We start from the raw sequence: 56,568 nt of genomic DNA, 5'->3' as shown, positions 1-56,568 counted from the left end.
CCGACCGGCCGTTGCCCGGCGCGCCGACGTGCCGACGCGCCGACGGGCCGATGTGCCGCCGGTCGCGAAACCCCGACGCAGCGCATCGTCCGGTCACGAGACGTCGCTCCACGTCGCCGCGCGCGACAGTACGTGACCGGCCCCGGACGACAGCACGGTGAGTCGTGACCGCCGCCGCATCACCGAGACACGAACTGCATCCACGAGACGTCGCTCCACGTCGCCGCGCGCGACAGTACGTGACCGGCCCCGGACAACCGCGCGGGGAGTCGTGACCGGCCCCGCATCACCGAGACACGATCCTCGCCAGCGCAGCCGCACCGACCGACCCGCATCACCGAGACGCGGACCGCACCAGCGAGCAGCAGCCGCCGCTCAGGCCCGCTCGTCGATCGACCGCGCTCCCGGCACGGGCGGCGCCGGGTCGTCGGCGGCCTCGGCGTCGTCCGCCCGAGCCCACTTCACCGTCCACCGCACCAGCGGCTGCACCCGCTCCCAGGCGTCGACGATGTCCGAGAGCGGACTCGTGAGGGGCAGGTGCGTGAGCGCGGCGTAGTGCTGCATCCGGAGCAGGTCGATGCGCGGGTGGTCGGCGTCGTAGCCGCGCGGGGCGGTCTTGAGCGGCGGACCGGCGAGCTCGAACCCGGCGTCGACGAGGTCGTCGAGCAGCCGCTGCAGCGCGGCGGCGGCCTGCGGGTGCTCGTCGATCGCGGTGCGCGCGGCGGTGAGCTGGGCACGGGAGGGCGTGTAGAGCCCGCCGCCGGCCTGGATCCCGTCCGCACCGGCGCTGAGGTAGACGCCGCCCGCGGTGAGGCCGGTGTCCTCCCGGTAGGGCCGCTTGTCCGGGGTGAACCGGAGATCCCGGTGTTGCCGGAGCACGCGTCCGGAACCGTAGCGCTGTTCGGCTTCCTCGAGCAGGGACTCCATCGGCGCCTCGACGTGGCGCTCCCACTCCTCGCGGTGGTCCTCGAACCAGGACTTCTCGTTGTGCTCGGCGAGTCCGCGGAAGAACGTGGCGAGCGCTGGGGTGAAGGGCCGGTCGGTCATGCCGGCCAGTGAACCGCCGCCGGCTGCGACCAGGCCCGACGCGACGGGGTACGCGGCCGCCCACCGCCCGGGCAGCCGTTCGGAGGACCGTTGACCGATGCACCATGACGAATCCACGCCACCGACCGACTTCACCGCCCTGGCGGTCTCCCGCGCCCTCGACAACGTCGCCGACGGCGGCAAGCCCTTCGCCTGTCTCATCGTCCGTGACGGCGAGGTCGTCGTCGAGGCCGTGAACCACGTCGCCCAGACCGGCGACCCCACCGCCCACGCCGAGATCCGTGCGATCCGAGCGGCTGCCGAGCAGGGCATCACCGACCTCGGCGGGTACGAGGTCGTCGTCACCGCGTACCCGTGCCCGATGTGTCTCGGCGCCCTCTACTACGCACAGCCCGACCGCGTGGTCTACGCGGCCTCGCGGGAGCAGGAGGGCGAACACTACGAGGACGGCAACCGCCTGATGACCCTCGCGACCTTCTACGACGAGTACGCCAAGCCCGTCGAGGAGCGCGCGCTGCGCGCCGAGCAGGGCAGCGTCGAGGACCCGACCGCGCCGTTCCGCGCATGGAGCGCCCGGCACGCGGACTGACGCTCCGGACACGACCGTGTGACGGTCTGGAGGCTCGGGGCGGGCTCGCACCGTGCCTCCCGTCCGGCGGTGCCAAGTTGGGTCCATGACCTCCGAGCAGCACGCGCGCTCCTTCGGCAGCGCGGTCGACGCCTACGAGCACGGGCGGCCGGGGTACCCGGCCGCAGTGGCCGACTGGCTGGTCCCGACGGGTGCGGAGCGACTCGTCGACGTGGGTGCGGGCACCGGCAAGTTCACCCGCACGCTGCTCGGACGCGGCGCCGAGGTGGTCGCCGTCGAGCCGGACCCGGCGATGCGGGCGCGTCTGGCCGCGCTGCTGCCCGACGTCCGCGCGGTGGACGGCACGGGCGAGGCGATGCCCCTGCCGGACCGCACGGCGGACGCGGTGACCTTCGCGCAGTCGTGGCACTGGGTCGACCCGGAGGGCGGTGTCGCGGAGGCGACACGGGTCCTCCGTCCCGGTGGCGTGCTCGGACTGGTCTGGAACGTGCGGGACGAGTCCTCGGACTGGGCGCAGCGGCTCGGGGACGTCATCACCCGGCCCGAGGCCCAGCGGATGGCGTACGACGACGAGTCGGCCGTCGGAGGCCCGTTCCGCACCCGGGAGCACCGCGTGTTCGAGTGGGTGCACCAACAGGACCGGTCGGCGTTCCTCGACATGGTCCTGTCGCGCAGCTACGTCATCGTGTTGCCGGACGCCGAACGGGCCGAGCTGCGCCGGGCCGTCGAGGAGCTGCTCGACAGCCACCCGGAGACCGCCGGCAACGAGACCGTCCGGGTGCCGTACCGCACGCACGTGCACCGGTACGGGCTCCGGGCGTAGCGAGGCCGACCCGGGCGGTACGCTCGGACGATGCGCGCGACCGTGCGGGAGGTGGCCGCCCTCGCCGGGGTGTCACCGAAGACCGTCTCCAACGTCGTCAACGGTGGGGTTCCCGTACGTCCGGCGACCCGTGCGCGCGTGGAGCAGGCGGTCGCCGAGCTCGGGTACGTCCCGAACCTCTCCGCGCGTGGGCTGCGGAACGGCCGCTCCGGCGTCATCGCCCTGACGCTGCCGGAGATGCGGAACCCCTACGCCGCCGAGCTCACCGAGTGGTTCGTCGAACTCGCGCGCGACCACGGCTGGGTGGTGCAGCTCGACCAGACCGCGAACGACCCGGAGCGCGAGCGCGACCTCGTGTCCCGGGCGCGGGCGCACCTCGTCGACGGCCTCGTCCTCAACCCGGTCACCCTGAGCGCGAGCGTGCTGGCGTCGACCGAGGGCCTCCCGCCGACCGTCGTGATCGGGGAGGTCGAGCCCGAGCACGTCGACCAGGTGCACGTGGCGAGCCGTGCCGCGGCCGAGGAGGCGACGGCGTACCTCATCGCGTCCGGACACCGGCGGATCGCGATCGTCGGTGCCGCTGCGGAGGTCCGTGCGACCGCGACGAGCGAGCTCCGGGAACGCGGGTACGGCGACGCACTCGAGGCCGCGGGGCTGCCGGTCGAAGCGGCGCTCCGCGTGCCCCTCGACGACTGGTCCACGGCGACCGCGGCCCGGACGTTCGCCGCCTGGCTGGACCGCCACGACCTGCCCGACGCGGTGTTCGCGTTCACCGACTCGATCGCGTTCGGCGTGCTGCACGTGCTCGCGGCGCGTGGTGTCCGCGTGCCGGAGGACGTCAGCGTCATGGGGTTCGACGACATCGCCGCGGCGGCGTTCGCGATCCCCGCGCTCACGACGGTGGCGTTCGACCGCAAGACCCTGGCGGGGGCGGCGCTGCGGCTGCTCGCCCGGCGGATCGACGACCGGTCGGCACCGCCGGAGACGTTCGTGGTTCCGCACGAGATCGTCGAGCGCGCGAGCGTCGACCCACGCTGACGGCCGCTGACCGGTCGCTGACCGGTCGCGGGACCGGTCGCTGACCGGTCGCGGGACCGGTCGCTGACCGGTCGCGGGACCGGTCGTTGGTCGGTCGCGGGACCTGAGCCGCGTACGCTCCGCCGCATGACGAGCGACGACGCGACGATGCCGACCTTCGTGGCCACCGTGCTGCAGTCCCCGGAACCCCTGCGGCTCGCCCGGTTCTCCGGCGCGCTCACGGGCTGGACCGTGCACGAGGACGACCCGACCTGGGCGCGGGTGCGGCCGGCGGACGGGGCCGGGCTGTCGGTGCAGTACGACCCCGAGTACGTCGCCCCGGTGTGGCCGAGCGAGGCCGGCGCGCAGAACATGCAGCTGCACCTGGACTTCCAGGTGGAGGACCTGCCCGGCGCCGTCGAGCGTGCCGTCGGCCTCGGTGTGCGCGAGGCTGCGTACCAGCCGCAGGACGACGTGCGGGTACTGCTCGACCTCGACGGACACCCGTTCTGCCTGTTCCTGCCCGGCGCCTGACGCGCCACCGTGCCGCCGCGTGGCCGCCGTGCGGTCGCGCGGCGGGGGCCGGGCGTCCGGGCGGCTCAGTCCGTCGCGGCGAGCACGGCCTCACGCGTCCGCGGGTCGCCGAGGATCCGGAAGTGTCCACCGACCGGGAGCCGGACGTTGGTGGCCCCCGCGAGCTCGCTGCCCTCCGGGATGAGCGTGTCGAAGACGCCGTACACGGACGTGATCCGCGCGTTCACCTCGAGCTCCCGCCCCATCGCGGCGAGCACCGGGTCCGCGGCGCGGAACGCCCGGAGGTGCGGCACCGGCGCCAACCGGGCGAGCGAGGACCCGCCGAACGGCGTCGAGACGGCGACCATCCGGTCGATGCGGCGGTCGGGGTCGAGCGACGCCATCGCGTACTTCCCGATCAGCCCGCCCTTGCTGTGCGTGACGAGCAGCACCCCGCGGAGGTCGTGCTCGTCGAGGTGTGCCACGACCTCCCGTGCGGACGCCGGCACCGGGCGCACGTTGTGGCGCAGGACGGGCAGGACGTGCACGGGGTGTCCACGGTCGTGCAGAGCGTCCATGAGCGGCCGCATGAAGTGCCACGTCTCGTACACCCCGGGGATCACAACGACGGGTGGCCGGTCGCCGTCGCGGTAGTCGTCCGCCGTGGTCGGACCGAGGCTCTGCACCTGCCAGCGCACCGCGTACAGCCAGTCCCGCGCGGCCCACGCTGCGCGTGTGGCCAGTCCGACGGGAGGCACGGCGCCCGCGGTCGATGTCGGCCCGGCTCCCGGGGTGGTCGCGTCGGTCACCGCGTCCCCTCCGCTCCCCCGAGGCGTTCCAGGGTCTCGACACGGCGGAACTCGGTCACGAGGTCCGCGAACGCGACGGGCTGGTGCTCCTGGACGTGGTGGGCGCCGGGGAGTTCGACGAGTGCCCCACGGTCGGCGTGCGCGGCGACCCGGGCACCCCAGCCGTGGCGGGCGATCGGGTCCCGCGTACCGCGGACGACGAGGGCCGGGACCGCGAGGGCGGCGACGCGCTCGAGCATCGGGTAGCGGAGCATCGGGCCGAGCTCCCGGAGGTACTGGCGCACGCTGCGGAGGTAGTCGGTCAGCACGACGGCGTTCATGCGTGGTCCCTCGACGAGGCAGTCCCGGCCGAGGCCGAGCGCCTGGTGCAGGAGCGTGCGGCGGCGGTCGTCCACCACCGGCCCGACGAGCACGACGGAGGACACGACGTCCGGGTGACGGAGCGCAGCCTCGACGGCGACCTGCGTCCCCATCGACTGCCCGGCGACGACCAGCTCCCCCGCTCCCCGCGACCGCACGGCCTCGACCACGAGGTCGGCGAGGACCTCCGCGTCGAGCGCACGACCGGCGGCCGGCAGCCCGCCGAAGCCCGGCAGGTCCACCGACACGGTGCGGTGGACCCGGGCGAGGGCGCGCTGCGAGCGGTCGAACGAGCGGTGCGACATGCCGATGCCGTGCACGAGGACCACGGTCGGCGCGACCGGGTCGTGCAACCGCCCGGCGGGGGCCAGCGTCCGGAGCCGCACGGGCAGCCCGCCGACCGACACCGTCTCGACCCGCGCACGCACGGGATGGACGCTACCCGCGGCTCCACAGTGCGGCTCCAGCCTCGTCATCACCCACGCATAGCCACGCGGTGTGCACTCGTCCCCATGAACGACACCACCCCGACGACCCCGTCGACCACGGCGCACCTGCCGACGCAACAGGCAGCGCAGCCGCCGACGCAGTACCCCGCCGCTCCGGGCGGCTGGGGCGCCGCCCCCGCCGCGGCCCCGAGCGGCTGGGACGACGCACCGGCCGCGGACCGCACCCCCGCCACGGACCCCTCCGCCGCCGGTGGCCGCGGCGCTGCCGCGGACCCGTACGCCGCCGAGTGGAACACCGCGCAGCAGACGCCGACGCCCTGGTACGGCACGGCTGCCGGCCCCGGCGCGACGAAGCCCCGTCCGCCGTGGTTCTGGCCGGTCGTGGCCGGCGCGGTCGGGGTCGCCGCACTCCTCGCGGGCGGCGGCATCGGGTACGCGATCGGCCACGGCATCAGCGGCCAGCAGACCCAGGGCACCTCGCAGTTCCCCGGCCGCGGCTCGAACGGCTTCCCCGGGTACGGCAGCGGCTCCGGCCAGTACCCCGGCGGCAGCACCCAGGGCGGGACCGGCACCCAGGGCGGGACCGGTACCCAGGGCGGGACCGGCACCCAGGACGGGACCGGCACCGACGGCGGGTCTGGTAGCTGAGCCGCAGTCCCACTACGCTCCGGGCATGCGGAAGGTCACCTCGGGTCTCTTCACCTCCGTCGACGGCGTCGTCGTCGAGCCCTACAAGTTCCAGCACGACAGCTTCGACGAGGAACTCGGCGCGGGCATGACGGCGTTCATGTCCCGCACCGACACCGTGCTGCTCGGCCGGAACAGCTACCTGGAGTGGGCGGAGTGGTGGCCGGCGCACGCCGACGACCCGTTCGGCCGGTGGATCAACCCGATGCCGAAGTACGTGGCCTCGACCAGCCTCGGGGACGACCTGGCGTGGGAGAACAGCACCAGGATCACCGGCGACCTCGACGACTTCGTCCGCGACCTCAAGCAGCAGGACGGCGGCGACATCGCGGTCACCGGGAGCATCTCGGTCGTCCGGCACCTGCTCTTCGCCGGGCTGCTCGACGAACTCCAGCTCATGATCCACCCCGTGATCGCCGGACCCGGCCGGCGGCTCTTCGAGCCGACCGACCCGCACACGCGCCTGACGCTGGTCGACAGCACCGTGACGAGCAAGGGGAACGTCCTGAACACCTACGCGCGGCGGGACGACTGACGGGATCGACCCGCGCCTCCAGGCCGTGACGGTCAGCGGAGGGTGCGGAGCGCGCGTACCCTCGGAGGCGACCATCCGCCGTCCGAGGAAACCAGGGAGCACATGCCGCAGGACACCCGCCCACACGTCGTCATCGTCGGTGGAGGCTTCGCCGGCATCGCGGCCATGCGGGAGCTCGCGGACACCGACGTCCGGGTCACGCTCGTCGACCGCCACGTCTACAACATGTTCCAGCCCCTCATGTACCAGGTGGCGACCGGCGGGCTGAACGCCGGGGACGTGACGTACTTCCTGCGCAGCCTCCGGGCGAAGCAGTCCAACGCGGACTTCCGGCACGGCCTGCTCACGGGCATCCGCACCGACGAGCGCATCGCCGAGATGAGCGACGGGGAGCACCTGCACTACGACTGGCTCGTCCTCGCGAACGGCGTGAACACGAGCTACTTCGGCACCCCCGGCGCGTACGAGTACGCGTACTCGATGTACTCGCGGTCCCAGGCCCTGCGGATCCGGGACGAGCTGTTCACCCGGCTCGAGGAAGCAGCAGCCAACCAGGGCCCGGACGAGATCAAGATCGTGATCGTCGGCGGCGGGGCGACCGGCGTCGAGATGGCCGGCGCGCTCGCCGAGCTGCGGGACCAGGCCCTCGTCGGCGCCTACCCCGAGATCGAACGCGGCAACATCTCGATCACGCTCGTGCACCGGAGCGGGGAGCTCCTCAAGCCGTTCGCGCCCCGCCTGCGCCGGTACGCCGCGCGGATCCTCCGGAAGCGCGGGGTCGTGCTGCGGCTGAACACCGGCGTCGCCGAGGTCCGGCCGGACGGCGTCGTGACCGCCGACGGCGAGTTCATCCCGGCCTCGCAGGTCATCTGGGCCACCGGCGTCGCCGCGCACAAGGAGGTCTCGGGCTGGGGCCTGCCGCAGACCCACGGCGGACGCATCCAGGTGAACGACGACCTCAGCGTGAAGGGGGTCGACCGGATCTTCTCCGCCGGCGACATCGCCGCGCAGGACGACGCGCTCGCCCAGCTCGCGCAGCCCGCGCTGCAGGGCGGTCGGCACGTGGCGAAGCAGATCAAGCGCCTGCTCCACGGGAAGTCGACCGAGCACTTCACGTACTTCGACAAGGGCACGATGGCGACGATCGGCACGAACGCCGCGGTCGCCCAGCTCCGCGGCGGGATCACGATGGTCGGCCCCGTGGCGTGGGCCGCGTGGGTGGCCGTGCACATCGCGTCGCTGCTCGGCAACGGCAACCGGCTGTCGACGCTGTCGCACTTCTTCGTGCGGTACCTGTGGTTCATGCGGAAGCGGGCGATCCCGATCGTCGGCGACGTCCGGCCCGTGCGGCCGAACGGGGACCGCGAGCCCGAGCCCTGGCAGATGCAGAAGGCCGAGTAGGCGACACGGCGGGCGAGGCGGGAGCGGGGACGGGCTCGGTGCCGGCTGGCCGTCGCTGGCCGTCGCGATACGACCCTGCCGCTGTCGTACGACAGCGGCAGGGTCGTTCCGTGCCCGCCGGGACAGCCCGCGCGTGCAACTGACGACGGGGCCGTCGTCGTACGACGACGGCCCTGACGTCCCGCAGCGGTGCACCCGCCCGACGGTCCGCCAGCGACGCGACCCCACACCGGACGGGAGGCACGGTGCCGGCCCGCCCCGCGCCTCCCGTCCGGGCAGGACGACTTCCTCGCCATCTTCGCCGTGCCGATCGAACGGGCCCCGACCGACACCGCCCCGTTCGACCTGGTGCGCTCGGCACGTGCACGCCGCGGGCACGTACTTCGACCGTGACAAGCGACCGTTCTCGCGGGCCCGACAGACGATCATCGAGGCCGACCCCGCCCTCCAGGAACGGGAACTCGGCAAGCTCGCGACCCTGAAGATCCACCTGGGTGCCCTGCTGCGCGACCGCGGCGTGCCCGAACCCGCCGCGACGATCGCGGCCGAGACCGCGGTGACGGTCTTCCACCTGACGTTCCAGCGGTGGATCGCGCCGGGCGAGGAGCGCTCGTTCGAGGACATCGCGTCCGAGCGGCTCGACGCCCTGGCATCCCTCGTGCACCCCGTTCGTTGAGCGTCCTCATACCTCGGGCGAGCATCCTGTAACGATCAGGTCACGGTCCGCTCGCGGTCCGGGCAGCAGAACGATCTCGCAGGAGGCGACGTGGCGACCACCACGATCTCGCCGGAGCGGACCCGCAGCACCTCCGCACCGGCCAGCACCGACGGCAGCCACGTAGGCACCGAGCAGCGCGGCATGCGTGGCGGCGGCACGACCCCACCGCCGCCGCTGACGAACCGCGCCCCGGCGCTCGACGGCCTCCGCACGATCGCGATCCTCGCCGTGATCCTCTACCACCTGCACGTCGCCCACTTCGACGGGGGCTTCATCGGTGTGACGGTGTTCTTCGTGCTCTCCGGCTTCCTCATCACGACGCTGCTGCTCGGCGAGCACCGGAACACCGGACGCATCCGCCTCGGCGCGTTCTGGGGCAAGCGCGTGCTGCGGCTCTACCCGGCGCTCATCGCGTTCGTGCTCGTGGGCCTCGCGCTCTGGAACTGGGTCGGCGACTACAAGGGCGCCACGTTCTCCGCGGGTGAGGCCGCGTTCATCGCGCTGAGCTACACGGGCAACCTGTTCCGTTCGTTCTGGGACACCACGCAGGGCGTCTTCGCGCACACGTGGAGCCTGTCGATGGAGGAGCAGTTCTACCTCGTCTGGCCGCCCGTGCTCGTCCTCCTCTTCGCGATCCGCTCGCGTCGCCGCTGGCTGATGGCCGGCCTCGGTGTCGTCATCGTCGGCGCGGCCGTCGCGTCGTACCTGAGCTACGAGAAGCCGAACGGCGGCGCGACCCCCGACGTGTACTTCTCCCCCGTCCTCGGTGTCGTCCCCCTGGCCACCGGCTGCCTCCTCGCCCTGCTGCTCGACGACGGGCGGGTCCGCCGCGTCGCCGCGGGCATCGCCGGACACGTCGCCACGTGGGCCGGTCTCGCGCTCCTCGTCGGCATCCTCCTCTGGATCGACGGCGACTGGACGCAGCACGCGTCGACCTTCGGCGTGGTCCTCCCGGTGACCGGCCTCGTGTCGGCCGTGCTGATCGGCGGGCTCGTGTCCGTCCGCACCCCGGTGTCGGCGACGCTCGCGTGGACGCCGGTGTCGTGGTTCGGCCGACGCGTGTCGTACTCGGCGTACCTCTGGCACCCGCTCGTCATCGCGCTCCTCGGCACCTTCGCGGTCGGCGCGTGGGGCAACGTCTGGCTCGTCGGCGCAGCGCTCCTCGTGGCGGTCGGTGCCGCCTACGCCGTCGAGGTCCCGGTCGAGAAGGCCCGGAAGCGCATTCGCGAGGCCAAGCGGCTCGTCGCCGCCGACCGCGCCGCGCGCGAGCACGCGACGACCTAGGGACCGCGCAGCGGCCGTCGGCCGTGACCGCGCACCGGACGGGAGGCCCGTGGCGGACCCGCCACGGGCCTCCCGTCCGTGTCGTGGTTGCGTCCGGGTCGCGCGCGTTCCGCTGACCCGGTGCCCGCGGGGTCGACGATCCGTAGGCTCGCACCGTGACCACGGAGCGTGTCGACGTCCTCGTCGTCGGCGGCGGCCCCGTCGGCTTGTTCGTCGCGGCCCTGCTCGCCGACCGCGGGCTCGACGTCGTGGTCTGGGAACGCCGGACGGACCAACCGAACGGGTCGCGGGCGATCGGCATCCACCCGCCGTCCCTCGACGCCTTCGCGGCGATCGGCCTCGACCGGGCGGTCCTCGCGGAGGCCGTGCTCGTCCGGACGGGAGTCGCCCGGAGTCGCGGCCGGGTCCTCGGCTCGCTGTCCTTCGCCGGTGCGTCCCCCACGCACCCGTACGTGGCGACGCTCGACCAGCACCGCACGGAGGCACTGCTCCGCGACCGCCTGCCGACCGGGGTGCTGCGGAGCGGCACGGAGCTGACCGGGCTGCGGCAGGACGCGTCGGGCGTGCTCGCCGCTGGCACGGACGCGGACGGCAGCGCACGGTCCGTCGAGGCCGGGTTCGTCATCGGAGCCGACGGCGGCCGGAGCGTCGTCCGGTCGCTGCTCGGGATCGCGACGCACGGCCGGGACTACCGCCACCGGTACGTCATGGGCGACTTCGCCGATCCGGAGGACCCCACCGCACGATCGGCGGCGCTCGTCGACGTCGGGCCGGACGGGGTCGTCGAGTCGTTCCCGCTGCCGGGAGGACGACGGCGGTACGTGGCGTTCGTCCCGGCAGCGGACGGCGACGCCGTGGAGCGGTCGCCCGCCGACGCACTCGCGGCCCGACTCGCCACGATCGTCACCGAGCGGACCGGGGCGACGCCGGACCCGGCGACCTGCACGATGACGAGCGCGTTCGGGGTCCGCCGTCGCCAGGCGGCGCGGACCGGGGTCGGACGCGTCGTGCTCATCGGGGACGCGGCGCACGAGATCAGTCCGATCGGCGGTCAGGGGATGAACCTCGGGTGGCTCGACGCCGTCGGGCTCGTCCCCGTCCTCGCGGACGCGCTGGCCGGCGGACGAGGGACCCAGGGGTCGCGGACGGCATGGGCACGGCACCGTGTGGCAGCGGCACGGCGGGCGGCCCGGCAGGCGGAGGTCAACATGGCGCTCGGCCTCCCGGCCGGGCGGCTCGCGTCGGCCGGCCGGGAGACGTTGCTCCGGACAGCGTTGGCGCTCCCCACGGCATCGGCGCTCGCGCGGCTCTACGCGATGCGGTGGGCCTGAGCGGATCCTCGCGGTGCGGGGCCGGGGCCGGGGCCGCTCACGCGACCGGCGGCTCCGGCGCGAGCGACGCGGCCGGCGGGTTCGGCACGACCGGCACGACCGGCACGACCGCGACTGGCGCGGCCCGCGCGACCGTGACCGGCGCGGCCCGCGCGACCGCCGCTCCCTCGGGTCACGCGACGAGCCGGGCGCCCGCGACGGCGAGCTCGACGACGAGCACGAGCGACGACGCGATGACGAGCCGGAAGAGCGTCCGGGTGGGACGACCGGCGAACACGAGCCGCACGCCGACCACGGCCGACACCACCACGACGACCGTCCCCGCCACGGCCAGCACGACCGCGGACCCGCGTGCAGGACCGGGCCCGCCGAGCTGCCCGCCGAGCACGAGCGCCGCCGCGACGACGAGCGCCCCGAAGGCGAGGACCCCTGCCCCGCGCAGCCCCAGTCGGTGCGGGAAGCCCCGGACACCGGTCGCCGCGTCGTCGAGGAGGTCCGGCAGGACGTTCGTGCAGTGGATCGCGACGCCGAACACCGCGCCGGTCGCGATCGCCCACCACGCCGGCCACCACCCCGCACCCCCGGCCGACACTGCGACGACGGGCAGCAGCCCGAACGCGACGACGAACGGCACCACCGACCACACCGTCCGCTTCAGTCCCGCGTCGTACGCCCACCCGGCGCCGACGAGCACCACGTGCGCGATGCCGGCGACCGGTCCGAGCGGGACCGACAGGGCGACGGCCGCCGCCGCGGTGACCAGCGCCGCGCGCCGGACGGTGTCGACGGCGATCCGCCCCTGCGCGACCGGCTTGTCCATGCGGCCGACGGCACGGTCGCGGTCGGCGTCGATCCAGTCGTTGGCGAGTCCGATCGAGAGCTGCCCGACGACGACGGCGAGCGCGACGAGGACGACGAGCCACACCGGGTGCCCGACGGCCGCGGCGATCACGGTCGCGAGGACCGTCACCGTCACGGTCGGGCCGGGGTGCGACGACGCGAACAGCAGCCGCGCGGTCGAGGGGTGGCTCACCCCGCCGAGCGTACCGAGGGTCGACTGCGCGCCGCGCTGCGACGACCGCGGAGCGCCCCGGACGCGAGCGCGATCCCGAGCAGGACGACGAGCCCGCCGACCGGTTCGTTCCACCGCAGCGGCTCGCCGAGCACGACGACCCCGAGCGCCACGCCGACGACCGGCGTCAGGTAGGTCACCGTCGAGGCCCGACCGGCGCCCCACGCCCCGACCAGTCGGGTGTTCCACGCGTAGGCGAGCCCGGTGCCCACCGCGCCGAGCGCGACCATCGCGGCCACGATCCTCCAGTCCAGCCGCACCGGACCGGTCGCGATGACCGGCGCGACCAGGAGCATGAGGACGGCGGCCAGCGTCAGCTGGACGGTGGCCACGGTCGTCGGGTCCTGTCCGCTGCCCACACCGAACCGGCGCAGCCAGGCGAGTCCGATGCCGTAGGACGCGGTCATGCCGAGCAGCGCGACCTGGCCCGGGACGGTGGCGAGGACGGCCGGGTCGCCGACGAGGTCCCACGGCCCGACGAGCACGAGGACGCCCACGATCCCGAGCGCGACGCCACCGAGCTGCCGACGGCTGAGGCGTTCCGACGGCACGAGGACCGTGAGGGCGAGGAGCGTCATGATCGGGGTCGTCGCGTTGTAGATGCTCGCGAGACCCGACGGCACCGTCTGCTCCGCCCAGGCCATGAGCGAGGACGGCACCGCGTTGAGGAACACCGCCACGACGAGCAGGTGTCCCCAGACCCGCGGCTCGCGGGGCCACGCCCGACGCGTCACGAGCAGCACCACGACGAGCGTCACCGCACCGAGGACGGTGCGGACCGTGGCGACCTGCTGCGGCGCGAGACCCTCGAGTCCGATCTTCGCGAAGAAGAAGCTCGAGCCCCAGGTGAGGGCGACCAGGACGTAGAGGAGGGCGTTCACGAGGGCTAGCATCGACCACCACCGCACATGTGTCGAACGCATGTGCCTCATGCCGACATGAGGAGGACACATGACCGTCTCGATCCCCCAACTCCGGGCGTTCACCGCCACGGTCGACGCCGGTTCGTTCACCGGCGCGGCGGCCGTGCTCGGGATCGGGCAGTCGGCCGTGTCGCACGCGGTCGCGGGGCTCGAGCGCGAGGTCGGTGGCGCCGTCGTGCACCGGGGGGGCTCCGCCACCGCCACCCCGCTCGGGGAGCGGCTGCTCGCGCACGCCCGCAGCGCGGTCGCCTCGATCGACGCCCTGGAGGCCGTGGTCACCCCCGCCACGGCGCGCGGCACCGTGCGGCTCGCGGCCGTCCCCACCGTGTGCCAGGGATTGCTCCCGCGGCTCCGCGAGCTCTGGGCCGTGACGCTGCCGGACGTCGACGTCCAGGTCTACGAGGGCGACGACGACGAGATGCCGGAGTGGCTCGAGGGCGGCACCGTCGACGCCGCCGTGCTCGTGGACCCGACGCCGGTGCCGACCGGGGCGGTCGTCGTCGCCCGGGACGAGATGGCCGCGGTCGTCCGGCGCGACCACCCGCTCGCGAGCCAGGAGGCGCTCACGCTCGACGATCTGCACGAGGACGGACTGGTCGCCGGCGGCGGCGGCTGCGAGGTGCAGATCCAGCGGCTGCACGAGCTCGACGGCCAGCCCTTCCGGTGGGCGCACCGGGTGCGCGAGATGAACACGATGTTCGGGATGATCCAGCGCGGCGAGGGCGTCTCGATCGTCCCGACCCTCGGGCGTGGGATGCTGCCGGACGACCTCGTGATGCTGCCGCTCGAACGACGGTTGACCCGGACGCTCGTGCTGAGTGGCCCGTCCTCGCGGCCGTGGCACCCGTTGGCGCAGGCGCTCGTCGACGCGGTGGGGTGACCGGGAGCACAGCCCGCGCGCTGTGACCGGAACCACGGTCGAGCGGCAGGATGGACCGATGGCCGAGACGTTCGTGAAGACCTTCACCGACCCCGACGAGGCGACCGCCGAGGCCGCCGGGCTCGCGTGGCTCGCCGAGGCCGAGGCCACCGGCGGCACCCGCACCGCCCGCGTCCTCGCGCACCCGGAGCCGCGGGTGCTGCACCTCGAGCAGATCAGCGACGGCGCCCCGACGACCGCGCAGGCCGAGCGCTTCGGCCGCTCGCTCGCCCACACGCACGCGGCCGGTGCGGCGCACTGGGGTGCACCCTCGCCGGGGTTCCCGTCCCCGGGCGCGCTGCGGATGGGACGGTCGCGGACCGCGTTCGTGTCGGCGGCGGACGCGCCCGACACCTGGGGCGAGTTCTTCGCGGAGTACCGGATCCGCGACTACGTGCACCGGATCGTCGACGCGGGCGGCTTCGACGGGTCCGAGGCGGCGGTCTTCGAGCGTGTGGCCGAGCGGCTCGAGGACGGCGAGTTCGGCTCGCCCCAGCCCGGACTCGTCGGGGACGGCCCCGCGCGGCTGCACGGGGACCTCTGGGCGGGGAACGTCCTGTGGCCGACGCCCGGGCAGCCGGTGGACGGGACGACCCCGACCGGCGCGGTGCTCATCGACGCGAACCCGCACGGCGGACACGCGGAGACGGACCTGGCGCTGCTCGGACTCTTCGGGCTGCCGCGGCTCGAGACCGTCCTCGCGGCCTACGACGAGGAGTCGCCGCTCGCGGACGGCTGGCAGGAGCGGGTCGAGCTCCACCAGCTCGCGCCGCTGCTGCTGCACGTGTTCCTGTTCGGCGGCTCGTACACGGGCGCCGCGCTCCGGGCGGCCCGCCGGTACGCCTGACCGGACCTCGCAGCGGGGCTGCCGCGCGCACAACCAAAGTCGGCTCGCACCACGGAAGATCGCGGTGCGGATCGACTTTGGTTGTGCGACACCGCGTCGCCCGCGCCGGTCCGCGTTCGGCGCGCCCGCCCGACCTCGCGGCGGAGGTCTTAGGGAGCACCAAGGCAGCGCATCGGTCCGTTCGGGGAACGCCCGGGAACCTCATCGTCATGACCACGTTCCCGACCCCCGTGACCGACCGTCGCGAGCGCGCACACCCGGAGGGGGCCACCGCCTCCCGGGACCGCCGCCCGCCCCTCGCCCGACTCTTCCTGGGCGAGCGCGAGGACGCCCGCTGGCTCCGGCCGGCGTTCTGGGCGCTCCTCGCCCTGACCGCCGTCGTGTACCTCTGGGACCTCAGCATCTCCGGGTACGCGAACAGCTTCTACGCCGCCGCCGTGCAGGCCGGCACGAAGTCGTGGGAGGCGTTCTTCTTCGGCTCCCTCGACTCGTCGAACTTCATCACGGTCGACAAGCCGCCGGCTTCGCTGTGGGTGATGGTGCTGTCCGCGCGGCTGTTCGGCTTCTCGTCGTTCAGCCTGCTCCTGCCCCAGGCGCTCATGGCCGTCGGGTCGGTCGCGCTCGTGTGGGGCACCGTCCGCCGCACCCTCGCCCGGCTCGGCGCCACGACCGCGAACGTCGGAGCGCTGCTGGCGGGCTTCGTCGTGGCGGCCACCCCGGCGGCCGCGCTCATGTTCCGCTTCGACAACCCGGACGCGCTGCTCGTGCTGCTCATGACCGCCGGTGCGTACTGCACCGTGCGGGCGCTCCCGCGCGGCAGCTGGAAGTGGATCGCGCTCGCCGGGGTCGCCCTCGGGTTCGCGTTCCTGACGAAGATGCTGCAGGGACTCCTCGTCCTGCCGGCGTTCGGCCTCGTGTACCTCGTCGCCGCGCGGACGAGCTGGGGGAAGCGGGCGATCGGCCTCGGCATCGCGGCGGTGTCGCTCGTGGTCTCCGCCGGGTGGTGGGTCGTCGCCGTGTGGCTCTGGCCCGCGGAGTCGCGCCCGTACATCGGCGGCTCGACGAACAACACCGTGCTCGACCTCGTGTTCGGCTACAACGGCCTCGGCCGGATCTTCGGCGGCTCGGGCAACGGCGGCGGCGGGATGGGCGGCGGGACCGCCGGGTCGTCGTTCGGCGGCTCGACCGGCCTGGACCGGCTCTTCTCCTCCGAGATGGGCCTCGAGATCTCGTGGCTCCTGCCCGCGGCGCTGCTCGCGCTCGTCCTCGGCCTCGTGCTCGTCGGACGCCGGCACCTCGGCGACCCGGTCCGTGTCGGCCTCGTGCTCTGGGGCGGGTGGCTCGTCGTCACCGGACTCGTCTTCTCGTACATGTCCGGCACGATCCACCCGTACTACACGGTCGCCCTCGCCCCGGCGATCGCGGGTCTCGTCGGCACCGGCGGCGCCCTGATGTGGAGCGAGCGAGGGCGCGTCACCGCACGGCTCGGCCTCGCGGGCATGATCGGCATCACCGCCTCCTGGGGCTTCTGCCTCCTGAACGAGAACCCGACGTGGCTCCCCTGGCTCCGGTGGGTCGTGCTGATCGGCGGACTCCTGTCCACCGCGGCGATCCTCGTCGGCAACGTGCCCACGCTCCGGAAGCTCGTCACCGTGGGCGTCCTCGCCGGCACGCTCTTCGGACTGACCGGGACGACCGCCTACGCCCTCGCCACGACGACCGTCGCGCACTCCGGTTCGATCCCGAGCGTCGGCCCGTCCGGCAGCAGCTCCGGCGGGATGGGTGGCGGTACCGGCGGCGGTCAGCCGGGAGGCGCGGGAGGCCCCGGCGGATCGGCCTCCGGTTCCGAGAGCGACAGCTCCGACTCCTCGGACGGCTCCCAGCAGGGCCCCGGCGGCACGCCGCTCGGCGGCACCTCGGGCGAGGCCCCCGAGGGCACGACGGGCGAGGCCCCGTCGATGCCGGACGGCACGTCCGGCGACCAGGACGGCACCGGCACCCAGGAGGGATCCGACGGGGCGACCTCCGACGGCGAGTCGGGGACGGGCCTCCAGGCCGGTGGCGGCGCGATGGGCGGCGGAGGCGCGTCGACGTCGTCGGCACTGCAGAAGCTGCTCGAAGCGACCGACACCACCTGGGCAGCCGCGGTCGACGGTTCGCAGTCCGCCGCGCAGCTCGAACTGGACACCGACACCGCCGTGATGGCGATCGGTGGCTGGTCGAGCGACCCGACGCCGACGCTCGCCGAGTTCAAGGCGTACGTCGCCGAGGGCAAGATCGCGTACTACATCTCCTCCGGGACCGGAGGCGGGATGGGCGGCGGCTCCTCCACCGCCTCGGCGATCCAGGAGTGGGTCGAGGCGAACTACAGCAGCACGACGGTCGGCGGGTCGACGGTCTACGACCTGAGCGCCACGAAGTGATGCACGACGAGGGCGCGGATAGGCTCGCCGACATGGCCGGCACCCCGCTGCAGCGCACGGACGGCACCCCCGTCCGCGTCCTCGTCGTCGACGACGAACACGCCCTCGCGGACGCCGTCGCCCTCGCGTTCGAGGGCGACGGCTGGGCCGTGCGCGCCGTGCACCGCGGACGGGACGTGCTCTTCGCCGCGCGGGAGTTCCAGCCGGACGTCATCGTGCTCGACGTGATGCTGCCGGACATCGACGGCTTCGAGGTGCTCGAGCGCCTCCGGGACGCCCGGGACGACGTCCGCGTGCTCTTCCTCACCGCGCGGGACGCTCCGGAGGACCGGCTCGCCGGACTCACGGGCGGCGGCGACGACTACCTGACGAAGCCCTTCGGGATCGCGGAGCTGCTCGTGCGGGCACGCATCCTGGCCCGGACCTCGGCTCGGGTCGCGGCAGCCGGACCCGCGGGGCTGGTCGTCGGCGACCTCCACCTCGACGAGGACGCCCGCACGGTCGTCCGGGGCGGTGCAGCGCTCGACCTCACCCCGACCGAGTACGAGCTGCTGCGGTACCTGGCGCGGAACGCGAACCGGGTACTGTCGCGGGAGCACATCCTCGCCAGTGTCTGGGGCATGGACTTCGGGGCGTCGTCGAACCTTGTCGACATGTACGTGTCGTACCTGCGGAAGAAGCTCGACGCCGGCCGCGAGCCGATGCTGCAGACCGTGCGCGGGGCCGGGTACGTGCTCCGCCCGACGTCGTGAGGCGGGTGGGGTCCGGGCGGGGCCGGGCAGGGGCCGAGGCCGGGGCCCGGGCGGGGGCCGAGGCCGGGGCCGGTCGGGTCGGGAGCGGCCGGGCGCCGTCGCTCCGGTGGCGGATCGTCGGGGCGGTGGCGCTGCTGCTCGTCGTGACCAACGTCGTGGTGGGGGCCGTGACAGTGGTGGCGTTCCGGGAGTACCTGGTCGGGCGGTTGGACGCGGAGCTGGCGACCGCCGCCGGCCGGGTGGTCGGCGACGGAGGCGCGCCGCCGTCCGGGTCGTCGGGGTCCGGGTCGTCGGGGTCCGGGTCGTCGGGGTCCGGGTCGTCGTCCGACGGACCGGACCCGGACAACCGGTTCATCGGGGTGCCCGGGCAGGCGGCGGGCACCGTCGTGGCCGTGTTCCGGTCCGGGTCCACGGCCCTCGCCGGGTACACCGACAGCGAGGGCCGGCAACACGGCCTCACGACCGCCCAGCGACGCACCCTCGCCGCCATCGACCACGACGGCAGCCCGGTGACGGTCCGACTCGGATCGCTCGGCAGCTACCGGGCGCAGGCGGTGGGCAACGGCGACGACGTGTACGTCACCGCGTTGCCGCTGGGGTCCCTCGACGCGACGATCGTGCGACTCGCGGTCGTGTTCGGCGGCGTCACGCTGCTCGGGCTCGCGGTCGCGACCTGGGCCCTCGCCCTGACGGTCCGCCGCGCGCTCCGACCGCTCGAGCGCGTCGCCGGGGTGGCGTCCGACGTCGCCGCCCTCGACCTCGAACGCGGGGACACCGACATCACCGCCCGGGTCGCGACGTCGGACCTCACCGCGAACCGTGAGGTCGGGCAGGTCGGCACCGCTCTGAACCGACTCCTCGGGCACGTCGGCCGCGCCCTGACCGTCCGACGGGAGGCCGAGGCGGGCATGCGCACCTTCGTCGCGGACGCCTCGCACGAGCTCCGCACGCCGATCGCCACCGTCCGCGCCTACGCCGAGCTCTCCGCGTCCTCGCACGACCTCCGAGCGGTGCACGCGAACGTCGATCGGATCGCGACCGAGGCCGTCCGGATGGGCGACCTCGTCGAGGAGCTCCTGCTGCTCGCGCGGCTCGACGCGCGGACCCTGGCCGGATCGGCGCCGCTCGTGGTCGAGGCGCTCGACCTGACCTCGATCGTGGTCGAGGCGACGATGGACGCACGCACCACGGCTCCCGGGCACCGCTGGACGCTCGAGGTCGACGCCGAGCCGGTCACCGTCGACGGTGACGCCGGACAGCTGCGTCGCCTCGTGCGGAACCTCCTCGCCAACGCCGCCAGCCACACGCCGGACGGGACGGCCGTCGTGGTGTCCCTGCAGCGTGTCCGCGGGGAGGGGCAGCAGACCGTGCGGCTGGTCGTCGCGAACGACGGGCCGCCCATCGACCCCGCGCTGCTGCCGACGCTCTTCGACCGCTTCACCCGGGGCGAGGCCTCGCGATCGCGGGAGCACGGCACGAGCGGCCTCGGGCTGGCGATCGTCCAGGCGGTCGCGCAGGCGCACGGCGGGAGCGTCCGCGTGGTGTCCGGTCCGGGCCGGACGGCGTTCACGGTCGACCTCACGCACACCGCCTCGTCGGGTCCCTCGCCCGCGCAGTAGTCTGCCTGGACGGGGACGAGGGAGGGTACCGTGCCGAACGACTACCGTCAGCTGCCGGGGCAGCCACGCGCCGAGGACTTCGTCGTCGAGGTCCCGGCGTTCGAGGACGACCGACCCCAGCCCGAGCCCGAGCCGCCCGCGGCAGCGCCGGAGCTCGTCGCCGCGACCCGGTTCGCCCAGTCGTCGCACGCGGCCCCGACGATCCGGCGGACGCAGTTGCGCGCCGGTCTGTGGATCGCGGGGGTGCCCATCGCCGTGCTCGTCGTGATCGGCGTGGTCCAGGTGGTCCTCGGCGCCACGGGTTGACCGTGGTCCTCGGCACCACGGGTTGACCTCGGGGCAGGCCGGTGCACCGATGCTCGGACGCGGTCGCTCCAGGGGGCTTCGCGGCGGAGTGTCCCAGATGGGAGTGCACTGCGGCCGAGCGTCAGACGATCGTCCAACGTCGCGCCCGATCGCGTGCATCGGCACCGAGGCCGACGCAGGCTGGTTCCTGTCCGAGCAACACGACCTCCGGGTCACCGATGCGGAAGATGGGAAACGATCATGAACTCGTTCAAGCGCACGTCCCTCAAGCTCGCCACCGGCACCGCCATCACCGGCGCGGTCATCGCGGGCGCGTTCGTCGCCGCCCCGGCGCAGGCCGCGGAACCGGCGCCGAGCTCCTCGATGGCCGACGTCGGCGGGAGCGTGAACGTCAACCTCGACCCGGTCGCGATCGTCAACGCGATCGCCGACGCGGTCAACGACCAGAGCGACCGCGGCGGAGCCGTGCAGGCCGCGCTCGACGTCGGGTACCGGAACGCGGGGAACCCGGACCGCCTCACGGTCGCGGTCGTCAACAAGAACCAGGACATCACCGTCGAGGGCGACGTGGCCGACGCCCAGTCGATCGACATCAAGGGTGGCAACTACGTCATCTACTGGTTCAAGGGTGCCGGCAAGATCACCAACAACGGCGACGGCGGCTGGCTGAACTGGGGTGCGTTCGGGAACATCGAACGCATCGACAACGTCATCCACGTCAACGGCGGCTGACCCTCAGCCCCTGACGAGCACCCCCTGCGACCTCGGTCTCAGGGGGTGTCGTCGTCCGTGCGGGCAGCTGCGCCGAGCTCGGGCGGTCGTCGCGATCCCCCGGGGCCGTGGGCACGAGCGCGGATCCACCCCCGCACGAAGGCGACCGACACCAGGGCCGTCCGGTTCGGCGCCCTCCAGGTGCGCATCAGTCGCCCGAGGTGCCACGCGACGGCCTGACGGCTGTAGGACGTCTCGCTGGCGATCTGGTCGTTCGAGAGTCCCTGTGCGGCGAGCGCCAGCATCCGTTCCTCGGATTCGTCGAGCCCGGGCGCCCGAGCCACGAGCTCGATCTCGCCCGCATCGACCTCCGCCGGGGTGGTGCCCGCCACCCGTCCACGCTCCTGCGACCACGCCTCCGCCCAGCACGAGCCGAGCTCGTGGGCGACGAGGGACGCCCGGCTCATCGCGAGCATCGTGCGCGCCGCGCGGTCCGCCGGCCCCGCATGGTCACGGACAGCCGTGTGCATCACGAGGGCGAAGACCCGGATCGCCGGCAGCGCGCCACGGAGCACGACCGAGAGGTCCACCCGAGGGTCCTCTGCACGGGCAGCAGCCACCCGCCGGAGCCGATCGAGGCTCCCCGGGTCGACCGGCTCACCACGTTCGACCGCGCGGAGGGCAGCGGGCAGGACGATCGGCACGATCTCGGTGTACCGCTCCCGGAGCCAGTCGTGCCCCTGGCGGCGGATGCCGTGCAGCGGTGGCTCGAGCAGGAGCGCCTCGAACTCCGCGCACCGCTCGTCGAGCGACAGACCCAACCGCTCACCGGGGAGCAGCGTGGCCGGCCGCTGGGCGTCGTCGCGCTCGGTCGTCATCGTGGCTCGACCGTATCCGGACGACACCTGTCGTGTCCGGTCGTTCACCGGGAGTTCGTTCTTAGGGCCGCCACAGGGTCCTGCTGCGGTGCGCATGACCCCGCTGCCGAGTCTGATCGGCATGACGGAGACGAACCAGACCCTCGACATCGACATCGTCGTCCCCTGCTACAACGAGCAGGACACGCTCGCGACGCACGTCCGACGGCTGCACACCTTCTGCCGCACCTCGCTGCACCACACGTGGCGGATCACGATCGCGGACAACGCGTCGACCGACGACACCGCACGCATCGCCGACGACCTGGCGGCCATGCTCCCGGAGGTCCGGGCGGTGCACCTGCCGCTCAAGGGCCGCGGGCGGGCGCTCAAAGCGGTCTGGGGCGCGTCGGAGGCGCAGGTGCTCGTGTACGTGGACGAGGACCTGTCCACGGACCTCGCCGCCCTCGAACCGCTCGTCGCACCCCTGCTGTCGGGGCACTCCGACCTCGCGATCGGCACCCGGCTCGCGGGCTCGTCGCGGGTGGTCCGCGGCGGGAAGCGCGAGTTCATCTCCCGCTCGTACAACCTGCTGCTCCGCACGACGATGGGGGTCGACTTCTCCGACGCGCAGTGCGGGTTCAAGGCCGTCACCCGCGAGGCCGCGCAGCACCTCCTGCCGCTCTGCGAGGACGACGCGTGGTTCTTCGACACCGAACTGCTCGTCCTGGCCGAGCACGCCGGACTCCGCGTGCACGAGGTCCCGGTCGACTGGGTCGACGACGTCAACTCGTCGGTGCACATCGCCTCGACCGCGACGGAGGACCTCAAGGGCATGTGGCGGGTGTCACGCGGGCTCGCCACCGGCCGCATCCCGATCGCGCCGGTCTACGACGCGATCGGCCGGCGCCCCTTCACCCCGCCGCACGTCGGGATCGTCGGGCAGGTCCTGCGCTTCGGCGCGATCGGGGTCCTGTCCACGATCGCGTTCGCGGTCCTGTACGCCCTGTTCCGGCCGGCGATCGGCGCGCAGACGGCGGACTTCCTCGCGCTCCTGCTCACCGCGATCGGGAACACCGCGCTCAACCGGCGCTTCACCTTCGGCGTGAAGGGCCGTGCGGGGGCGGGGATGCACCACGTGCAGGGGCTCGTCGTGTTCGGCATCGCGTGGGCGATCACGGCGGGGTCGCTCGTCGTCCTGCACGCAGCCGCCCCCGGCGCCTCGCACGGCACGGAGATCGTCGTGCTCACGGGGGCGAACCTGCTCGCGACCCTGGTCAGGTTCGTGCTGTTCAAGGCCTGGGTGTTCCGCTCCCGGCGGCGTCCGGAGCTCATCCGGCCCGGCACGACCCCGGCGGCCGACGCGAGCACGGCCGCGGACACCGAGCCGATCCCGGTCGAGGAGCACCGCGCCGCCTGACGTCCCCGGTCCCCCGCCCGAGCCCCTCGCACGGTGCGAGGGGCTCGCTCGACGGTTCGAGGTTCCACACACGGTGGGACGGTGTCACCGTCCCACCGTGTGTGGAACCTCGCACCGTGCGGAGAACGCCGCGCGCCCACGCGCCACGCGCCGCGCGCCCACTCGCCAGGCCGGGCACGCCCGCCGGACCCGCGCCGCGCCTCCCGTCCGGCCGGTCTGTTGCGCCCGCGGTATACCAAGCCGTAGCATCGCCTCACCGCACCACCACCCCACAGGGCCCGGCTGTCACCCGACGGCATGCCCGCGGCGAGCGCTCCGAGGAAGCAGCGTGGCCGTCCGCTGCCTGTCGGCACACGCTCCACTGGACCCGCACGTGAACCACTCCCCCTTCGGTCTCCACGACCCTGCCCGCGAATCGAGCGACTGCGGCGTCGGCTTCATCACCCGCCTCGACGGGGTGCCGACGCACGACGTGATCCGCAAGGGCGACGCAGCGCTCTGCTCGATCCCCCACCGCGGCGGCAAGTCCGCCGAGGGTGTCGGGGACGGCGCCGGCGTGAGCATCGACCTGTCGGTGGAGTTCTTCAGCGCGATCACCGGCGAGACCCTGCGCGCCGGGCACTTCGGCGTCGCGAACTGCTTCGTGCCGGGCGACACCACCCCGTCCGGCGCCGACGCGCGGGCAGCCGCCCAGCAGGTCGTCACCGACGCGATCACGCACGAGGGCTTCGAGCTCCTCGTCGTCCGGGACGTCCCCGTGGACCACTCGGTGACGCGCCCCGAGGCCGAGCAGTACCAGCTGCCGATCGTGCAGTGGGTGTTCCGCGCGCCGTCGTCCTGGGAGCGCTCGGAGGTCGACGCCGCCGCGAACCGTGCGCTCCTCGCCGTCGAGCGCGTCTCCTACACCCAGGCAGCCGAGGCGCACGCGCCGCACGCCGCCCTGTACCCGCTGTCGCTCAGCGCCCGGACGCAGATCCTCAAGGGCCGGCTGAACTCGGGCGAGGTCATCTCGTACTTCCGCGACCTCACGGACCCGCGACACTCGGTGCGGACGCTCTACTTCCACACGCGCTTCTCGACGAACACCGAGCCGCACCCGACGATGGCGCAGCCGTTCCGCCTCATGGCGCACAACGGCGAGCTCAACACGGATCGGAAGAACCGCCTCTCGGACGAGGCACTGGCGCGTGCCCGCACCCGCAGCATCGTCCGGCCCCCGGGCCAGTCGGACTCGAGCCGTCTCGACCAGACCCTGCAGAGCCGCGTGTTCGACGACGGCCTGGACATCGTCGAGGCCGTGGTGTCGCTCATGCCGCCGGCCTGGGAGAACGACCGCACGCTCACGCCGGACGTCCGGGCCATGCTCGAGTACTTCTCGCTCTACGAGGAGAAGAACGACGGCCCCGCGGCCGTGATCTTCAGCGACGGCGACGTCGTGGGTGCCCGACTCGACCGGCTCGGGCTCCGCCCGCTGCGCACCGTGCAGACGGACGAGTACCTCGTCGTGGCGTCCGAGGCCGGGCAGGTCGAGTTCGACGCCGCCGACGTCGTGCACCGCGGGCGGATCGAGGCCGGCGGCATGCTCGTCGTCGACCACCGCTCCGGCTCCCTCATGCGGACGCGCGAGGTGCTCGACGTGCTCGCGGAGCGCAAGCCCTACGCGGAGCTCCTCGAGGCCGCACGTGTCGACCTGGACGACCTGCCCGTGCCGGACTACCAGCGCGGCACGACGACCCTCGGCTACGACGGCGACCTGTCGCTGGCGGGCCGGTACGTGGCCTACTCGCTGAACCAGGAGAGCTTCCGGTTCATGCTCGACCCGATGCTCCAGAACGGGTCGGAGCGCATCTCGGCGATGGGCTACGGCAACGCGATCAACGCCCTCAGCGACACCGAGGGCGGCATGGCGAAGTACTTCTCGCAGCGCTTCGCGCAGGTGACGAACCCGCCGCTCGACTCGATCCGCGAGGCCGACGGCATGTCGATGCGTGTCGCCCTCGGCAGCAAGCCCGACGGGACCGGCAGCGGGGACGGTGCGCCGAGCCGGCAGATCGTGGTGCAGTCCCCCGTCCTCGGGCACCTCGACATGGTGCGCCTGCGGGACCAGGACATCGTGCCGCTCGAGCGCTTCGACATGCTCTACGTGCCGGTGCTCGGCGACGAGCAGGCGAACGCCGACGCGGTGCGGGCGGCGACCGAGCATCTCGCCGACGCCGTCGCCGCGTTCGCCGAGCGTTCCGGCGGCATCGCGGTCCTCACCGACCGCAGCGTGTCCTCGACGCACGCCGCGCTGCCCGTCATCCTGGCGGTGGCCGCCGTCAACCAGCGGCTCATCGAGACCGGGCTGCGGCTGCGGGTCTCCGTCGTCGCCGAGTCCGGCCAGCTGCCGTCGTCCCACCACGTCGCCACGGCGCTCGGCTTCGGTGCCTCGGCCGTCTACAGCCTGAGCGCCCGCCTCCGCGCGGAGGAGAAGTACCCCGCCGAGGCTGCCCCGGCCGGTGAGCACACCGCGACCGACCTCGCCCTCAAGCGCTTCCGGAAGGCCGCTGAGAAGGCCCTCGCGAAGACGATGGGCCGCGTGGGCCTGTGCACGGCGGAGAGCTACATCGGCGGTGAGTTCTTCGAGCCGAACTACCTCGACACGAGCGACGACCTGTTCGCGCGGGTCTTCCCGCACATGGACGCCCCGGTCGGCGGCGTCGGATTCACCCGCATCGCACAGGCGGCGACGGACTGGCACGAGCGTGCCCGCAGCGTCGCGACCGAGGGCCAGGTGCCGCTCCTCGGCCTGTTCAAGGAGCGCTCGGACGGCGCCGGGCACTCGTTCGGTGTCGCGAGCGTCCGCGGCTTCGGCGGCATGACCGAGGAGCGCCCGGCCTTCGAGCGCTCCGGCGACTCGGACGCGCTGCGGCTGCTCACGCTCGGGCAGCTCGACGACTCGTTCGGCATCTCCGACGCGGCGTACCGGAACACCGGCTACGACCGGCTGAGCGACGCCGAGATCGACGGGCACCGCATCACGCCCGGCTACGTCTCGTTCCTGCAGACGACGCACGACGAGCGGTCGCGCCGTCCCGCCGCGCTCCGCGACGTGCTCGCGTTGCCCGCGGACGTCACCGGCATCGACGAGGCGGAGGACTTCGCGCGCGAACTCGGCCGCTTCGCGACCGTCGGCAACGCCAGCGTCACCGTGCGTGGGCTCTCCGGCTCGCGCGCGTCCTCCGAGGGACTGCCGGGAGGCACGGTGCGGTTCCGTCTGGAGCTCACCTCGACCGGTCCCACGGGTGCGCAGCGCCACCGTGCCCTCGCGGACGGGCTCGCCCTCCTGCACCCGGGCCTGGTCGACGTCGACTCCGTCGCCGACGACCGGGTGACGCTCCGCGCCACCGGCGCCGCAGCCGACCTGCTCGGCATCCTGCAGCAGGCACCGGCGAGCGTGGACGTGGCCGAGGTCCAGCCGGCGCACGAGATCACCCGCACGCTGGCCTCCGGCGCGATGAGCCACGGCGCCCTCGTCGCCACGGCGCACGAGGCCGTCGCGCACGGCACGAACATGGTCGGGGGCATGTCGAACTCCGGCGAGGGCGGCGAGCACCACTCCCGCTACGGCACCATCCGCGGTTCGCGCATCAAGCAGTTCGCCTCGGGGCGCTTCGGCATCTGGGCGGGCTACCTCGCCGACCCGATGCTCGAGGAGCTCGAGATCAAGATCGGTCAGGGCGCGAAGCCCGGCGAGGGCGGTCAGCTGCCCGCGCCGAAGGTCACCGTCGACATCGCGGCGGCCCGGGGCGGCACGCCGGGCGTCGAGCTCATCTCGCCGCCGCCGCACCACGACACGTACTCGATCGAGGACCTCGCGCAGCTCATCCACGACTGCAAGGCCGCCCGGGTGCGGGTGGTCGTGAAGCTCGTGTCCTCCGAGGGCATCGGCACGATCGCGGTCGGTGTGGCCAAGGCCGGCGCCGACGTCATCAACGTCGCCGGGAACACCGGCGGCACGGGCGCCGCGGCCGTCACCAGCCTGAAGTACGCCGGGCGGTCGGCGGAGATCGGTGTGGCCGAGGTGCACCAGGCCCTCGTCGCGAACGGCCTGCGCCAGAAGGTCACGCTCCGCTGCTCGGGTGCGCACCAGACCGGGTCGGACGTCGTCACGAGCGCGCTGCTCGGCGGGGACTCGTTCGAGTTCGGCACGACCGCGCTCATGATGCTCGGCTGCGTGATGGCGAAGAACTGCAACGTGAAGTGCCCGGCGGGCCTCACCACGAACGCCGAGGCGTTCGAGGGCGACCCGCGTGCGCTCGCGCAGTACCTGCTCAACATCGCCCACGACGTGCGCCAGATCCTCGCCCGCCTCGGTCTGCGCTCCCTGCGCGAGGCCCGCGGTCGCACCGACCTGCTGCAGCTCCTCGACCACCCGGCGAGCGTCGGGCGGCTGGACGTCCGGAACCTGCTCGCGCAGGTGCCGGAGAAGGTCGTGACGGACCCGGAGTACCTCGAGAAGGACTTCCGGACCGACGACGCGCTCATCGACCAGGTCCGCACGGCCCTGGTCGAGGGCCACGAGCACGCCCTGACCGTCGACGGCATCGTGCTCGGCAACGCCGACAAGTCGGTCGGCGGCCAGCTGGGCATCGACGTCGAGCGCCTGCTCAACCACGAGCTGCGCGGGGTCGACCTGTCCGCGCACCCGGCTATCACGACGGACGACCGCGGTCGGCGTCGCCTCGTCGACGGTGCCGTGACGATCCGCACGAGCGGCTCCGCCGGCCAGTCCTACGGGGTCTTCACGAACGACGGCATCACGCTCGAGCACGTCGGGACCGCGAACGACGGTGTCGGCAAGAGCCAGTCCGGTGGCCGGATCGTCGTCCGGGCACCCGGCGGCGGCAGCGTCGAGCGGGGCGGCAACGTCCTCGTCGGCAACTTCGCACTGTTCGGCGCCACCGGTGGTCGCACGTTCGTCGAGGGCGAGGCGGGTGACCGGTTCGCCGTCCGCAACTCGGGCGCGACCGCCGTCGTCGAGGGCATCGGCGACTTCGGGTGCGAGTACATGACCGGCGGCGCGGTGTTCAACCTCGGCGCGTACGGCAAGGGGGTCGGCAACGGCATGTCCGGCGGGTTCCTGTACCAGTACGACCCGTCGGGCGCGGTCACCGAGCGCGCGAGCACCGACTCGCTCCTGGTCTTCCCGGTCACCGAGACCGACCGGGGCGCGTTCCACGAGGCCGCGGCCCGACTCCTGCTCGAGTGGCACCTCGAGGCCACGGGCTCACCCCTCGCCGAGCGACTGCTCGCCGAGTGGGAGACCACCCGCCAGCACGTGTACGTCGGCATGCCGCGCGCGCTGCTGCTCAGCCAGGACGCCGACGAGATCCTCGCGGCCGCGACCCGGGCGGAGCTCCTCGACGAGCTCGCGAACTCGGTGGCGACCGACAAGCTGCGTGCGTTCAAGGTCGACTACCGCGACCAGCGCACCGTGCTCGGCGGCCGCGCCCCCGCGCTCGGCGACCAGGGCGAGGACATGTTCTCGCTGCTGTCGTCCTACACGGTGCTCGGGGTCGCGCAGGACGTGGCGCAGGAGCGTGTCCCGGGCGCCGGCTCCTCGGACCCGCGGGTGACCGAGGCGGTCCGGAACCTCATCCTGACCGAGGACTTCCAGGTCAAGCAGCGCGTCGTCAAGTACCTCCGCGGCACCTTCGACCGGTTCGCGGACGACGAGCTCGCGACCCTCATCGCCGTCAAGCGGCTCGACGACTCGAAGCGTGCGCTCGCGCAGCGGAACAACCGCAGCACGGACATGCCGGGCACCACGGGGTGGATCATGCACCAGAACGCCAAGAACGCCGGTCGTGTCCGGGCTGCCCGCTTCGACGAGCTGCTCGCGAACGCCGCGCTCGAGGACATCGCCGGCCGCGCACCGCAGGCCCCGACCGAGGTGGTGTCGGCATGAGCACGCTCCCCCCGACCGGTGCCCTGATCCCGGTCGACGCACCGTTCTCGGCGGCCCAGGAGTCCTGGCTCGCCGGGTTCATCGCGGGCATCGCCGCAGCGGGCAAGCGCGCCTCCGGCGGCGCCCCGACGACCACCGTCGACGTGCTCTTCGGCACGCAGACCGGCAACGCCGAGTTCCTCGCAGACGAGCTCGTCGCAGGTGCGAAGGCCCGGGGCCTCGGCGGCCGTGCGACCCCGCTCGACGCGGTCACGCCGGAGCAGCTCGCGGCGATGTCGCACGTGCTCGTCGTCACCTCGACCTACGGCGAGGGCGAGATGCCCGACAACGCCGGACTGTTCTGGGACGCGATCCAGGCGTCGACGGTGCCGCGGCTCGAGGGGCTGCACTACGCCGTCCTCGGCCTCGGGGACACCAGCTACGACGAGTTCTGCCAGGCCGGCAAGCTCCTCGACACCCGCTTCGAGCAGCTCGGCGCGACGCGCGTCCACGAGCGCGTCGACTGCGACGTCGACTTCGAGGACCCCGCGGCGCTGTGGAGCACGGCCGTCCTCGACCGGCTCGCCGCCGAGGCCGGAGCCCAGCCGAGTGCGGTCGGCCCAACCGCCGGGGTGACCGCCTCCGGGTCGGCAGCCGGCGGGGCGGGCGTGAGCCGTGCCTCCCGGCCGGGATCGCAGTGGAACAAGCGCAACCCGTACCGGGCCCCGCTCGTCGCGAACCGGCTGCTCTCCTCGCCGCGCAGCGCGAAGGAGATCCGTCACTTCGAGTTCGACCTCGGGGACTCGGGCATCGAGTACGCGGCCGGGGACGCCCTCGCCATAGTGCCCCACAACGACCCGGCGCTCGTCGACCAGCTGCTGACGCACCTCGGCGCGGACGGCAGCACGGACGTCGACGGCCGGCGCCTCGGTGAGGTCCTGCGCCTCGACCGCGAGATCCGCACGCCGTCGAAGGACCTCGTGGCGGACCTCGTCCAGCGTGCTCCCGGGTCGGAGCTCGCGGCCGTCGTGTCGCACGGCGACAAGCACGAGCTCGACCGGTGGCTGTGGGGGCGTGACGTCCTCGACCTGCTCCGCGACGCCGGGCCCGCGGCACCGACGATGGAGCAGCTGCTGCCGAACCTCCGCGGACTGCAGGCGCGACAGTACTCGATCTCGTCGAGCCCGCTCGCGCACGCCGGTCGCGTCCACCTCACGGTCGCGTCCGTCCGCTACGGCGACGTCCACCGGTCCCACGCCGGTGTCGCCTCGACGTACCTGGCCGACCGGGTGCAGGCCGACGGTGAGGTCGACGTGTACCTCCAGCCGAACGCCGCGTTCGGGGTGCCGGCCGACGGGGACGCGCCGATCGTGATGATCGGCCCGGGCACCGGCATCGCGCCGTTCCGCGGGTTCCTCCACGAGCGGGCCGCCGCCGGGGCGACCGGCCGCAACTGGCTGTTCTTCGGCGACCAGCACCGCGACACGGACTTCGTGTACGAGGACGAGCTGACCGACCTGCAGGACCGCGGTGTGCTGACCCGGCTCGACCTCGCGTTCTCGCGGGACCAGGCCGAGAAGGTCTACGTGCAGACCCGGATGCGGGAGCAGGCGGCCGAGCTGTACCGGTGGCTCGAGGACGGCGCGTTCGTGTACGTGTGCGGCGACGCCTCACGGATGGCGAAGGACGTCGAGCAGGCGCTGCTCGACGTCATCGCCGGGCAGCGCGGGCGCGGGGCGGAGGACGCGGACGCGTACCTGGCCGACCTGCGGCGCGCGAAGCGGTACGTCCGCGACGTGTACTGAGGCACGGGCGGCCACCGGTCGCGGCAGAGCCGAGTCTCGGCCACGCGGACACTTCTCGTGCTCCGCAGCGCGAGATCTGTCCGCCTGCCCGAGACTCGTGCTGCGGCCCGGACCTTGCGCCTTCGTTGCGCCCGGCGTAACGTACAACCAAATGGTTGTACGAACAGCGCTCAGCGACGCCGAGGTCGACCGCGTGTTCCACGCGCTCGCCGACGCGACGCGACGCGACATCGTCCGGCGGACCCTCGCCGACGGTGCCACCGTCTCCGGACTCGCGGAGGCGTACGACATGTCGTTCGCCGCCGTGCAGAAGCACGTCACCGTCCTCGAGGGAGCAGGACTCGTGACCAAGGAACCACGCGGGCGCGTCCGCATCGTGCGCGCCGATCCCGAGCAGCTCGACCGCGTGCGCGGGCTGCTCGAGGAGTACGGCCGGCTCTGGCGTGGCCGCATCGACCGACTCGAGAGCCTGCTCGCCGGCGACGACGAGCACTGACGAACACCACCGACACCACCAAGACGACGACCACCACCAAGACGACGAGGGAGCGACCATGCCCGTGACCAGCGTGCACACCGACCCGGAAGCCCTGACGACCACGCTCGTCGCGGACTTCCCCGTCCCCGTCGAACGACTCTGGGGAGCCTTCACCGACCCCCGCCGGCTCGAACGGTTCTGGGGACCGCCGAGCTACCCGGCGACGTTCTCGGAGTTCGACCTCCGCCCCGGCGGCCGAGCCCGCTACGACATGACCGGCCCGGACGGGGAGGTCTACCGGTCCGTCTGGCTCGTGATCGCGGTGGACGCCCCCACCCGACTCGCGTTCGACGACTTGTTCGCGACCGAGGACGGCGAGGTCGACGCAGCGCAGCCGCCGAGCACGAGCGTCCTCGACTTCGAGCCGACCGAGTCCGGCTCCCGGATGCGCATCACCACGACGTTCCCGACGGCCGAGGCGCTCGAGACCCTCCTCGCGATGGGCATGGAGCAGGGCTACGCCGAGGCGTTCGGCCAGCTCGACCGGGTGCTCGCCGACCTCCGCGAGTACGCGCTCGGCAGGGGTGTCGTCACCGAGGTCCTCGACGACACCCACGTGCGGTTCACCCGCGCGTTCGACGCCCCGCGGCACGCCGTCTGGCGGGCCCACACCGAGCCGGACCTGATGCGCCGGTGGCTGCTCGGCCCGGACGGCTGGGAGATGACCGTCTGCGAGAACGACCTCGTGGTGGGCGGACGCTTCCGGCAGGCCTGGGCCCCGGTCGGTGACACCGCCGGCGAGCCGTTCGGCTTCGAGGGCGAGAACACCCTCGTGCAGCCCGAGCGCCGGATCGTCAGCACCGAGGCGATGACCGGTGCCCCGTACCCGCCGAACACGAACGACCTGCAGCTCGCGGAGGTCGACGGCGCGACACTCCTGACCCTGCTCGTCACCTACCCGAGCGTCGAGCAGCGGGACGCGATCCTCGCCACCGGGATGACCGACGGCATGGAGGCGAGCTACCGGCGACTGGAGCGCGAGGTGCTCGCGACCGCCTGACCGGTCGCGTAACGGCGTGACCAGCAGACGGCCGGGAGGCCCGTGGCGGCGCCGGCACGCGCCTCCCGGCCGCCGTTGGGGTCGCGCTGGGCGCGGGCGCCGCCACGAGATTCGCCCTGAGCGACGACTCTCGCGCTCATCGGTACGAGATCAGTCGCTGATCACGAGACTCGGCGGCTCCGCCACGAGACGCGGCGCGCGGCGCGCGGCGCGCGTCAGTCCTGCGCGGTCGGCTCGTAGCGGCGGGCACCGCCGCGCACCCCGGCGAACCGGTACGGCGCCGTGGTGACCCGCGGTCGGTCGGTGTCCTCGCTCGTTGCGGCACCGGCGGCGTGGAGCTCCCGGTAGGCGTCCACCGTCAGCGGGACCCGGGCGTCGAGCACCGCGCGGACGCGGCCCTCCCGGCGGTGCGTGCGGTACCCCGCCCGGACGATGCCGGTGAGGAGCTCCCCGACGCTGCCGGACCCGTAGCTGAACATCGCGAGCCGCTGCCCGTCGAGCTCGTCGTCGAGGTCGAGCAGGGCCGCGAGCGCGATCCAGATCGACGCCGTGTAGGTGTTGCCGGTCTGCTTGTTGTACGTGAACCCGACGGCGAGCTCCGACTCGTCGAACGGCTGCCCAACGTGCTGGGCGAGCTTCCGGTGCGCCTTGATCGCCATCTTCGTGAAGGGCTGGTGGTGGACCCAGCGCGCGATGTCCTCGTAGCCGGGGCCGCCCTGGGCGACGAGGTCGTCCCACGCCCCGACGAACGCGTCGACGTACGCCGTGACCGACAGCCGCCCGTCGACGAGCGCGGTCGAGCGGTCGTTCGGCCGCCAGAAGTCGTCGACGTCGGCGGTGAAGACGCCGGCGGCCGGCTCGATCTCGATGAGGTCGGGGTCGGCGCTGATGAGGAGCGCCGCCGCTCCGGCACCCTGCGTGGGCTCGGCCGCGGTGTCGACGTCGTACCGCGCGACGTCCGCCGCGATGACGAGCACGCGCTCCTGCGGCGACCGGGCGATGATCCCGAGGGCGAGCTGCACGGCAGCAGTGCCGCCGTAGCAGGCCTGCTTCAGCTCGACCACCCGGACCGACTGCGGCAGCCCGAGCAGCCCGTGCACGAACACGCCGGCGGCCTTGGACTGGTCGACGCCGGACTCGGTGGCGAACAGCACGGTCCGGATGCCGTCGACGCCGTGGCGGTCGATGACCTCCTTCGCGGCTGCGGCGCCCATCGTGACGATGTCCTCGTCCGGCGCCGGCACGCTGAAGGCGTCCTGTCCGATGCCGACGTGGTACTTCGCGGGGTCCACGCCGAGGCGCTCTGCCAGGTCGTCGAGCTCGAGGACGTGGTGTCCGGTCGCGATCGCGATGTCGTGGATGCCGATGGCGGTCATGCTGCACCTCCTGCTGCCGCGCCACGTCGTTCCATCGCGACGTGCGCTGCCATGAGTTCTCCCGGGTTCGTCTGCGCCGCGAGCAGCGACAGCTCGCCGCACAGCACCGTCGCGGCGCACAGGGCTGCCAGGCGGCGGGCGTTCTCGCCGGGCGCGCGGTCCTCGCGGCAGCCGAGGCGGACGAGGGCGTCCTCGACGACGGGCAGGTCGCCGCCCTTGCCGTTGCCGACCGTGCCGACGATGAGGTGCGGGAGCGCGGTCGAGAAGTACAGGTCGTCGCCGCGCACCGAGGCCGTGGTGATGCCCTGGGAGCCCTCGACGATGTTCGCGGCGTCCTGGCCGGTGGCGAGGTAGAACCCGAGGAGCATGTTCGCGTAGTGCGCGTTCGCGGAGCGCAGCGCCCCGGCGATGGTGGAGCCGATGAGGTTCTTGGCGACGTTGAGCTCGGCGATCCGCTCGGGGGTGGACCGCAGGCGCTTCTCGACGACCTCGCCCGGGATCACGATCTCGGCGACGGTGTTCCGACCGCGACCGCGGATGCCGTTCACCGCGGTGGCCTTCTTGTCGGTGCAGAAGTTGCCCGAGATGCTGACGTACTGCAGACCCGGCTCCCACGCGAGGATCGCCGGCAGGAGCGTGTCCGCCGCCTGGGTGACCATGTTGTGCCCCGAGGCGTCGCCCGTGGTGAACGCGAAGCGCAGGAACAGCAGGTCGCCCACGATCTCGGGGTGCACCTCGATGAGCTTCGCGAACCGGCTCTGCCCGGCGACGAGCGCCTCGAGTTCGGCCTGCCGCGCGAGGATGCGTCCGGTGGCGGAGTGCGCGGCCGCTGCGCTCTCGGCGCGGACCACGACGGACCGGGTCATGCGCTCGTCGACGACGGTCGCGACGATGCCGCCCTCGACCATGCGCGAGATCCGGGCGCCACGGCCCACGGACGGCCAGAGCGGCGACTCGTACGTCGCGAGCGGCACCTCGTGCTCGCCCTCGACCGCGTTGCCGCTCACGCGGATCGGACCGACCCACTTGGTCGGGATCGGGGTGGTCAGGTCAGTCATCGAGGTCTCCTTCGGGCGCCTGCACCGCGACGCTGAGGTGCCTGATGTCGTGCGCCTCCCAGGCGCGGTGGATGGCGGTGAGGTCGGTGTCCGCCGGGACGAGCGCGATGCCGCAGTCACCGCCGCCGGCACCGGAGGGCTTGGCCGCGCCGCCGGCGGCCTCGACCACGTCGCACAGGGTGGCGAGCCGGTCGGTCTCGATCTGCGACCCGACGGACGCGCCGAGGCGCTGCAGCAGGACGCGGGCGCGACGGAGCGCGTCGAGCGTGCGCTCGGCGTCGCCGGTCTGGAGGCCCGTGGTGAGGTCGTCGACGCAGGCCCGGCTCTCGTCGAGGAACGCCTGGTACCCGCCGTTCCGGTGCTCGCGCACGACGCTGACGAGCTTCGTCGTCGACGCCGGCGAACCGGTCCAGCCGACGAGGAGCCGCAGGTCCGCGGGCGCCGGGAGGCGCTGCACGTCGAAGCCCGTCCACGCGTCGGTGTCGTCGAGGATGCCCGAGACGCTGCCGTCACCGCGGTCTGGCGAGGGCTGCAGCAGCGCGGCGAGCAGTTCGCGGTCCGGGGCGCTGTAGCGGAGCCAGCCGCCGAAGGTGCTCGCGGCGAGGTCGCCCCCGGAGGCCCGGGGGTTCACCCGGATGGTCGCCAGGAGCGCCACCCGGAAGCGGTCGCGCTGGCTGAGGCCGAGGCCGTAGAAGCGGTCGAGGGCGCCGACGGTCGCGACCGTGACGGCGGCGGAGGACCCCAGGCCGAACTTCCGGCCGCTCGCGTCGTCGAGCTGGCTCTGGATGCGGAGGTCGTGGAACCGCGGTGCGATCCCCCGTTCGGCCCGGAGCTTCTCGACGAGGTCGATGGTCGCCATCACGTAGTCGTACGGGTGGTGCTCCCGGTCGAGCGCGAGGCCGTCCTCGGCCCGGGTCCACGTCAGCGGCAGGTGGCCGTACTCCTCGGAGTGCACGCTGCCGGCGCCGCGGCCCTCGCTCACCCGGGCCGTGATGGCGCGGTCGAGCGCGATGAGCACGGACGGCTGCCCGGGCTCGACGACGGCGTACTCCCCCGCGACGAACAGCTTGCCGTGGGCGCGGAACTCGATCACTCGGCGGACTCCTCGGGTCGGACGACGCCCGGCCCGGGCGCCTCCGTGTCTTCGGAGCGGAGCAGGTGCGCGCCTGGTCCGGTGCCGGACTCGATGACGTCCCCGTACCCGGCGAGGGCGGCGGCCACCGTCCCGCGGTCCTCGGGCGTGGTGAGGACGACGACGTTCGGACCGGCGTCCGCGGTGGCCCACGCCTGCAGTCCGTCGGCACGGAGCCCGGCGACGGCGTCGAACACCGCGACGCTGCGGGCGGTGAGGTACCGGATCGGCGGGAACGCGCCCTCGATCGTGGCGTGCATGCGGAGCGCGTTGCTCTCGGTGAGCTCGCCGATGCGGGTGAAGTCGCCCGCCGCACAGGCGGTCAGCACGTCGGTGACCGTCTCGGTCGTCGACGTCACCCACGCAGGGTAGAACGGCGACGTCGCGATGGTGCGGCGCATGGCCTCGCGGGAGCCGATCGGCTTCGGTCCGGCGTCGATCGTGACGACCACCATCGCCATCGGCGGCGCGGGCACGGGTTCCGCGTAGGAGCCCTGGTCGTCGCCGGCGTGCCAGACCGCGACGCCACCGGGGATCGACCGCGTGGCCGATCCGGAACCACGTCGGGCGAGCCGCGAGAGGTCGCGCGGGGAGAGGTCGAGTCCGTAGGCAGCGGCCGCGGCGGTGGCGAGCGCGGCGAAGCCGGAGGCGCTCGAGGCGAGGCCGGCGCCGGTCGGCACGGTGTTGTCACTGACGACGGGCGGCGCGGTCGGTGGAGCCGGCGAGGTCGCGCACGAGGTCGAGGAACTGCGTGACCCGGACCAGCGCGCCGTCGGTCGTCGCCGCGCCGTTGAGCGTCAGGGTGTCCTCGGCGGCGCCGACCGTGACCGTCGTCGTCGTGGGGAAGACGTCGAGACCCATCGACACGCTGCCGGTCGCGGGCAGCGCGAGCGACGCGTCCGCCTTGCCCCAGTACTTGACGAGGGCGATGTTGGGGTGCGCGACGGCCGTTGCGGTGGTCATGCGCGGTCTCCGATCGTGGTGGTCCAGGTGGCTGCGGCGCCGGCGCCGCGGAGTGCGGCCGCGATCCGGTCCGCGTGGTCGTCGTCGGCGGCGAGGGCCAGGACGCAGCCGCCGCGACCGCCGCCCGTGAGCTTGGCGCCGAGTGCGTCCGCGGCGCGGGCCGCCTCGACGAGCCGGTCGAGGTCGCCGCTCGACACCCCGAGGTCGTCGAGCAGCCCGTGGGCGGCGTCCATGCTCGCACCGAGCGCCCGGGCGTCGCCGCGCTCGAGGGCGGCGCGGGCGGCGTGCGCGAGCGCACCGATCGCGTCGATCGTCCCGCGGACGCCGACGGGGTCGCGCTCGAGGCGGTCCCGGACGGACGCGACGGCTTCCCGGGTGTGACCGGGGACGCCGGTGTCGGCGACGACGAAGGTGAACCGGGCCCCGAGCGCTACGGGCTCGATCCGCCCGCCGTCGAACCAGACCGGCGCGTCGGCGACCACGCCGCGTGCGTCGAGTCCGGAGGGCCGTCCGTGGGCGATGCGCTCGCACTCCTGGACGAGCTCGTGGTGCGTGTCGGCGTCGAGGGTGTGGCCGAGGGCGTCGGCGACCGCGGCGGTGACCGCGGCGGCCACGGCAGCGCTCGACCCCATGCCCCGCGCGGTCGGGACGTCGCTCTCGACCCGGACGTGGAACCGTCGGTCGGTGACCCCGAAGTGGCGCAGCGTGGCGGTCACCGCGGTGACGGTCGGCAGGACCGCGGCGGGGGCGGTGTCGAGCGGACCCGTGTGGACCGCGGACTCGAGCAGGTGACCGGTCGCCGGGTCGGCGTCGGGGTGCGGCACGGCGGGCGCGGTGTCGATCGGCGTGACCGTCGCGACCACCCGGGCGTCGAGGACCGGCAGGACGAGTGCGGGTGCGCCGTGGACCACGGCGTGCTCCCCGATGAGGATCGTCTTGCCGTGGGAGGCGGCGCGTCCCGTGCGGCGGGTGTCGCCGGCTGCGGGTGCCGCGGAGTGGTCGAGGTGGTTGCTGGTCATCGTGGGTCACGTCAGCCTAACCGTCCGTGCCCATGCGCGTGCTCGACGCCCGCCGTACCCCGGCGGTGAGCGGGCTCCACGTCACGGCGCGAGCAGGCGTACGGTGACGATCAGCATGCTGACGATCTCAGGAGGCACCGCATGGTCACCCCGTCCACCACACCGACCCCGAGCCCCGACCGTCGCCGCTGGGCCGGTCTCGTCGTGATCAGCGTCGCCGTGTCGCTGATCATCGTCGACTCGACGATCGTGAACGTCGCGATCCCGAGCATCGTCCGCGACCTGGACATCGGCTCGACGGCCGTGCAGTGGGTGCAGGAGAGCTACACGCTCGTGTTCGCGGCACTCCTGCTCGTCTTCGGCTCGCTCGCCGACCGGCTCGGCCGACGACTGCTCATGGTGGTCGGGGTCACGGTGTTCGCCGCGGCCTCGGTCCTCGCCGCACTGGCCCCGAGCGGCGAGCTGCTCGTGCTGGCCCGGATCGTCCAGGGCGTCGGCGGTGCGATGGTCCTGCCGACGACGCTCTCACTCGTCAACGCCACCTTCACCGGACGGGAGCGCGGCATCGCGTTCGCGGTGTGGGGTTCGACGATCGGCGGCATGGTGGCCGTCGGTCCGCTGCTGGGCGGCTGGCTCACGACCGCGTTCTCGTGGCGCTGGGCCTTCGGCATCAACATCCCGCTCGGTGTCGCGATCGTCGCGTGCGCGCTCGTGTTCGTCCGGGAGTCCCGCGACGAGGTGCACGCCGGCCGGATCGACGTCGTCGGCGCCGTGCTCAGCGTGCTCGCGAGCGCGTCGCTCGTGTTCGGCCTCATCGAGGGCCGGACCTACGGCTGGTGGACCAACGCCGAGCGCCTGCGTGTCGGGGACTGGTCCTGGCCGGGCGCCCTCTCGCCGATCCCGTACGCGTTCGCCCTCACCGTCGTCGCGGGCCTGCTCTTCGTGGTGTGGACGCGGCGGCGGCAGCGTGCGGGACGGTCGACGCTCATCGCCCTCGACCTGTTCGGCATCGCGTCCTTCCGCGGCGGCTCCGTCGCAGCGCTGATCGTCTCGCTCGGCGAGTTCGGCATCATCCTGTCGCTCCCGCTCTGGCTGCAGAACGTCCTCGGCTACTCCGCACTGCAGACCGGCTTCGTCCTGCTCGCCCTCGCCGTCGGCTCCTTCGTCGCGAGCGGGTTCGCCGCCACCGCCGGCCAGCGGATCGGCGCGTTGCCCATCGTCCGGCTCGGCATCGCTGCCGAGATCGTCGGGGTCGCCGCGGTCGGGTTCGTGGTGTCGTCGTCGACCCCGTGGTGGGCGATCGTGCCGTGCCTGTTCGTCTACGGCTTCGGCGTCGGGCTCGCCACCGCGCAGCTCACCGGCGTCGTCCTGCAGGACGTCCCCGTCGAACGGAGCGGGGAGGCCTCCGGCGCCCAGAGCACCGCCCGGCAGATCGGGTCCGCCCTGGGGATCGCGGTGCTCGGCACGGTGCTGTTCACGTCGACGAGCGCGCTCGTGGAGCACCGCCTCGAGGACACCGGCACCCCCGCGGCGACCGCCTCCCGGGTGGCCGACGCCGTCGTGACGTCCTCCGGCGGCGCCATCGCCGGGCTCCGCGCGCAGGACCCGGCCGTCGCGGACACCGCGGCGGAGGCGTTCAGCGACGGCACCCGGGCGGCAGCGTTCTCGGCGGCCGGGTTCCTCGTGCTCGGCCTGGCTGCGACGCTCCGACTCCGGCGCCCGGAGTCCGAGACGTCGGCCACGCCGACGACGGACCGGCCGGTCGCGGCAGGCTGACCGGCCCGCGGCTCCGGACGCTGAGACGGGGCGGACGGGAGGCACGGGGCCGGCCCGCACCGTGCCTCCCGTCCGCCCCGTGCAGATGTCGGTTCCCGCTGCAGCCATCCGCAACTCGGTTGTGCACAACGTTGTTGTGTGCAACACTCGGAGCATGCCGGTGACCGACGAGATGGTGTGCTTCTCGCTCTACGCGGCGTCCCGGGCGACGACCCAGGCGTACCGCGCCCTGCTCGAACCGTGGGGACTGACCTACCCGCAGTACCTGGTGCTCGTCACCCTCTGGATCGAGGGCGACCAGACCGTGTCGTCCCTCGGCGACCACCTCCGACTCGACTCGGGCACCCTCTCGCCGCTGTTGCGCCGGATGGAACAGACCGACCTCGTGCGTCGTGAGCGCCGGAGCACCGACGAGCGCGTCGTCAGCGTGACGCTCGGCGAGCGGGGCCGCTCGATCCGGCCCGAGCTGGCGCACGTCCCGGCCCGCATCGCCCAGGGCATGGGCCTGTCCGACGAGCAGGCCGCACTCGAGCTCATCTCCACGCTCCAGCGCCTCACCGCCACCATGCACGCTGCCGCGGAGCCCCAGCAGGCCGCCGCGCAGCACCACTGACCCCACGAAGGAAGGAACCACATGGAAGCCCTCTACACCGCCGAGGCCCTCTCCACCGGTGCCGGCCGCGACGGCCGCGTCGCGACCAGCGACGGCTCGTTCGCGCTCGACCTCGCGATCCCGAAGGAGATGGGCGGCTCCGGAGCCGGCACGAACCCCGAGCAGCTCTTCGCCGCCGGGTACGCCGCCTGCTTCCACTCCGCGCTCCAGGGCGTCGCCCGCGCGCAGAAGGTGAAGATCGCCGACTCGTCCGTCGGCGGCCGCGTCCAGATCGGCCCGAACGGCAACGGCGGCTACCAGCTCGCCGTCCTGCTCGAGGTCGTGCTGCCCGGGCTCGAGCACGACCAGGCCCAGGCCCTCGCGGACGCCGCGCACCAGGTCTGCCCGTACTCGAACGCGACCCGCGGCAACATCGACGTCACCATCACCGTCTCGGAGGACTGAGCATGACCGACACCATCCCCACCACCATGCGCGCCGTCGTCCACCACGAGTTCGGCGAGCCCGCCGACGTGCTGACCACCGAGGAGCGCCCGGTCCCGACCCCCGGCGCCGGCGAGGTCCTCGTCCGCACCGTCCTCTCCCCCATCCACAACCACGACCTGTGGACGATCCGCGGCACCTACGGCTTCAAGCCCGAGCTGCCCGCAGCCTCCGGCACCGAGGCACTCGGCGTCGTCGAGGCCCTCGGCGACGGCGTCACGAACCTGTCCGTCGGCCAGCGCGTCGCCGGCGGCACCTTCGGCGTGTGGGCCGAGCACTACACCGCGAACGCGGCCGGCCTCGTGCCGGTGCCGGACGACATGTCCGACGAGGCCGCGGCACAGCTCGTGTCGATGCCGTTCAGCGCGATCAGCCTGCTGCACTCGCTCGACCTGCACGAGGGCGACTGGCTCATCCAGAACGCCGCGAACGGCGCCGTCGGGCGCATGGTCGCGCAGCTCGGCAAGGCCCGGGGCATCAACGTGATCGGGCTCGTCCGCCGCGCTGCCGGTGTCGAGGAGCTCCGCGAGCAGGGCATCGACCGCATCGTGGCCACCGACGCCGACGACTGGCAGGACCAGGTCCGCGCGATCACGGGCGGCGCACCGATCATCGCGGGCGTGGAGTCCGTCGGTGGCAAGGCCGCCGGTGACCTCGCCTCCGTCATGGGCGAGAACGGCACCCTCGTCGTGTTCGGCGCGATGGCCTCTCCCACGCTCGAGATCCCGTCGGGCAAGGTCATCTTCGGCCAGCTCACGGTCAAGGGCTTCTGGGGCGCCGTCGTCAGCAAGACGATGGACGCGCCGCTCAAGCAGCAGCTCTTCGGCGAGCTCATCACCCGCGTACTCGACGGGTCGCTGACGCTCCCCGTCTCCGAGGTCTTCCCGTTCGAGGAGGCCCGCGCGGCTGCGCGCGCCAGCGACACCGCGGGCCGCGTCGGCAAGGTGCTCCTGCGCCCGTAGCGGGCCCAGCAGACGGACTGGAGGCTCGTGGCGGATCCGCCACGAGCCTCCAGTCCGTCACCGAGCGAGGACCAGAGCCCGCAGCGCGTCCGCCTGCCCGAGCCACCCGACCGGGCGGCCGTCCTCGTCGACGACCGGGAGTCCGGCGGTGTCCGACGCGTCCACCACGTCCTGCACGACGGTGTCGAGCCCGGCGTCGCTGCGGACCGGGACGACGTCGGACAGCACGTCCGTCACCGGGCGGGCCGCGAACTCCACGTCCGTGAGCACCGCGTCCCCGGCGGACCGCGCGGACACGACCCCGGCGAAGTGTCCGTCGGCGTCCAGGACGACGACGGGCGCGCCGCCCCCGGACTCCAGGGCTGCGAGCGCGTCGGCCGCGCTCGCAGCCCTGGACACCACCGGGCCGAGCGGCCGTGCTGCTCCTCCGGCGGTCCGGCCGGAGGAACGTCGGACCGCGAGCGCGGAGTCGGTCAGGTCGACGCCGCGGCGACTGAGCTTGAGCGTGTAGACGGTGTCGCGTGCGAGGACCTTCGACACCGCGGTCGCGATGACGACCGCCACGACGACGGGCAGCACCAGGGCGTGGTCACCGGTCAGCTCGAAGAGCATGATGCCCGCAGTGATCGGTGCCCTCGTCGACCCGGCGAAGACGGCCCCCATCCCCACGACCGCGAACGCCCCGACCTGCCCGTGCAGGGCCGGGTCGACCGTCGCCGCGACCTCGCCGAACGCTGCACCGACCATCGCGCCGATGAACAGCGACGGCGCGAAGACCCCGCCGGAGCCGCCGATGCCGAGGGTCAGCGACGTGGCGAGGACGGGCAGGAGCGGATGTCGACACGGTCCTCCATCAGTTGTACGAACACAACGATTGTACGCGTACAACTCTGCGGCGTCGAGTGACGGAGATCAGCCCCCGAACGCGGAGACCTCCTCGGGCAGCGGCTCGTCCATCGCCCTGCGGAGCGCCCGCATGCCCGCGATCACCGCCGGTCGGTCCGGTTCGGGCACCCGCTCGAGGACCTGGGCGAGCTCCCGACTGCGCCGCTCGCTGACCTCGTCGACGAGCGCCCGACCCTGCTCGGTCGCGGCGATGAGCACCTCGCGCCGGTTCGTCGAGCCCGGTCGACGCTCCACCCAGCCGCCGGACACCAGTCGGTCAACGTTCCGCGTGAGCGTCGACGGGCCCACCGCCAGACGTTCGGCGAGGTCACCGGCACGCGTCGGGCCGAGCGTCGTGACGAGGACGATGAGGCGGAACTGCGGCACCGTGACGTGCTCCAGCGCCGACGTCAGCGACCTCGCGACGACGCCGAGCAGTCCGCGGGATGCTGCGAGGACTTCATCGAGGTCGGCCATGCTGCCCATCCTCGCAGCCCGTCACATCGCATCCTTGATGCCGCGGCGGACCAGCCAGGCGTTCACCGGGTACGCGCACACGAAGCCGGCCACCATCGCGAGCTGCATCGCCACCCAGAACTCCGGGGAGAAGACACTCGCCCGGCCGCCGAACAGCGCCGGGAACACGGCGAGCTGCCAGACCGCCATGAGCCCGTACATGCCGATCTGCCACGCGACGATGCTGAGCGTGTCGGCCTTCAGGGCCGCGACGAGTCCGGCGCGGACGCCGAGGCCGCGCATCGGGGCGATGGCGAAGTACTGGAAGCCGATGCCGAGCAGGTACGCGAGCACGAAGTCCACGACCCACCCGGCGACCATGCGGTCCTGGTACAGCGAGCCGAGCCCGACAAGGGTCCCGATCGCGGGGAACCAGGCGAGGCCGAACTCGCCGAGCAGGTCACCGAGTGCACAGCCGGCGCCGCAATGGCTGGTGTCGATCGCGGTGCCCGCCCAACGCCCGTGGTCGGCCGCTGTGGCCCGGCCCCGGCGGAGGTAGAAGACGAGCCAGACGACACTGCCGAACAGCATCGTGAGCGGCCACACGAGCGCCATGACCCGCATCTGCGGCGGGTGCCGGACGACGTCGAACGCGACGAACACCGCGCAGGCGACCGCGACGGCCAGGAGCACCGCGCAGAGCGCGGTGAGCGGGGACGGGAAGGCAGGCGCACCCAGCTCGACCACGCGACACCTCCGGACTTGTACGGCTACAACGACGGACCGAGCCTACGGTCGGGCCGATCCGCCGTTCCCAGCCGGGTGGGCGAGGGACGGGAGGCGCGGTGCCAGCCGGCACCGCGCCTCCCGTCGGTGGGTTGCTCCGTCGAGCGGGATCAGGCGCGCGCCCGCTTCTTGTCGACCACGAAGATGTTGCCGGTGGTGACGCCCTCCTCGACCTCCTCGAGGGTGCGACCGCGGCTCTCGGGCACGAACTTCCAGATGAAGAGCAGGGCGAGGAGCCCGACGACCGCGAAGCCGAAGAAGGTGCCGGTGATCCCGGTCGCGGCGACGATCGAGGGGAAGTACAGCCCGAGGAACGCGTTCGCGATCCAGAGGCAGAACACCGCGATGCCCATGCCGAGCGCCCTGATCTGCGTCGGGAAGATCTCGGACAGGATCACCCAGGTGGCGATGTTGAGGAAGGTCTGCATCGACCCGACGAACGCGACGACGAGGAACAGGATCACCCACGGACGCGCCGGGTTGCCCTCGACCAGGGTCATCGACGCGATGCCGATGAGGAAGTGGCAGAGCGTGGTCAGCGAGTACCCGAGGATGAGCGTCGTGCGCCGGTTGATGCGCTCCATGTTGCGGATGGCGATGAAGCCGCCGATCACCGCGATGACCCCGGGAGCGATGTTGGCGATGAGGGCCGCCTGCTCCTGGAAGCCCGACTCGACGAGCACGGTCTGGCCGTAGTACATGATCGAGTTGATCCCGGTGAGCTGCTGGGCGACGCCGATGCCCGCGCCGACGAGCACGATCCGGACGAGCCACTTGTTGCCGAGGAGGACGCGCCAGCCACTCTCGCGCTGCACCTCGGCCTCGACGGCGTTCGTCCGCTCGATGTCCGCGAGCTCGGCCCTCGCGCGCTCCTCGGACCGGATCTGCCGGAGCACCTCGAGGGCCTCGTCGCCCCGCCCCGCCGAGGCCAGCCACCGCGGCGACTCCGGGACCCGGAGCATGCCGACGAAGAGCGCGATCGCGGGCAGCGCACAGACGGCGAGCATGACGCGCCAGACGCCGTCGCCCTCACCCCAGAGGCTGCCGATGGCCGCGTTCACGACGAAGGCCGCGAGCTGCCCGATGACGATCATGAGCTCGTTGCGGCCGGACAGCGACCCGCGGATCTCGTAGGGCGCGAGTTCGGCGAGGAACACCGGCACCACGGTCGAGGCGCCACCGACCGCCAGGCCGAGGAGCACCCGTCCGACGACCATGACGCCGAAGCTCGGTGCCGCGACGCACACGACCGTGCCGACGAAGAAGGTCACGGCGAGCAGGATGATCGTCTTCCGGCGTCCCCATCCGTCGGCGATGCGACCGCCGAGCATCGCCCCGATCGCCGCGCCGAACAGGAGCGAGCTCGTGACGACGCCCTCGGTGAGGTTCGTCAGACCGAGCTCGGTCCGCATGGGGCGCAGCGCACCGTTGATCACGCCGGTGTCGTAGCCGAAGAGCAGGCCGCCGAAGGTGGCGACGAGTGCCAGCACGCCCAGGCGGCGGCGGTGCGGACCCGTCCCGACCGGGGGCAGGGTGGCGTTCGGTGCGGTCTGCTCGATGTCGACCATCCGGTGACTCCTTCGTCCGTGATCGCGCTTCATCGCGTGCAGCGATCGTAACTCCGATCCATGTCCTGTCAATCGGTCATGGTGTCATCATCGAGGACGTCGCCCAGCGAGGCCATCCCCGCGCCGTGGTCCGTGTACCGACGAACCGTCCGGCGTGCCGCAGCGCTCGCAGCGCCGGCGAGCTTCGGGTCTCGACGGGCTGCGTCGGCGACCCGCCCGGCGTGCCCGGCGGTGGAGAGCAACACGTTCGCGAGGGCCCGCGTCCCGCCCTGCTCCGGCACGCCGGCGATCGACCAAGCGGAGCGGACCTGCTCGTCCGGGGTGACCCCGCGACGGGTGCCCATCCGGTGCCAGTCGGACAGTGCGCCCTCGGTGCGGTCGGCGGCCCGGTCGGCCTCGCCCGCGCGGCGGCGAGCGGCGTCACGGGCGGCGTCGTCGGTCAGGGCATCGCGCCCGGCGATCGACTCGGCACGGGCGCGCGCGGCAGCGTCGTCACCGCCGGACTCCGCGATGCGGGCGGCGTGGGCAGCCGCGGCGGCGGCGAGGATCTCCGAACGGTCCATGCCGACGACGCTAACGCCTGCAGGCGACAGCGCACGACCGGTTCGCGTGCACGGACTCCCCCGAACAGCATCGCGCGGGAGGGGGAACACGATGGGGACTGCACCGAGGACCGTCGCCACACTGGGGCTCGTGACGATCGGGATCGTCGCGCTGAGCGGCTGCAGCCTGCTCCGCAGCCCGGACCCGGTACCGCCGCCGACGCGATCGGATCGGTCCGGGAGCCCGTCAGCGACCCCGACGCCCACTCCCGACGAGTCGTCGGCCGACGCACTGCTCGAGGCATCGGCGCACCCACGCACGCCGACCCCCGTACCGACCGAGGCGGCCGCGCCCGCACCGACGCTGAGCCGCATCGCCGCCGGGACGGTCGTCGCGGAGGGGGACGTCGCGTCACCGCTCGGCAGCGTCCACTTCCACTTCCGCATGGTGTCCGACGGCGACGACACGTTCTCGGCGCAGTACTCCGGCTTCACGTCGACGCTGCCGGTCCCGGTGTCGGTGTCCCTGTTCGAGCGGCCGCGGGCGGTCGGCGACGGGCTCACCTACACGGGCGTGGGCGATCACCCACTCGGCAGCGCGACCGCGGCCCCGGGAACCTCGGCGACCGTGCCGCTCGACGGCTCCGGTGTCGATCCGTCCGGGCTCACCACCCTCGTGACGTACTCCTCCGCGGGGCCCGACTCCGCGGAGCCGATCGAGCTCGGCCCCGGCAAGGTCCTCGCGGTGACGACGGTCCGCTGGTCGGTCCCGGCGCGGACGACCAACGTGCGCCCGGTCGACGGCGGCGCACGGGCGAACGCCGCCGGGCAGGTCACGGCGACGACGCCGAGCGGTGTGCCGACGTCGTACGTCGTGGCGCCGGACGACCTCATCGGGGACGTCGCGGCACGCTTCAGCATCAGCGTCCGCGCGCTCGTCTGGCTGAACGAGGGCGTGCAGGTGTTCGGCGACGACCAGTACCTCTACGAGGGCACGACCCTCAACCTCGACCCCCTCGCGCGCTGACGCGCGGCCCGTCACGGCGCCCGAGGCTCAGATCGCAGGGCCCGAGACTCGGGCCCAGCGACACTCCTCGGCACGCGCGCCCAGAGAACTGTCGCTCACCCCGAGTCTCGGTCCAGGTCCGACCCGCTTGCGCCCGCGCGCGCCGCGCGCATGGACGGACGGGAGGCCCGTGGCGGATCCGCCACGGGCCTCCCGTCCGTCAGGTGGGAGCGTGCGCTACCCGCGCAGCTCCAGGTACTTCGCGATGAGCGCCTTGGTCGAGGCGTCCTGCGCGTCGAGCGCCTCCTGGTCGCCCTCGACGGCCGGCGTGACCTGCAGCGCCAGCTGCTTGCCGAGCTCCACACCCCACTGGTCGAACGAGTCGATGCCCCAGATCGTGCCCTCGGTGAACACGATGTGCTCGTACAGGGCGATGAGCTGCCCGAGGACGCTCGGGGTGAGCTCCGGCGCCAGGATCGACGCCGTCGGCTTGTTGCCCGGGAACGTGCGCGCCGCGACGATGCCCTCGTCGGTCGTGCCCTCGGCACGGACCTCGTCGGCGGTCTTGCCGAACGCGAGCGCCTTGGTCTGCGCGAAGAAGTTCGCGAGGAACAGCGTGTGCACGTCGGTGCCGGGCGCGACGCCCTTGCCGTCGCCGGTCTCGTCGGTCAGCGGACGCGGCGGGTTGGCGATGGTGATGAAGTCCGCCGGGACGAGGTTCGTGCCCTGGTGGATGAGCTGGTAGAACGCGTGCTGGCCGTTCGTGCCGGGCTCACCCCAGAAGACCTCGCCGGTGGACGTCGTGACCGGGCTGCCGTCCCAGCGGACGCGCTTGCCGTTCGACTCCATCGTGAGCTGCTGCAGGTACGCCGGGAAGCGGTGCAGGTACTGCGTGTACGGCAGCACCGCGTGGCTCTGGGCACCGAGGAAGTTCGAGTACCAGACGTTGAGCACCCCCATGAGGACCGGGACGTTCTGCTCGAGGGGCGTCGTGCGGACGTGCTCGTCGACGGCGTGGAACCCGGCGAGGAACTGCTCCCAGTGCTCCTTGCCGATCGCGACGACCACCGCGGTGCCGATGGCGGAGTCGACGGAGTAGCGGCCGCCCACCCAGTCCCAGAAGCCGAACGCGTTCTCGGGGTCGATGCCGAACGCGGCGACCTTGTCGAGTGCGGTCGAGACGGCGACGAAGTGCTTCGCGACCGCGCTCGTCTTGTCCTCGTCGGAGCCATCGGCGAGCCCGAGGCGCTCCCAGAGCCACTGCCGGGCGAGGCGCGCGTTCGTCAGGGTCTCGAGGGTTCCGAAGGTCTTCGACGCCACGATGAAGAGCGTGGTCTCGGGGTCGAGGTCCGCCGTCTTCTCGTAGATGTCGGCCGGGTCGATGTTCGAGACGAAGCGGGCTTCGAGGCCGGGCTGGACGTACGGCTTGAGGGCTTCGTAGACCATGACCGGGCCGAGGTCCGACCCACCGATGCCGATGTTGACGACGGTCTCGATGCGCTTGCCGGTGACACCGGTCCACGCGCCGGAGCGGATCTGCTCGGCGAACGCGTACACCTTGTCGAGCGTGGCGTGCACGTCGGCGTCGACGTCCTGCCCGTCGACGACGAGCGACGGCTCGATGCCCGCCGGGCGGCGGAGCGCGGTGTGCAGGACGGCGCGGTCCTCGGTGACGTTGATGTGCTCGCCGGCGAGCATCGACCGGAAGCGCTCGGCGACGCCGGTGTCCCGCGCGACCTGCAGCAGGTTCGTCAGGACGTCCTCGGTCACGAGGCCCTTCGACAGGTCGACGGTGAGGTCCGCGGCCTGGAACGTGTACTTCGCTGCACGACCGGGGTCGCTGTCGAACCACCCGCGCAGGTCCGGGGTGAAGCCGTCGGCGATGGCGGCGAGCTTCTTCCAGCCGTCGGTCGATGTGGGGTCGACGGGAGCGGAATCGGTCACGAGGGGTCCTCCTGGATCACGTGGGTACACGGTCCGCGGGTCACCGCGCCGTTGCGTCGCGGACCAGGTCCGAGCGTAGTGCCGTCGCGCTCGGCCCGCGCACAGTCCGCGTTCGCCGTGGACGGAGGCGCGGTTCGGGTGGGCGGACCGGCGTCGGTCAAGCGAGCAGCGCCTCCAGGACGTCCGCGACGGGACCGGCGGACGCGGCCCGCCAGGCACGACCCGCCCACAGGTGGAGGTGCTGCGCGTCGCCGCTCGCGGCGGCATCGGTCCGGAGCGGCCGGGTCAGGTGGTGGAGCGCGGGGTAGCCGAGCGGCGCGTCCGGGTGCGCCCGCGTGAAGGCGTTCGCGAGGCTCCGCGCCGGACGCCCGGTGAACGCCCGGGTCAGGACCGTCCGGTCGAACGCGGCGTCGGCGAGCGCAGCCCGGTGGGTGGCGTTCGTGCCCGCCTCGTCCGTCCGGAGCACCGCCGTGCCCACCGAGACGGCGGACGCCCCGGCCGCGAGCTGCTCGCGGACGTCGGCCGCGCTGCCGATCCCGCCGGCGGCGACGACCGGCAGGTCGGTCGCAGCTGCCACCCGGCGCACGAGCTCGGCGAGCGGGATCGGTGCCGGCGTGCTCGTCGGGTCGAGCACCGCGGAGTGGCCGCCGGCCGCCTCCCCCTGCACGAGCAGGACGTCGATGCCGCGCTCGGCCGCGGCCCGGGCGTCGGTCGGGTCCGTGACCGACTGCACCGTGACGGTGCCGCGGCTGCGCAAGGCCGCGACCACGGCGGCGTCGGGCAGCCCGAACGTGAACGACACGAACGGCACCGGGTCGTCGAGGAGCGCTGCGATCTTGTCCGCCCAGGCGTCGTCGTCCTCGTGCTTCGGCGGCAGCGGGCGACCGGCCTCGTGTTCGAGCTCGGCGCGGTAGGCCTCGTACACGTCGTCGGCGATCCGCACGGGGTTCGGCGCGAAGAGGTTCACGCCGAACGACTCCGTCCCCGCGGCGCGGACGGCACGGACCTGCGCCGCGAGCCCCTCGACGTCCTGGTACCCCGCCGCGAGCTGGGCGAGGTGCCCGGCGCGGGCCGCCGCCGCGACGAGGCCGGGTGTGCTCGGGCCACCGGCCATCGGAGCGACGTGGACGGGTGCCACGGCACCGAGGACACCGGGCAGGGGACGCATGCGCCCATCCTGCACCGTCCTGCCGACTGCACCGCCCCACCGGAGCCGACCGCCGTGCTGCCGGCTGCCCCTCAGTCGAGCGGCCGGAACCGCCGCAGCCGCAGGCTGTTCGTCACCACGAACACCGACGAGAACGCCATCGTTGCCCCGGCCAGCACCGGGTTCAGCAGCCCGGCCATCGCGAGCGGCACCGCGGCCACGTTGTACGCGAACGCCCAGAACAGGTTGCCCTTGATCGTACGGAGCGTGGCTCGCGACAGCCGGACGGCATCGGCGACCACCGTCAGCCGCCCGCTCACCACGGTGATGTCACTCGCCGCGATCGCCGCATCGGTGCCGGATCCCATCGCGATGCCGAGGTCCGCTGCCGCGAGCGCCGCGGCGTCGTTCACCCCGTCGCCGACCATCGCCACGACGTGTCCGTCCCGCTGGAGCCGACGGACGACCTCGAGCTTCGACGCCGGTGTCGCCCGGGCGTGCACCTCCTCGATCCCGACCGCATCGGCGACGACCCGAGCGGCACCATCGTTGTCGCCCGTGAGGAGCACCGGCCGCAGCCCGAGCGCCCGGAAGCGGCCGACCGCCGCCGCGGACTCGTCCTTGACCGTGTCACCGACGACGACGATCCCGACCGCGAGCCCGTCGCGCGCGACGGCCACGGCGGTGCTGCCCTCGGCCTCGGCTCGTTCGACCGCGGTCCGCAGGCCGTCCGACAGGTCGACGGCCCAGGCGTCCCGGAGCCAGTCCGACCGGCCGACGACGACCGCCGCGGCCGCGCGGGCGTCCGCGCTGGACACCACGGCCTGGACACCGGCCCCTGGAGTGGCGGCGAAGCCCTCGGCGGTCGGCACGACGAGGGAACGCGACCGGGCGTCCACGACGACGGCGCGCGCGACCGGGTGCTCGGAGCCCTCCTCGACCGCTGCGGCGAGGGCGAGGACCGTGTCGGGGTCGACGCCGGCGGCCGGTACGACGGACCGCACGGCCATCGTCCCCGTGGTCACCGTGCCGGTCTTGTCGAGCACGATCGTGTCGACCGTCCGGGTGCGTTCGAGCACCTCGGGTCCGCCGATCAGGATGCCGAGCTGCGACCCCCGGCCGGTCCCGACGAGCAGCGCGGTGGGCGTCGCGAGCCCGAGGGCGCACGGGCAGGCGATGATGAGCGTCGCGACCGCCGCGGTGAACGCGGCCGTCACGGAACCGCCGACCACGAGCCAGCCGACGAACGCCAGCAGCGCGAGCCCGATGACGATCGGGACGAAGACGCCGGACACCCGGTCGGCCAGCCGCTGGACGTCGGCCTTGCCGGTCTGGGCCTCCTCGACGAGCCTGCCCATCCGGGCGAGTTCGGTGTCGGCGCCGACCGCGGTGACGGTCACCTCGAGCCGGCCGCCGACGTTCACGGTCGCACCGGTGACGTGGTCGCCCGCACGGACCTCCACGGGGACGGACTCGCCCGTGAGCATGCTGAGGTCGACCGCCGAGGACCCGGCGCGCACGACGCCGTCGCTCGGGATCCGCTCCCCCGGGCGCACGACGACCACGTCGCCGACCACGAGCGAGGCCACCGGCACCCGCGTCTCGGAGCCGTCCCGGAGCACGGCGGCGTCCTTCGCGCCGAGTTCGAGCAGTGCTCGGAGGGCGGCGCTCGACTCACGCTTGGCGCGGGCCTCCGCGTACCGGCCGGCGAGCACGAACACGGTGACGGCCGTCGCGACCTCGAGGTAGAGCTCGGTGCCCTCGGGATCGGTCGCGAACCACGAGAAGGTCATGTGCATGCCGGGCACGCCGGCGTCCCCGAGGAACAGGGCGTACAGCGACCAGGTGAAGGCCGCGCCGACCCCGACGCTCACGAGGGTGTCCATCGTCGCGGCGCCGTGCCGGGCGTTCACCCACGCGGCACGGTGGAACGGCAGCGCACCCCACACCGCGACGGGCGCAGCGAGGGCCAGGGCCGCCCACTGCCAGTTCGGGAACTGCAGGACCGGCACCATCGACAACACCACGACGGGCACGGCGAGGAGCGCCGACACGAGCAGGCGCTGCCGGAGCAGACGGGTCTCGTCACCCTCCGTCGACGCAGGCCCGGCGCTCGACGGCGGCACCGGCACGGCCGCCCCGTACCCGGCCGACTCCACGGTCGCGATGAGTCGCTCGACGTCGACGTCCGCGTCGTCCCCCACCCGCACCTGCGCCTTCTCGGTCGCGTAGTTCACGGTGGCGGTGACCCCGGGCAGCTTGCCGAGCTTGCGCTCGATGCGGTTCGCGCACGAGGCGCAGGTCATCCCGGTGATGTCGAGCTCGACGTCGCTCACGGCCGCACGACCTCGTACCCCGCCTCCGCGATCGCGCCGTCGAGGACGTCGGCGTCCACGGGCTGGTCGGAGGTGACGGTCACGGCGGACGAGCCGCCGGGCACGAGGTCGACGGCGACGCTCTGGACGGCGTCGATCTCGGACAGCTCCTCGGTCACGCTCATCACGCAGTGCTCGCAGGTCATGCCGGTGACGAGCAGGGTCTCGGTGGTCATGCTGGTTCCTCCATCGGGTGGTGCTGTCGGTTCAGGAGCGGACGAGGCGGGCGATCGCGTCGCTCGCTTCGCGCACCTTCTGGTCGGCGGCGTCGCCGCCCTCGGCGACGGCCTCCGCGACGCAGTGCTTGAGATGGTCCTCGAGCAGGGAGAGCGCGACCCGTTCGAGTGCGCGGTTCGCCGCGGAGATCTGCGTGAGGACGTCGATGCAGTAGGTCTCGTCCTCGACCATGCGCGCGATGCCGCGCACCTGGCCCTCGGCGCGACGGAGCCGCTTGAGCAGGTCGTCCTTGTCGCCGATGTAGCCGACGTGTGCGTGGGTGTCCTCGTGCATCGTGCCTCCGCCTTCGTGAACAGGGTACCCCCCTGGGGTATTCCACGTCACTGGTTGCGTTCTGACGACACCCAGACTGGGCCCACACCGCCGGTTCCGGAGCGACGCGCCAGCGGCGTTCCGGCCGTGCCGGTGGGGAGAGGCGCGGATCGCGCTCCCGCGCCCGCTGCGGTCCGGTAGGTTCTCGACTCGTGCAGCGTCTCTCCCCCGGTCAGCGTTGGGTCATCGGCCTCGGCGTCTTCGCGTTGGTGCTCCTCGTCGTCGGGCTCGTCGCGGTCGGGGTCGGTTCGGCGAACCTGCACGCGACCTGCCGGGAGGACGGGTTCGACACCCCGTGCCCGGGCGACGCCTCCGGGATCGTCTGGGGCGGCGTCCTCGCCGTGATCGGGCTGCTCCACCTCGGGTTGACCGGGCTCGCCGGCGCACTCGTGTGGACCTCGACGCCGGCCATCGCACCGCGCGGACCGCGCCCCGGGCGTCCCGAGTTCCAGGTCTTCACGACCGGCGACCTCCGGGACCCGTCGACGCAGGACGCGGTGTTCGGACGCCTGTTCCGGACGACCGAGGACGTGCTGCCCGGCTGGCTGGTCGAGGACGGCGTGGTCCGTCCCGGCGGTCCCGACGACGCGGTCGCGGGTGCCCTCCTGCACCTCGACGCCGAATGGGAGCTCGCGATCCTCGACCGCAGGGCCGGCAGCGGCGTGCGACGGGTCCGGATCGAGGTCACCTCCGGGGCGACGGCGTGGGTCTTCACCCCGGTCGTGTAGACATTCCCCATGAGCACCGCGCCGCCCAACGGGTTCCGGAAAGCGCGGTACACGCACGACGACGGCACCGACTACGCCACGATCTTCACTGCCGAGTACGCGGGCCGCGAGTTCGCGACCGACACCTTCGCGACGGCCGACACCCGGTACGAGTACACGATGGTGGGCGACGACGACCTCACCCTGCGGTCGATGCGGGCGCTCGGGGGGCGTCGGGGCGGTGTGATCGGGCCCCGGACGGACCACGTCGTGTTCTGGTTGACCGCGGGCGAGCTCGAGATGCACTTCCCCGACCGCACCCGTGTCGTCAGACCGGGGACCCCGTACGTCGCGTCCGCGTCGGAGGCGTACCGGTTCGAGTCGTCCGGCACCGTCTACCACGGCATCCACATCGCGGACGCGTTCCTCCGGGAGGTCGGTCGCCAGCTCGGCTTCCGGCTGCCGGACGGCCCACTGCTGTTCGACCAGCAGGACGAGGCGATCGCCCGACGCGAGCCCCTGCGTCACCTGATCCGCGAGCTCCAGGGCTCGCTCTTGGACGACCGGGTGACCGGTCCGATGCGCACGGCACTCAACCGGCGGCTGGCGACCGTCGTCCTCGACACGTTCCCGATCCGCAACCGCGGCGAGGACGTCCCTGTCGCGAACCGGCTGCGGGACGCCGTGCGGTTCATCGAGGAGCACGCCGCGGAACGCCCGTCCGTGACGCGGATCGCCGCGGCCTGCGGACTGAGCGAGCGCGGCCTGCAGGAGGTCTTCGCGCGGACCATGGGCACCACACCCCGCCGCTTCCTCCGGGACCACCGACTCGACCGCGCCCGCGACGAGCTGCTGCAGGCCGACGACCCGTCGGTCGGGATGGTCGCGAACCACTGGGGCTTCACGAACCCGGGGCGCTTCGCGCGGGACTACCGCGAGCGGTTCGGAGAGGACCCGGCGACCACGCGCCGCGACCGGTCGAACCCCCGGGTCCGTGCCGCCGTCACGTTCATCGAGCAGCACCTCGACGGGAGGCTCACGGTCGCGAGCATCGCCGAGGCCGCCGGCGTCCGACCACGTCGGCTCCAGCAGCTGTTCCGAGCCGAACACGGCACCACGCCCACCGAGTTCGTGGCCGATCTGCGGCGCCGGAAGGCCGCGACGGGGGCGCTCGCCGACACGCACTGACGCGGCCGGTTCCGGCGTCGGTGCGAGCCGTTCTCCGCACAGGGGTACAACGTGCACGGCGCTCGGACCCGTTCTCTGGGAGTCGGCTGATTCCTCTCAGGACGGCGTGACGACCGTCTGGGGTGCCCCGTCTCATCCGTGAACAGCAACCGCTGGGAACGCCCGGCGGGACACGGAAGGAGCAATCATGGCTGACACCACGACCACCACCTCGACGACCGCCACGGCGCCGCGCACCGCGGCCGCGGGCAACCCGTCCGGCAAGACCACGATCGACGACACCGTCGTCGCGAAGGTCGCCGGCATCGCCGCCCGCGAGGTCAACGGCGTGCACTCGCTCGGCAAGGGCGCTGCCCGCGCGATCGGTGCGATCCGCGACGCGATCGGGCAGCGGGACTTCGGCCAGGGTGTCAAGGTCGAGGTCGGCGAGAAGCAGGTCGCCGCGGACATCGTGATCGTCGCCGAGTACCCGGTCGCCCTGCAGCAGGTCGCCGACGGCGTCCGCACCGGTGTCGCGCGCGCCCTCGAGCAGATCGTCGGCATGGAGGTCGCCGAGGTCAACGTCACCGTCCAGGACGTCTACATCCCGGGCGACGACGACGAGGCCGACGAGAAGCAGGAGTCCCGCGTTGAGTAACACACTCGTCGGCGCCCTCATCGGCGCCATCCTCGCCGTCGTGGCACTCCAGTTCGACTTCTGGGGCTTCGTCCTGGTGATCGTGTTCGGCGCGATCGGTGCCCTCGTGGCCGCGATCAGCTCCGGCAAGATCGACCGGGGTGCCCTGACCGACGTGCTGACCGGACGTCGGAGCTCCCGGTGACCGCCGGCCCGGGCGTGCCCGGCCGCGTCGAGGTCACCGCCCGGGCTCTCACCTCGCTCGCGCGGGCCGTCGCAGCCGAACGGCTCGGCGCCCCCGCCAAGCGGGTCCGGGTCGGACTCGGCGACGCTTCCGGAGCCCTGACGCTCGACGTCGAGAGCCCCGTCCGCGCGCAGGACGACCTCATCACCGCCGCCGGCCACGCCGCCGGCGACATCCGGGACCGCGTGGCCGCCCTCACCGGCCGGCGCGTCGGTCCCACCCACGTCGAACTCACCGGCATCGTGCGCGAGCACGACGGCCGCGTCCGTTAGGAGGCCACCATGAGCAACGGTTCCGTCGAACGACGCATCCGCCGCCGCAGCGTGCACCCCTCCCGCTCCACGGCGGTGTCGGTCGCGCTCGTGGTGCTCGTCCTCGTGGCTGCCTGGATCGGGACGGAGTCGGTCTTGCGGGCGGTGGGGTCCGCGCCGTTGGTGGCGGACCCGCAGACCGTCGTGGACGCGGCGCTGCGGCCCGACGGCGCGTTCG

Annotated in this window: 54 protein-coding genes and 1 pseudogene; 33 read left to right on the top strand and 22 right to left on the bottom strand. The window is 73.2% G+C overall.

The genetic code is table 11. The features are described 5' to 3' along the window. Positions 1-375: 375 nt before the first annotated feature. On the bottom strand, positions 376-1,047 hold the full coding sequence (locus IEY20_RS13210) for a DUF2461 domain-containing protein (protein ID WP_175328037.1): 672 nt from the start codon (positions 1,045-1,047) through the stop codon (positions 376-378). A 97-nt stretch (positions 1,048-1,144) separates the two neighbouring features. Between IEY20_RS13210 and IEY20_RS13205 the strand changes: the two genes are divergently transcribed. The 4 genes from IEY20_RS13205 (at position 1,145) to IEY20_RS13190 (ending at position 4,010) form a co-directional block, all read left to right on the top strand. Then, complete coding sequence (locus tag IEY20_RS13205; protein WP_022904780.1) at positions 1,145-1,636, top strand: nucleoside deaminase; 492 nt, start codon at positions 1,145-1,147, stop codon at positions 1,634-1,636. A gap of 85 nt (positions 1,637-1,721) precedes the next feature. Further along, a complete protein-coding gene (locus IEY20_RS13200) occupies positions 1,722-2,459 on the top strand; it encodes a class I SAM-dependent methyltransferase (protein WP_175328036.1) in 738 nt (245 codons plus the stop codon). 30 nt (positions 2,460-2,489) lie between these two features. Continuing rightward, positions 2,490-3,497 (top strand): LacI family DNA-binding transcriptional regulator, encoded by a 1,008-nt coding sequence (locus tag IEY20_RS13195; RefSeq protein WP_175328035.1) that lies wholly within the window; start codon positions 2,490-2,492, stop codon positions 3,495-3,497. Between the two features lie 126 nt (positions 3,498-3,623). Next, positions 3,624-4,010 (top strand): VOC family protein, encoded by a 387-nt coding sequence (locus IEY20_RS13190; protein WP_229728055.1) that lies wholly within the window; start codon positions 3,624-3,626, stop codon positions 4,008-4,010. A 65-nt stretch (positions 4,011-4,075) separates the two neighbouring features. Here the strand turns inward: IEY20_RS13190 and IEY20_RS13185 are convergent, their stop codons facing one another. Further along, a complete protein-coding gene (locus IEY20_RS13185) occupies positions 4,076-4,798 on the bottom strand; it encodes an esterase/lipase family protein (RefSeq protein WP_307839846.1) in 723 nt (240 codons plus the stop codon). After that, positions 4,795-5,586, bottom strand: a complete 792-nt coding sequence (locus IEY20_RS13180; RefSeq protein WP_022904775.1) for an alpha/beta fold hydrolase — start codon at positions 5,584-5,586, stop codon at positions 4,795-4,797. Before IEY20_RS13180 ends, IEY20_RS13185 begins: the two co-directional genes overlap by 4 nt. 84 nt (positions 5,587-5,670) lie before the next feature. Between IEY20_RS13180 and IEY20_RS13175 the strand changes: the two genes are divergently transcribed. The 6 genes from IEY20_RS13175 to IEY20_RS13150 all read left to right on the top strand — a co-directional run bounded on the left by IEY20_RS13175 (position 5,671) and on the right by IEY20_RS13150 (position 11,563). After that, positions 5,671-6,255 carry a hypothetical protein gene (locus IEY20_RS13175; protein ID WP_175328034.1) on the top strand — a complete coding sequence of 195 codons (585 nt, stop codon included), beginning with the start codon at positions 5,671-5,673 and terminating at the stop codon, positions 6,253-6,255. 25 nt (positions 6,256-6,280) lie between these two features. Then, positions 6,281-6,829, top strand: a complete 549-nt coding sequence (locus IEY20_RS13170; RefSeq protein ID WP_022904773.1) for a dihydrofolate reductase family protein — start codon at positions 6,281-6,283, stop codon at positions 6,827-6,829. A gap of 102 nt (positions 6,830-6,931) precedes the next feature. Continuing rightward, positions 6,932-8,230 carry an NAD(P)/FAD-dependent oxidoreductase gene (locus IEY20_RS13165; RefSeq protein WP_022904772.1) on the top strand — a complete coding sequence of 433 codons (1,299 nt, stop codon included), beginning with the start codon at positions 6,932-6,934 and terminating at the stop codon, positions 8,228-8,230. Between the two features lie 361 nt (positions 8,231-8,591). After that, positions 8,592-8,906: a hypothetical protein gene (locus tag IEY20_RS13160; RefSeq protein WP_175328033.1), complete on the top strand. Its 315-nt coding sequence runs from the start codon at positions 8,592-8,594 to the stop codon at positions 8,904-8,906. A 90-nt stretch (positions 8,907-8,996) separates the two neighbouring features. After that, complete coding sequence (locus tag IEY20_RS13155) at positions 8,997-10,232, top strand: acyltransferase family protein (protein WP_175328032.1); 1,236 nt, start codon at positions 8,997-8,999, stop codon at positions 10,230-10,232. Between the two features lie 155 nt (positions 10,233-10,387). Next, positions 10,388-11,563 carry an FAD-dependent oxidoreductase gene (locus tag IEY20_RS13150; protein ID WP_175328031.1) on the top strand — a complete coding sequence of 392 codons (1,176 nt, stop codon included), beginning with the start codon at positions 10,388-10,390 and terminating at the stop codon, positions 11,561-11,563. Positions 11,564-11,735: 172 nt separating this feature from the next. Here IEY20_RS13150 and IEY20_RS13145 read toward each other — a convergent pair whose 3' ends face one another. Both IEY20_RS13145 and IEY20_RS13140 read right to left on the bottom strand, forming a co-directional pair. After that, positions 11,736-12,596: a UbiA family prenyltransferase gene (locus tag IEY20_RS13145; RefSeq protein ID WP_188889204.1), complete on the bottom strand. Its 861-nt coding sequence runs from the start codon at positions 12,594-12,596 to the stop codon at positions 11,736-11,738. Further along, positions 12,593-13,516, bottom strand: a complete 924-nt coding sequence (locus tag IEY20_RS13140) for a DMT family transporter (protein ID WP_204620556.1) — start codon at positions 13,514-13,516, stop codon at positions 12,593-12,595. The genes IEY20_RS13145 and IEY20_RS13140 overlap by 4 nt, the downstream gene beginning before the upstream one ends. Before the next feature lie 70 nt (positions 13,517-13,586). On the opposite strand from IEY20_RS13140, the gene IEY20_RS13135 reads away from it, so the two are divergent. From IEY20_RS13135 to IEY20_RS13105, 7 genes are all read left to right on the top strand, one after another. Next, positions 13,587-14,438 carry a LysR family transcriptional regulator gene (locus IEY20_RS13135; protein ID WP_022905029.1) on the top strand — a complete coding sequence of 284 codons (852 nt, stop codon included), beginning with the start codon at positions 13,587-13,589 and terminating at the stop codon, positions 14,436-14,438. Positions 14,439-14,496: 58 nt separating this feature from the next. Then, the gene (locus IEY20_RS13130; protein ID WP_022905030.1) at positions 14,497-15,324 is read left to right on the top strand and encodes a fructosamine kinase family protein; all 828 of its coding nucleotides are present in this window, start codon (positions 14,497-14,499) and stop codon (positions 15,322-15,324) included. Positions 15,325-15,533: 209 nt separating this feature from the next. Next, positions 15,534-17,747: an ArnT family glycosyltransferase gene (locus tag IEY20_RS13125; protein WP_175328028.1), complete on the top strand. Its 2,214-nt coding sequence runs from the start codon at positions 15,534-15,536 to the stop codon at positions 17,745-17,747. A 32-nt stretch (positions 17,748-17,779) separates the two neighbouring features. Continuing rightward, on the top strand, positions 17,780-18,499 hold the full coding sequence (locus tag IEY20_RS13120) for a response regulator transcription factor (protein WP_275577958.1): 720 nt from the start codon (positions 17,780-17,782) through the stop codon (positions 18,497-18,499). A 125-nt stretch (positions 18,500-18,624) separates the two neighbouring features. Next, positions 18,625-20,118 (top strand): sensor histidine kinase, encoded by a 1,494-nt coding sequence (locus IEY20_RS13115; protein WP_175328027.1) that lies wholly within the window; start codon positions 18,625-18,627, stop codon positions 20,116-20,118. A gap of 30 nt (positions 20,119-20,148) precedes the next feature. Further along, the gene (locus IEY20_RS13110) at positions 20,149-20,424 is read left to right on the top strand and encodes a hypothetical protein (RefSeq protein ID WP_175328026.1); all 276 of its coding nucleotides are present in this window, start codon (positions 20,149-20,151) and stop codon (positions 20,422-20,424) included. A 240-nt stretch (positions 20,425-20,664) separates the two neighbouring features. Next, complete coding sequence (locus tag IEY20_RS13105; RefSeq protein WP_175328025.1) at positions 20,665-21,156, top strand: hypothetical protein; 492 nt, start codon at positions 20,665-20,667, stop codon at positions 21,154-21,156. Positions 21,157-21,194: 38 nt separating this feature from the next. Here IEY20_RS13105 and IEY20_RS13100 read toward each other — a convergent pair whose 3' ends face one another. Further along, on the bottom strand, positions 21,195-22,013 hold the full coding sequence (locus tag IEY20_RS13100; RefSeq protein WP_187289771.1) for a helix-turn-helix transcriptional regulator: 819 nt from the start codon (positions 22,011-22,013) through the stop codon (positions 21,195-21,197). Positions 22,014-22,134: 121 nt separating this feature from the next. Here IEY20_RS13100 and IEY20_RS13095 point away from each other — a divergent pair, with 121 nt between their 5' ends. The 5 genes from IEY20_RS13095 to IEY20_RS13075 all read left to right on the top strand — a co-directional run bounded on the left by IEY20_RS13095 (position 22,135) and on the right by IEY20_RS13075 (position 32,684). Further along, positions 22,135-23,412 carry a bifunctional glycosyltransferase family 2/GtrA family protein gene (locus tag IEY20_RS13095; RefSeq protein ID WP_175328023.1) on the top strand — a complete coding sequence of 426 codons (1,278 nt, stop codon included), beginning with the start codon at positions 22,135-22,137 and terminating at the stop codon, positions 23,410-23,412. Between the two features lie 373 nt (positions 23,413-23,785). After that, a complete protein-coding gene (locus tag IEY20_RS13090; RefSeq protein ID WP_175328022.1) occupies positions 23,786-29,362 on the top strand; it encodes a glutamate synthase-related protein in 5,577 nt (1,858 codons plus the stop codon). Beyond that, entirely contained in the window at positions 29,359-31,146 is a 1,788-nt protein-coding gene (locus tag IEY20_RS13085) for a sulfite reductase subunit alpha (RefSeq protein WP_175328021.1), read from the top strand. The genes IEY20_RS13090 and IEY20_RS13085 overlap by 4 nt, the downstream gene beginning before the upstream one ends. Positions 31,147-31,297: 151 nt before the next feature. Next, on the top strand, positions 31,298-31,642 hold the full coding sequence (locus IEY20_RS13080; RefSeq protein ID WP_022904550.1) for an ArsR/SmtB family transcription factor: 345 nt from the start codon (positions 31,298-31,300) through the stop codon (positions 31,640-31,642). A 58-nt stretch (positions 31,643-31,700) separates the two neighbouring features. Continuing rightward, entirely contained in the window at positions 31,701-32,684 is a 984-nt protein-coding gene (locus tag IEY20_RS13075) for an SRPBCC family protein (RefSeq protein WP_175328020.1), read from the top strand. A 215-nt stretch (positions 32,685-32,899) separates the two neighbouring features. Here the strand turns inward: IEY20_RS13075 and IEY20_RS13070 are convergent, their stop codons facing one another. From IEY20_RS13070 to mvk, 6 genes are read right to left on the bottom strand one after another with little or no spacing between them, the layout of a single operon-like run. Next, on the bottom strand, positions 32,900-34,060 hold the full coding sequence (locus IEY20_RS13070) for a hydroxymethylglutaryl-CoA synthase (RefSeq protein WP_175328019.1): 1,161 nt from the start codon (positions 34,058-34,060) through the stop codon (positions 32,900-32,902). After that, complete coding sequence (locus IEY20_RS13065; protein ID WP_188889202.1) at positions 34,057-35,118, bottom strand: hydroxymethylglutaryl-coenzyme A reductase family protein; 1,062 nt, start codon at positions 35,116-35,118, stop codon at positions 34,057-34,059. The genes IEY20_RS13070 and IEY20_RS13065 overlap by 4 nt, the downstream gene beginning before the upstream one ends. Then, entirely contained in the window at positions 35,111-36,211 is a 1,101-nt protein-coding gene (locus IEY20_RS13060; RefSeq protein WP_175328018.1) for a phosphomevalonate kinase, read from the bottom strand. The genes IEY20_RS13065 and IEY20_RS13060 overlap by 8 nt, the downstream gene beginning before the upstream one ends. Then, complete coding sequence (mvaD, locus tag IEY20_RS13055) at positions 36,208-36,930, bottom strand: diphosphomevalonate decarboxylase (protein ID WP_229728054.1); 723 nt, start codon at positions 36,928-36,930, stop codon at positions 36,208-36,210. The genes IEY20_RS13060 and mvaD overlap by 4 nt, the downstream gene beginning before the upstream one ends. Before the next feature lie 7 nt (positions 36,931-36,937). Continuing rightward, a complete protein-coding gene (locus IEY20_RS17145) occupies positions 36,938-37,213 on the bottom strand; it encodes a diphosphomevalonate/mevalonate 3,5-bisphosphate decarboxylase family protein (protein WP_229728052.1) in 276 nt (91 codons plus the stop codon). Beyond that, entirely contained in the window at positions 37,210-38,232 is a 1,023-nt protein-coding gene (gene mvk / locus IEY20_RS13050; RefSeq protein ID WP_175328017.1) for a mevalonate kinase, read from the bottom strand. The genes IEY20_RS17145 and mvk overlap by 4 nt, the downstream gene beginning before the upstream one ends. A 141-nt stretch (positions 38,233-38,373) precedes the next feature. On the opposite strand from mvk, the gene IEY20_RS13045 reads away from it, so the two are divergent. The 4 genes from IEY20_RS13045 to IEY20_RS13030 all read left to right on the top strand — a co-directional run bounded on the left by IEY20_RS13045 (position 38,374) and on the right by IEY20_RS13030 (position 42,066). Beyond that, the gene (locus tag IEY20_RS13045; protein WP_175328016.1) at positions 38,374-40,008 is read left to right on the top strand and encodes a DHA2 family efflux MFS transporter permease subunit; all 1,635 of its coding nucleotides are present in this window, start codon (positions 38,374-38,376) and stop codon (positions 40,006-40,008) included. Between the two features lie 154 nt (positions 40,009-40,162). Beyond that, the gene (locus IEY20_RS13040; protein ID WP_022903023.1) at positions 40,163-40,621 is read left to right on the top strand and encodes a MarR family winged helix-turn-helix transcriptional regulator; all 459 of its coding nucleotides are present in this window, start codon (positions 40,163-40,165) and stop codon (positions 40,619-40,621) included. A 21-nt stretch (positions 40,622-40,642) separates the two neighbouring features. Further along, positions 40,643-41,065, top strand: a complete 423-nt coding sequence (locus tag IEY20_RS13035) for an organic hydroperoxide resistance protein (RefSeq protein WP_022903022.1) — start codon at positions 40,643-40,645, stop codon at positions 41,063-41,065. Positions 41,066-41,091: 26 nt separating this feature from the next. Continuing rightward, positions 41,092-42,066 carry a zinc-binding dehydrogenase gene (locus tag IEY20_RS13030; protein WP_031273019.1) on the top strand — a complete coding sequence of 325 codons (975 nt, stop codon included), beginning with the start codon at positions 41,092-41,094 and terminating at the stop codon, positions 42,064-42,066. 57 nt (positions 42,067-42,123) lie between these two features. Here the strand turns inward: IEY20_RS13030 and IEY20_RS13025 are convergent, their stop codons facing one another. From IEY20_RS13025 to IEY20_RS13005, 5 genes are all read right to left on the bottom strand, one after another. Continuing rightward, positions 42,124-42,954, bottom strand: a complete 831-nt coding sequence (locus IEY20_RS13025) for a chloride channel protein (RefSeq protein WP_175328015.1) — start codon at positions 42,952-42,954, stop codon at positions 42,124-42,126. 24 nt (positions 42,955-42,978) lie between these two features. Beyond that, a complete protein-coding gene (locus IEY20_RS13020; protein WP_175328014.1) occupies positions 42,979-43,428 on the bottom strand; it encodes a MarR family winged helix-turn-helix transcriptional regulator in 450 nt (149 codons plus the stop codon). A gap of 21 nt (positions 43,429-43,449) precedes the next feature. After that, complete coding sequence (locus IEY20_RS13015) at positions 43,450-44,154, bottom strand: DUF4396 domain-containing protein (protein ID WP_022903018.1); 705 nt, start codon at positions 44,152-44,154, stop codon at positions 43,450-43,452. A gap of 149 nt (positions 44,155-44,303) precedes the next feature. Continuing rightward, the gene (locus IEY20_RS13010; RefSeq protein WP_175328013.1) at positions 44,304-45,761 is read right to left on the bottom strand and encodes a sugar porter family MFS transporter; all 1,458 of its coding nucleotides are present in this window, start codon (positions 45,759-45,761) and stop codon (positions 44,304-44,306) included. Positions 45,762-45,829: 68 nt separating this feature from the next. Then, positions 45,830-46,324, bottom strand: coding sequence for a hypothetical protein (locus tag IEY20_RS13005; RefSeq protein ID WP_175328012.1), 495 nt, complete (start codon positions 46,322-46,324; stop codon positions 45,830-45,832). A gap of 130 nt (positions 46,325-46,454) precedes the next feature. On the opposite strand from IEY20_RS13005, the gene IEY20_RS13000 reads away from it, so the two are divergent. Further along, complete coding sequence (locus IEY20_RS13000; RefSeq protein ID WP_229728051.1) at positions 46,455-47,330, top strand: LysM domain-containing protein; 876 nt, start codon at positions 46,455-46,457, stop codon at positions 47,328-47,330. Positions 47,331-47,546: 216 nt separating this feature from the next. On the opposite strand, the gene pgi is transcribed toward IEY20_RS13000, so the two are convergent. The 5 genes from pgi to IEY20_RS12975 all read right to left on the bottom strand — a co-directional run bounded on the left by pgi (position 47,547) and on the right by IEY20_RS12975 (position 53,285). Further along, entirely contained in the window at positions 47,547-49,253 is a 1,707-nt protein-coding gene (gene pgi, locus IEY20_RS12995; protein WP_175328010.1) for a glucose-6-phosphate isomerase, read from the bottom strand. Positions 49,254-49,410: 157 nt separating this feature from the next. Then, the gene (locus tag IEY20_RS12990) at positions 49,411-50,421 is read right to left on the bottom strand and encodes a nitronate monooxygenase (RefSeq protein WP_175328009.1); all 1,011 of its coding nucleotides are present in this window, start codon (positions 50,419-50,421) and stop codon (positions 49,411-49,413) included. Between the two features lie 71 nt (positions 50,422-50,492). Beyond that, positions 50,493-52,706, bottom strand: a complete 2,214-nt coding sequence (locus IEY20_RS12985) for a heavy metal translocating P-type ATPase (protein WP_188889226.1) — start codon at positions 52,704-52,706, stop codon at positions 50,493-50,495. Between the two features lie 26 nt (positions 52,707-52,732). Further along, positions 52,733-52,951: a heavy-metal-associated domain-containing protein gene (locus IEY20_RS12980; protein ID WP_175328008.1), complete on the bottom strand. Its 219-nt coding sequence runs from the start codon at positions 52,949-52,951 to the stop codon at positions 52,733-52,735. A gap of 31 nt (positions 52,952-52,982) precedes the next feature. Further along, positions 52,983-53,285, bottom strand: coding sequence for a metal-sensitive transcriptional regulator (locus IEY20_RS12975; RefSeq protein ID WP_175328007.1), 303 nt, complete (start codon positions 53,283-53,285; stop codon positions 52,983-52,985). A 191-nt stretch (positions 53,286-53,476) separates the two neighbouring features. Between IEY20_RS12975 and IEY20_RS12970 the strand changes: the two genes are divergently transcribed. The 6 genes and pseudogenes from IEY20_RS12970 to IEY20_RS12945 form a co-directional block, all read left to right on the top strand. After that, entirely contained in the window at positions 53,477-54,052 is a 576-nt protein-coding gene (locus IEY20_RS12970; RefSeq protein ID WP_175328006.1) for a hypothetical protein, read from the top strand. Positions 54,053-54,061: 9 nt separating this feature from the next. Then, positions 54,062-55,219 (top strand): helix-turn-helix domain-containing protein, encoded by a 1,158-nt coding sequence (locus tag IEY20_RS12965; protein WP_175328005.1) that lies wholly within the window; start codon positions 54,062-54,064, stop codon positions 55,217-55,219. A 187-nt stretch (positions 55,220-55,406) separates the two neighbouring features. Further along, the gene (locus IEY20_RS12960; protein ID WP_175328004.1) at positions 55,407-55,856 is read left to right on the top strand and encodes an Asp23/Gls24 family envelope stress response protein; all 450 of its coding nucleotides are present in this window, start codon (positions 55,407-55,409) and stop codon (positions 55,854-55,856) included. Next, entirely contained in the window at positions 55,849-56,040 is a 192-nt protein-coding gene (locus IEY20_RS12955; RefSeq protein WP_175328003.1) for a hypothetical protein, read from the top strand. The genes IEY20_RS12960 and IEY20_RS12955 overlap by 8 nt, the downstream gene beginning before the upstream one ends. Continuing rightward, positions 56,037-56,351, top strand: coding sequence for a hypothetical protein (locus IEY20_RS12950; RefSeq protein ID WP_175328002.1), 315 nt, complete (start codon positions 56,037-56,039; stop codon positions 56,349-56,351). Before IEY20_RS12955 ends, IEY20_RS12950 begins: the two co-directional genes overlap by 4 nt. Before the next feature lie 9 nt (positions 56,352-56,360). Next, positions 56,361-56,568, top strand: a pseudogene (locus IEY20_RS12945) (hypothetical protein); the annotation flags it as partial.

This window comes from Curtobacterium luteum (assembly GCF_014646995.1).
GTDB lineage: Bacteria > Actinomycetota > Actinomycetes > Actinomycetales > Microbacteriaceae > Curtobacterium > Curtobacterium luteum.
The sequence above is the reverse complement of the archived record's forward strand: the minus strand, read 5'-3'. Positions and strand labels throughout refer to the sequence as shown.

What these genes read in the sequence shown, in the direction of transcription:
- IEY20_RS13210 (WP_175328037.1), bottom strand. Translation starts at nt 1,047, where the DNA reads ATGACCGACCGGCCCTTCACCCCAGCGCTCGCCACGTTCTTCCGCGGA.
- IEY20_RS13205 (WP_022904780.1), top strand. Translation starts at nt 1,145, where the DNA reads ATGCACCATGACGAATCCACGCCACCGACCGACTTCACCGCCCTGGCG.
- IEY20_RS13200 (WP_175328036.1), top strand. Translation starts at nt 1,722, where the DNA reads ATGACCTCCGAGCAGCACGCGCGCTCCTTCGGCAGCGCGGTCGACGCC.
- IEY20_RS13195 (WP_175328035.1), top strand. Translation starts at nt 2,490, where the DNA reads ATGCGCGCGACCGTGCGGGAGGTGGCCGCCCTCGCCGGGGTGTCACCG.
- IEY20_RS13190 (WP_229728055.1), top strand. Translation starts at nt 3,624, where the DNA reads ATGACGAGCGACGACGCGACGATGCCGACCTTCGTGGCCACCGTGCTG.
- IEY20_RS13175 (WP_175328034.1), top strand. Translation starts at nt 5,671, where the DNA reads ATGAACGACACCACCCCGACGACCCCGTCGACCACGGCGCACCTGCCG.
- IEY20_RS13170 (WP_022904773.1), top strand. Translation starts at nt 6,281, where the DNA reads ATGCGGAAGGTCACCTCGGGTCTCTTCACCTCCGTCGACGGCGTCGTC.
- IEY20_RS13165 (WP_022904772.1), top strand. Translation starts at nt 6,932, where the DNA reads ATGCCGCAGGACACCCGCCCACACGTCGTCATCGTCGGTGGAGGCTTC.
- IEY20_RS13135 (WP_022905029.1), top strand. Translation starts at nt 13,587, where the DNA reads ATGACCGTCTCGATCCCCCAACTCCGGGCGTTCACCGCCACGGTCGAC.
- IEY20_RS13130 (WP_022905030.1), top strand. Translation starts at nt 14,497, where the DNA reads ATGGCCGAGACGTTCGTGAAGACCTTCACCGACCCCGACGAGGCGACC.
- IEY20_RS13125 (WP_175328028.1), top strand. Translation starts at nt 15,534, where the DNA reads ATGACCACGTTCCCGACCCCCGTGACCGACCGTCGCGAGCGCGCACAC.
- IEY20_RS13120 (WP_275577958.1), top strand. Translation starts at nt 17,780, where the DNA reads ATGGCCGGCACCCCGCTGCAGCGCACGGACGGCACCCCCGTCCGCGTC.
- IEY20_RS13105 (WP_175328025.1), top strand. Translation starts at nt 20,665, where the DNA reads ATGAACTCGTTCAAGCGCACGTCCCTCAAGCTCGCCACCGGCACCGCC.
- IEY20_RS13100 (WP_187289771.1), bottom strand. Translation starts at nt 22,013, where the DNA reads ATGACGACCGAGCGCGACGACGCCCAGCGGCCGGCCACGCTGCTCCCC.
- IEY20_RS13095 (WP_175328023.1), top strand. Translation starts at nt 22,135, where the DNA reads ATGACGGAGACGAACCAGACCCTCGACATCGACATCGTCGTCCCCTGC.
- IEY20_RS13085 (WP_175328021.1), top strand. Translation starts at nt 29,359, where the DNA reads ATGAGCACGCTCCCCCCGACCGGTGCCCTGATCCCGGTCGACGCACCG.
- IEY20_RS13080 (WP_022904550.1), top strand. Translation starts at nt 31,298, where the DNA reads ATGGTTGTACGAACAGCGCTCAGCGACGCCGAGGTCGACCGCGTGTTC.
- IEY20_RS13075 (WP_175328020.1), top strand. Translation starts at nt 31,701, where the DNA reads ATGCCCGTGACCAGCGTGCACACCGACCCGGAAGCCCTGACGACCACG.
- IEY20_RS13070 (WP_175328019.1), bottom strand. Translation starts at nt 34,060, where the DNA reads ATGACCGCCATCGGCATCCACGACATCGCGATCGCGACCGGACACCAC.
- IEY20_RS13065 (WP_188889202.1), bottom strand. Translation starts at nt 35,118, where the DNA reads ATGACTGACCTGACCACCCCGATCCCGACCAAGTGGGTCGGTCCGATC.
- IEY20_RS17145 (WP_229728052.1), bottom strand. Translation starts at nt 37,213, where the DNA reads ATGACCACCGCAACGGCCGTCGCGCACCCCAACATCGCCCTCGTCAAG.
- mvk (WP_175328017.1), bottom strand. Translation starts at nt 38,232, where the DNA reads ATGACCAGCAACCACCTCGACCACTCCGCGGCACCCGCAGCCGGCGAC.
- IEY20_RS13045 (WP_175328016.1), top strand. Translation starts at nt 38,374, where the DNA reads ATGGTCACCCCGTCCACCACACCGACCCCGAGCCCCGACCGTCGCCGC.
- IEY20_RS13040 (WP_022903023.1), top strand. Translation starts at nt 40,163, where the DNA reads ATGCCGGTGACCGACGAGATGGTGTGCTTCTCGCTCTACGCGGCGTCC.
- IEY20_RS13035 (WP_022903022.1), top strand. Translation starts at nt 40,643, where the DNA reads ATGGAAGCCCTCTACACCGCCGAGGCCCTCTCCACCGGTGCCGGCCGC.
- IEY20_RS13030 (WP_031273019.1), top strand. Translation starts at nt 41,092, where the DNA reads ATGCGCGCCGTCGTCCACCACGAGTTCGGCGAGCCCGCCGACGTGCTG.
- IEY20_RS13020 (WP_175328014.1), bottom strand. Translation starts at nt 43,428, where the DNA reads ATGGCCGACCTCGATGAAGTCCTCGCAGCATCCCGCGGACTGCTCGGC.
- IEY20_RS13010 (WP_175328013.1), bottom strand. Translation starts at nt 45,761, where the DNA reads ATGGTCGACATCGAGCAGACCGCACCGAACGCCACCCTGCCCCCGGTC.
- IEY20_RS13005 (WP_175328012.1), bottom strand. Translation starts at nt 46,324, where the DNA reads ATGGACCGTTCGGAGATCCTCGCCGCCGCCGCGGCTGCCCACGCCGCC.
- IEY20_RS12990 (WP_175328009.1), bottom strand. Translation starts at nt 50,421, where the DNA reads ATGCGTCCCCTGCCCGGTGTCCTCGGTGCCGTGGCACCCGTCCACGTC.
- IEY20_RS12985 (WP_188889226.1), bottom strand. Translation starts at nt 52,706, where the DNA reads ATGACCTGCGCCTCGTGCGCGAACCGCATCGAGCGCAAGCTCGGCAAG.
- IEY20_RS12980 (WP_175328008.1), bottom strand. Translation starts at nt 52,951, where the DNA reads ATGACCACCGAGACCCTGCTCGTCACCGGCATGACCTGCGAGCACTGC.
- IEY20_RS12975 (WP_175328007.1), bottom strand. Translation starts at nt 53,285, where the DNA reads ATGCACGAGGACACCCACGCACACGTCGGCTACATCGGCGACAAGGAC.
- IEY20_RS12965 (WP_175328005.1), top strand. Translation starts at nt 54,062, where the DNA reads ATGAGCACCGCGCCGCCCAACGGGTTCCGGAAAGCGCGGTACACGCAC.
- IEY20_RS12960 (WP_175328004.1), top strand. Translation starts at nt 55,407, where the DNA reads ATGGCTGACACCACGACCACCACCTCGACGACCGCCACGGCGCCGCGC.